This window comes from Streptomyces sp. NPDC002851 (assembly GCF_053591935.1).
Genome location: NZ_JBSFUT010000025.1, coordinates 1 through 57671 on the forward strand (window position 1 = coordinate 1; position 57671 = coordinate 57671).

Sequence of the window (57671 nt, forward strand, 5' to 3'; positions counted from 1 at the left end):
TGCTTGCCGTCGGCCGGGGTGCCGTCTTCTGGGGGCTGCGCCCCCAGACCCCCCTTTCGCCCCTAGGCCAGGGGGTGGCGCGTAGCGCCTCGGTTGAGGGTGGTGGTGGGAGACGGGTGGGCGGGGCTCGTCCTCAAACGCCGGACGGGCTGGAGAGTTGCCGGGCTTTTCCGGGCACCCCTCCGGGCAGGGATACGGGAGGTGGCGGGGGCACCATCGGTTCACGACTTCGTGGAGGTACGGATGCGGCCGACGGCACCGGAGGGACGCGGGCCCGTCCGGTACGCGCCGACCGCCCCGGGGACCGGCCTGCCCGTACTGCCCGACCTGGCCGCCGTGCTCGCCTCCGCGGCGCCCCGTCCGCATACCGAACCGCCCGGCGGCTCCCCCGAGCTCCTCGAAGCGGCGTGCGGCTACTGGCAGCGGCGTGGGCTGCCCACCGAACCGGACGGAGCCGTCGCCACCCCCGGCGCCGCGCCGCTGCTGCTCGCCGTGGCCGCCGCGGTCGGCGGTGACGTGCTCCTTCCGCGGCCCTGCCCCGCCTGGTGGGAGCCCGGTACCCGGCTGCTCGGACGTACCGCGTACCACGTGCCGACCCCCGCCGAGTGCGGCGGCGTCCCCGACCCGTACGCCCTCCTGGAGACCCTGCGCCGGGTACGGGCCGAGGGTGGCGATCCGCGGCTCGTGGTGCTCAGCGTCGCGGACGACCCGACGGCCACCGTGCCGCCGCCCGAGGTCCTGCACGAGACCGTGGAGGCGGCGCTCGGCGAGGGCCTGCACCTCGTGTCCGACGAGACCTGGCGGGACACCCTGCACGACCCGCACGACACGGTTCTGGTCAGTCCGGCCGAGATGGTGCACGAGGACATCACCGTCCTCGCCGACCTCTCCGGCGGGCTGCTGCCCGCCGAATGGCCCGCCGCCGTCGCCCGGTTCCCCGTCACCGACGAGGGCGCCCGGCTGCGCTCCCGCACCCTCGACGTGCTCACCGCGCTCGGCGCCGCCGTCGCCGCACCCGTCGCCGCGGCCGCCGCGTACGCCCTGCTCGAACCGGAGGGGGTCACGGCACGCCGCGCCGCCACCGTCCGGCTCCACGCGCGCATGGCGGCCGCCCTGCACCGGGCCGTGCTCGGCGTCGGCGCGTTCGCCCTGCCCCCGCAGGCCGGGCGGCACCTCTATGCCGACCTCGGTCCGCTGCGTACCGGACTCGCCGCCCGCGGCGTCACCGACGCCATGGAGCTCGAGGACCATCTCAGCGGGCTGCTCGGCGTGCCCACGCCCGGTGGCCACCGCTTCGGCGACGACCTGGCTCTGCTGCGCGTACGGCTGACCACCGGACCGCTGCTCGGTGACGACCCCGAGCAGCGGCTCGCCGCGCTCAACGCTCCCGATCCGCTGGAAGTCCCCCATGTGGCGGGCGCGTTGAGGACGTTCGGATCGGTTCTGCACGATCTCCGTGCCGACGCCCAGTGATTGGAGCCGCCACCATGACCCGGCAGTCGCAGACCCCGCAGTCGCAGATCAAGCAGTCCGAGATCCAGCAGCCGGAGCCCCCGCAGTCGGAGAACTCGCAGTCGGCGAGCCCGTGTGTGCAGCACCCGCAGTCGGAGAACCCGCGGTCGGCGAGCCCGTGTGTGCAGCACTCGCAGTCGGAGAACCCACAGTCGGCGAGCCCGCAGTCGGCGAGCCCGCAGTCGGCGAGCTCGCGCGTGCACCCGCACCTGCACCCCGCCCCACCGGCCGAGACCCCGAGCGCCCTCCAGCCCCTCGGCGCCCCCCGCACCTGGCCGAAGTCCTTCGTCCACCGTCTCTCCGCGCCGCTGCCCGGCGTCCGCGCCTTCGCCCGATTCGCCCGCGAGGGCGCCCTACGACCGGACCGCGAGGGCCTCGAGGACATTCCGCTGCTGCCCTTCGAGCCCGGCCCACTGCCCGAGGTCACCGCCCAGGACGTCGCGGTCACCTGGGTCGGCCACGCCAGCTGGGTGCTGCGGATCGGGGGCCTCACCGTGCTCACCGACCCCGTCTGGTCCCGCAAGATCCTCGGCATCCCGGCCCGGCTCACCCCGGCCGGTGTCGCCTGGGGCGCGCTGCCGCCGGTCGACGCGGTGGTGATCAGTCATAACCACTACGACCACCTCGACGCCCCGACCCTGAAGCGCCTCCCGCGCACCACCCCGCTGTTCGTCCCGGCCGGACTCGGACGGTGGTTCAAGCGCCGCCGCTTCACCTGCGTCACCGAGCTCGATTGGTGGGAGGCGGCCGAACTGGGTGGAGTCCGCTTCGACTTCGTGCCCGCGCACCACTGGTCCAAGCGCACCCTCACCGACACCTGTCGCTCCCTGTGGGGCGGCTGGGTCCTCACGGATACGTACGGGCACACGGTGTACTTCGCGGGGGACACGGGGTACGGCCACTGGTTCCCGGAGATCGCGCGCCGCCACCCCGGGATCGACCTGGCGCTCCTGCCGATCGGCGCGTACGACCCGCGGTGGTGGCTCAGCGATGTGCACTGCGACCCGGAGGAGGCGGTCCAGGCCGTCGTGGACCTGGGCGCCGCACGGCTCGCGCCGATGCACTGGGCGACGTTCCTGCTATCCGCCGAGCCGGTGTTGGAGCCGCTGATCCGGGTGCGGAAGGCGTGGGCACGGACGGGACGGCCGCGCGCGGACCTGTGGGACCTGCCGGTGGGGGCTTCGCGGGTGCTGGAACGCGCGGATGACGATGATGCCCGGATGACGCGTGTGCCCGGATGATGCGCGTGCCCGGATGACGCGTGTGCTCGAATCACCGGTGTGCTCGAATCACCCGCGTCCGTGGTGACTTGAGTACGCGCGTGGTGACCTGAGTACGCGTACGAGTGTCAGGTCGCCGTCCGGTGTGTCACGCGGCGCCACACCGCCGGAGCCCCGCTGATCGCCAGCGTCAGGCCGACGGCCGCGAGCACGCCCTGCCAGGGCTTCGGGAACAGGGAGCCGCCCAGGATCCCGATCAGCTGGTACGTGGCGGCCCAGGCCAGGCACGCCGGGGCGTTCCCGCGCACGAAGCCGCGCAGCGGCATCTCGGAGAGCAGACAGGCCAGCATCACCGGGATCCGCCCCGCCGGGATCAGACGGGAGACGATGAGCACCGGCACCCCGTGCTCGCGCAGCCGGGCCCGCGCCCGCTCCAGGCGCTCCGCGGGCGCGCGGGAACGCAGCGTGGTCAGCCAGCGCGAGCCGTTGCGCGAGTTCATGCCGCGTCGGCCCAGCCAGTACAGGCCCACGTCCCCGAGGAACGCCCCGGCCGAGGCCACCAGGAACACCCAGAGCAGCGCGAACGGCGCCGTCTGGTGGAAGGCCACCACAGTCGCCGAACTGACCAGGGCCCCGGTCGGCACCACCGGCACCAGGGCGCCGATCACCACGAGCAGGAAGAGGGAGGGATAGCCGACGGCCTGCTGGGTGGACTCGGGCGGCGCCGCGGCCGCGATGGCCGCCAGGTGCGGGGCGGGCGGGGTCACGTGGCGACCTCCGGGCGTACCCGTTCGCCGTGGTCGAGGCGGTGCACCGCCACCTTCGGGGCCCGCAGCGCCGCGAGCCGTACGAACTCGTCGCCCGGCGCGTGGAATTCATGCGGCCGGACCGCGTCCAGGCCGATCGGCCAGTACGTGCCGTAGTGCACCGGCACCGCGCTGCGCGGCGCGATCCGGGCGAGCGCCTCGGCGGCACGGGCCGGGTCGAGGTGGCCGTGCCCGAGGAAGGGGCCCCAGCCGCCCACCGGCAGCAGCGCCACATCCACCTCGCCCACCGCGTCGGCGAGACCGTCGAAAAGGCCGGTGTCCCCGGCGAAGTACGTCCGTGCCGCACCGCTCACCACATAGCCGAGCGCCGGGCAGCGATGCGGGCCCACCGGAAGGCGCCGCCCGTCGTGCAGCGCGGGCACCGCGCGCACCGTAACGCCGTCGCCGAGCTCCACGACCCCACCGGGCGCGAGCTCCGTCAGACGAAGCCGCGCCCCCGCGGCGACGCGGCGCAAGGCGGGCAGTGCGTCGGCTGCCCCGCGGGGCACCACCACGCGGGTACCCGGGGCGAGCTGGGCGAGCGAGGGCAAGTGCAGGTGGTCGGCGTGCAGATGGGAGACGAGCACCGCGTCCGCGACCGCCGCGTGCGCCGGGGGCACGTCACCGCGCCGCCGACGCAGGTGTGCGAGCCGGCGGGCGAACAGCGGATCCGTGAGCACCCGGACCCCCGAGTCCTCGACGGTGCACGTCGCGTGCCCCCACCAGGTGACCTCCACCGGCACGTACTGCCTCCTTCCGGTGACTGCTCCGAGCGTACGGCGAGTAGTAGGGTCGGCGGGGGAGCGCGGAGTGGCATGCGGAGTGGCACGCGGCAGCCCCAGGGGAGAGGCGGGTGTGGCATGGGCGAGGTGCGGGTGGCGTCGATCGCCAGCCTGACGCCGCTCGAAGAGCTGGACCGCGACCCGTTCCTGGTGGACACCCGCAGCCAGCACGCCATGTGCGCCCAATGGGCCGCCTCCCGCGGCTACGTCGTCACCCGCGAACTCCTCGTACACCGCCTGCGCGCCGACCACCTGTCGCTGTGGACCGACGTGGACGCGGGCCGCGTCGACCTCTTCGTGGCCCCGAGCCGACGGGTCCTGGAGCGCGCGCTGTGCTCTGTCGAGGACTTCACGGCGGAGTGCGCGCGGCGGGGGGTGCGCCTCGAGACTGCGGGCCTCGACGAGCCGGCGTACGACGCGGAAATGAAGGCCCAGGTGCACCGGCGACTGTCCATGCCTACGGCGGGCTACGACGGCCGCTGACCGCTGCGCGGGGCCGGGGCGGTTGGGGGCACCGTCGCAGGGGGCCGAGTTCTCCCCACCCCGCCCCTTCCCGAAAGCCTGACGGCAGCTTCGGGGGCTCCGCCCCCGGACCCCCGCTCCTCAAGTGCAGGAGGGGTTACTAATAGCCCGTCCGGCGTTTGAGGACGAGCGCGTTCAGCGCGATACGGGGTCCGGGGCGGAGCCCCGAAGCGGCTGCAACCACGCGGCGTTAGCCGCATATTGACACAGTCGGGAAGGGGCGGGGTGGGGAAAGTAAGCGCCGTTCCCGGCCCGCGCTGTGACACTGGGCGCAGGCCGTGACATTCCCGGCACGGTCGCGTGAGCCGAGAGGCGGTGACGCAAGACGTGGGTGAGGGGCGGTGGCGCAGGGCCGGGAGTGCTCTGTGGCGCGTGGTCGCCGTGTGGCTGGTCAGCACCGTCACCATGCTGGTGCTCGCCGGACTCCTGCCCGACTTCCGGCTCCAGTCCGCCGACGGCGACAGCGCCACCCGTATCGGCATCACGGCCGCCGTCGCCGCCGGAGTCTTCGGTCTGCTCGGCGCCCTCGTGTGGCCGCTCGTCGTGCGGGCGTTTCTGCTCGTGCCCGCCCTTGTGCTCGGGCTGCTCGTGTTCTTTCTCAATGGGTCGTTGCTGCTGCTCGCCCTGAGTCTGATTCCGGACTGGCGGGGCGAGGCCGCCCCGGAGACCGCCGTCGTGGTCGCCGCCGTGATGTCCGCCGTTGCCTCGGCCACCGGCACCGCGCTCGCCGTGCGGGACGACACCGCGTACCGCCGCAGGCTCTATCGGCTCGCCGGTCGCCGTCGCCGGGGCACCGCGATCGCCGGGCCGCGTACCCCCGGCACCCTCTTCCTCCAGCTCGACGGGGTCGGGTACGAGGTGCTCCGGAGCGCCGTGGAGCGCGGTCTGATGCCGACCGTCGCCGGGTGGCTGGGCCATACGCACCGGCTGACGCCCTGGCGTACCGACTGGTCGAGCCAGACCGGCGCGAGCCAGCTCGGCATTCTGCACGGCAGCAACTACGACGTGCCCGCCTTCCGCTGGTTCGAGAAGGAAACGGGCGAGGTGATGGTCTGCAACCGGCCCGCGAGCGCCGCCGAGCTACAGCGCCGTGCCATCGAGCACAGCGGCGACGGCGGGCTGCTCACCGTGGACGGCGCCAGCCGCGGCAACCTGTTCAGCGGCGGCGCCGACCAGCTGGCCCTGGTGCTGTCCGTGTCCGCCCGGCGCGGGCGCGCCAACCGCTCCCGGGCCGGGTACTTCGCGTACTTCCGTGATCCGGCCAACGCCGTGCGGACCGCGCTCTCCTTCGTCGCCGAGGTGTGCCGCGAGCTCGCCCAGTCCATCCGGGCGCGGATCCGGAACGCGCGGCCCCGCGTGAAGCGCGGCGGGCTCTATCCGTTCATGCGGGCCTTCGCGACCGTCGTCGAGCGCGATGTCGTCGTGGCCGCCGTCATCGGGGACCTGCTCGCCGGGCGCAGCGCGGTCTACGCGGACCTGGTGGCGTACGACGAAGTGGCGCACCACTCCGGCCCGCACAGCCGCGACGCCGACCTGGTCCTGCGCCGCCTTGACCGGTCCATCGCGCTGCTCGCCAAGGTCGCCGAGCACGCCCCGCGCCACTACCGGATCGTGCTCCTGTCCGACCACGGGCAGAGCCCGGGCGAGACCTTCCGGGCGCGCTACGGGCTCGCCCTCGCGGACCTCGTCAGGGCCGGATGCGGGCTTCCGGTGCCGCGCCGGGCGCGCCGTACCCACAGCGGTGCCGAGGCGCGGGCCGCGGTGCGGGCCGCCCTGCACCGGCCGGTCGAGGAGGGCGCCGAGGAGCGCCGCCCGGCCAAGCGGGCCGAGCCGGTCGTGCTCGCCTCCGGGAACCTGGGCCTGATCTCCTTCCCCGATCTGCCGGGCCGGGCGACCCGGGAGCAGATCGACCGGCGCAACCCGGCGCTGCTCTCCACCCTCGCCAACCACCCGGGCATCGGCTTCCTGCTCGTGCACAGCGAGCGCCACGGTCCCCTGGTGCTCGGTCCTCGCGGCGTGGAGATCCCGCTGGACGCGCCGCCCGCGGAAGCGGAACCACAGCGCGACAGCGGCCCGCTCGCCGACTTCGGGCCCGGCGCGGTCGAGGCCGTACGGCGCACCGCAGGGTTTCCGCACGCCGCCGACATCATGGTCAATTCCTGGTGCGAACAGGCCGCCGGGCCTGGGTGCGGGGGTGTGGCCGAGGTGCTCGCCTTCGAGGAGCAGATCGGTTCGCACGGCGGCCTCGGCGGCGAGCAGAGCCGCCCCTTCCTGCTCTCCCCGTACGCGCTCTCCGCGCCGGTCCCCGACGGGGCCGAACTCGTCGGCGCCGAGCAGCTGCACCGGGTGCTGCGCCGCTGGCTGCGGGAGGCATCCGGGCCGCAGGTGCCCCGGTCCCCGACGGGGCCGGACGGGCCGGACGGGCCGGACGGGCCGGAGGGGCCGGAGGAGCGGACGGGGCCGGAGGAGCCGACGGGGCCGGAGGAGCCGACGGGGCCGACGGGGCGGAAGGGGCCGACGGGGCCGACGGGGCCGACGGCGCGGACCGAGCCTTCAGCCCCCGCCGAGGCCGCGGCGGCCTCGGGCCGCGCGAGCGCCTCGGGCCGCGCGAGCGCCTCGGGCCCCGCCAACACCCCGGACCCCGCCAACACCCCAAACCCCGCGCCCCCCGGCCCCCACAGACGCCTCGGAGAAATCCCGCCCCCGCGGGTAAGCGGAAGAAATTCTTCCGGTCGCTGGCCATGGCGTAACGGACAAAAAACGTTGATTTGGCGGAGCGTTGCGGGTGCCCGACCATAGGGCGGCCCGGCGATCCCGGGTGCACAGCACGACGAGAGGCACCACCCCATGCACCAGCCCGGACCCGGGGCACCGCAGACCCTTGCCGCGGAACCGGCCGCACCCGCGGAGCCGACTGCCACGCCCGCCGAGCCCACCGAGCCGGGCGAGCGGAGCAAGCACGCCCGGCGCTTCGGGCTCCCCATCGCGACCTGTCTGGTCATGGGCAACATCATCGGCGGGGGCATCTTCCTGCTTCCGGCCTCGGTGGCGCCGTTCGGCACCATCAGCCTCGTCGCGTTCGGGGTGCTCACGCTCGGCGCGATCGCCCTCGCCCTCGTCTTCGGCCGACTCGCCCAGCGCGACCCGCGCACCGGTGGCCCCTATGTGTACGCGCGTGAGGCGTTCGGTGACTTCGCGGGCTTCCTGGCCGCCTGGTCGTACTGGATCACCGCTTGGGTGAGCAATGCCGCGCTCGCCGTCGCCGCCGTCGGCTATCTGAACCTGCTCGTGCCGATCTCCGGGCACTGGTGGACCGCCTGCCTCGCCGCGCTCGCCGTGCAGTGGCTGCCCGGCTTCGCGAACCTCGCGGGTACGCGGTACGTGGGCGCGGTGCAACTCGTCGCCACCGTTCTGAAGTTCGTGCCGCTGCTGCTCGTCGCGGTCGGCGGGCTGTTCTTCTTCGACGCGGACAACCTCGGGCCGTTCCAGGCGAGCGGTGACAGCCCGATCGGGGCGGTCTCGGCGGCAGCGGCGATCCTGCTCTTCTCCTACCTCGGGGTGGAGTCCGCCGCGGTCAGCGCGGGCGAGGTGCGCGACCCGCGGCGCAATGTCGGCCGCGCCACCATCTTCGGGGTGCTCGGCGCCGCTCTGGTCTATCTGCTCGGCACGCTGTCGGTGTTCGGCACCGTCGCGCACGACCGGCTCGTGGAGTCCGAGGCGCCGTTCTCGGACGCCGTGAACGCCATGTTCGGCGGCGCGTGGGGCGGCACCCTCGTCGCGGTCGCCGCGGTGATCTCCATCCTGGGCGCTCTCAACGGCTGGACGCTGCTCAGCGCCCAGACCCCGTACGCGGCCGCCAAGGACGGCCTCTTCCCGCAGGTGTTCGCCAAGAAGGAGCGCGGCGTTCCGACCGTCGGCGTCCTGATCACGGTGGTGCTCGCCTCGCTCCTCACGGTCTACAACTACGCGGCCGGTGAGGAGGGCGTCTTCGAACTCCTCGTCACCGTCACGACGTTCATGGCGACGGTGCCGTATCTCCTCGCCACGGCCGCACAGCTCTACTACCTGGTCTCGGGCCGGTCCGACCGTGTCAACCGCGGTCGCCTCGTGCGGGACGCGATCGTCACGGCCGTCGCGGTCGGCTTCTCGCTGTGGCTGGTGGGCGGCGCCGGTTACGAAGCGGTCTATCAGGGCGTGATGTTCCTGTTCGTGGGCGTGATCGTGTACGCGGTGATGGCGGCGAGGTCGGCTCGCAAGAAGGAGCCCGCCGCCACGCGTTAGGACGCGGGTAAAGCCGCCGCGTGCGAGGGCGCCGGGTGTGGTCGGATAGGTGGCGGCGCTCGGCGCCATTCGTCACCGTCCGACAAGAAGGGAACCGTCGTGGCCACCACGCGCTCCGCACACACCGCCTGGGAAGGCAACCTGTTCGAGGGCTCCGGGAAAGTCTCCTTCGACTCGTCCGAGGTCGGGCAGTACCCGGTCTCCTGGCCCGCGCGCGCCGAGGAGGCCAACGGGAAGACCAGCCCCGAGGAGCTGATCGCCGCCGCCCACTCCAGCTGCTACTCGATGCAGTTCTCGAACATCCTCGACCAGGCCGGTACCCCGCCGACCAAGCTCGTGACGCAGGCCGAGGTCACCTTCCAGCCGGGGGAGGGGATCACCGGGGTCCACCTCACCGTGGAGGGGCAGGTGCCCGGCCTGGACGAGGGTGCGTTCCTCAAGGCCGCCGAGGAGGCCAAGGCGACCTGCCCGGTGAGCCAGGCCCTGACCGGCACGACGATCACCCTCACGGCGTCGCTGGCGAAGTAGCCCGCGCCAGGCCCCGCAAGCGGTACCCCTGCCGCCGCCCGGATCCACCGGACGGCGGCAGTGCTCTGTCCAGGCATTGACAACAGCGCACTCAAGTCTTGTGCTGGAGTGTGGGGCAGCGTCGCCTAAGGAGACGGTTATGGTACGTGCGGTCGGCATCGATCTCGGTACGACGAACTCCGTCGTCAGCGTTCTGGAGGGCGGTGAACCCACCGTCGTCGCCAATGCCGAGGGCGCGCGGACCACACCCTCCGTAGTGGCCTTCGCCAAGAACGGCGAGGTACTCGTCGGCGAGGTCGCCAAGCGGCAGGCGGTCACCAACGTGGAGCGCACCGCGCGCTCCGTGAAGCGACACATGGGCGAGGCCGACTGGCGGTTCCCGCAGAAGGGCGACGTCGACGGCTCCCGCTTCACCGCGCAGGAGCTCTCCGCCCGCGTCCTGCAGAAGCTGAAGCGGGACGCGGAGGCCTACCTGGGCGAGAACGTCACGGAGGCCGTGGTCACCGTCCCCGCCTACTTCGACGACAGCCAGCGGCAGGCCACCAAGGAGGCCGGTGAGGTCGCGGGGCTGAAGGTCCTGCGGATCGTCAACGAGCCGACGGCCGCGGCCCTCGCGTACGGCCTGGACCGGGGCGAGGAGCAGACGGTGCTCGTCTTCGACCTCGGCGGCGGCACCTTCGACGTCTCGCTCCTGGAGATCGGCGAGGGCGTCATCGAGGTCAAGGCCACCAACGGCGATACGCATCTGGGCGGCGACGACTGGGACCAGCGGGTCGTCGACCACCTCGTCAAGCAGTTCAAGAACGGGTACGGCGTCGACCTCTCCAAGGACAAGATGGCCGTGCAACGGCTGCGCGAGGCCTCCGAGAAGGCCAAGATCGAGCTGTCCTCCGCGGGCGAGACCAACGTCAACCTGCCCTACATCACGGCCTCCGCCGAGGGCCCGCTGCACCTGGACGAGAAGCTGACCCGGCCGCAGTTCCAGGAGCTCACCCAGGACCTCCTCGAACGCTGCAAGAAGCCGTTCCACCAGGCCGTGAAGGACGCCGGGATCGAGCTGTCGGACGTCGACCACGTGATCCTGGTCGGCGGCTCGACCCGGATGCCCGCCGTCACGCAACTGGTCAAGGAGCTCACCGGCAAGGACCCGCACAAGGGCGTCAATCCGGACGAGGTCGTCGCCGTCGGCGCGGCCCTCCAGGCGGGCGTCATCCGCGGCGATGTGAAGGACGTGCTGCTGCTCGACGTGACGCCGCTGTCGCTCGGCATCGAGACCAAGGGCGGCATCATGACCAAGCTGATCGAGCGCAACACGACGATCCCGACCCGGCGTTCGGAGGTCTTCACGACCGCCACCGACAACCAGCCGTCGGTCGGCATCCAGGTCTTCCAGGGCGAGCGGGAGATCGCCGCGTACAACAAGAAACTCGGCGTCTTCGACCTCACCGGACTGCCGCCCGCGCCGCGCGGCGTGCCGCAGATCGAGGTGACCTTCGACATCGACGCGAACGGGATCATGCACGTCTCGGCCAAGGACCTGGCGACCGGCCGCGAGCAGAAGATGACCGTCACCGGTGGCTCGGCGCTCCCCAAGGACGACATCGACCGCATGATGCGCGAGGCCGAGGAGTACGCGGACGAGGACCGCAAGCGCCGCGAGGCCGCCGAGACCCGGAACGCGGCGGAGCAACTCGCCTACCAGACCGAGCGGTTCCTGCGCGACAACGAGGAGTCGATCCCCGCGGACACCAAGTCGGAGGTGGACACGGCCCTCGCCGACCTGAAGGCGGCGCTCGAGGACGAGGAAGCGGACAGCGAGCGCCTGCGCACCGCCACCGAGAAGCTGGCCACCGTGAGCCAGCGCATGGGCCAGGCCATGTACGCGAAGACCGGCGGGGGAGCGGGCACCACGGGCGCCACCACATCCGAGGAGCAGCCGTCGCAGGAGCAGGCGGAGGACGTGGTGGACGCGGAGATCGTCGACGAGGACAAGGACACCAAGGGCGGCAACGAGCAGAAGGGCGCCTAGCCGTTACCAGAAGCGGGGCGGGCCGCTATGACTCTGGCCGCTACGACCCGATGCGCTCCCAGCCCCGCCGCTCGTCCCGCGTCCCCAACAGCCGCTGGTCCCTGCTCCGGTAGACCACGTACGGCCGGAACAGGTACTGCACCGGCGCGCTGAACATATGGATCAGGCGCGTGAAGGGCAGCAGCGCGAAGAGCAGCAGGCCGATCACCGCGTGGATCTGGTAGGTGAGCGGGACCCCGGACGCCATCAGGTCGACCTTCGGCTCCAGCGTGAACAGGCTGCGGGCCCACGGCGCGATGGTCTGCCGGTAGTCGTAGCCCGCGTGCACCCCGGCGTTGGAGAGCTTGGCCCACATGCCCATCACGATCGCCGCGAGCAGCACCAGGTACATCACCTTGTCGTTGACCGTCGTCGCGCGGAACACCGGGGCCTTCGTGCGCCGCCGGTACAGCAGCATCAGGAGGCCGAGCACCGCGAGGACACCCGCCGCCGTGCCGCCGTACAGCGAGAACAGGTGGTACGTCTGCTCGTTGAAGCCGACCGCGTCCGTCCACGACTCCGGGATGAACAGGCCCATCAGGTGCCCGACCAGCACGAAGAGGATGCCGTAGTGGAACGCGGGCGAGGCGATGTTGAGCAGCTTCGACTCGTAGACCTGTGACGAGCGCGTCGTCCAGCCGAACTTGTCGTAGCGGTAGCGCCACACCGTGCCCGCGATGAGGAGTACGGCGACGATGTACGGAAGGGCCCCCCACAGCAGCGTCTTCATGAATGCTCTCCGATGAACTCCGGGGTACGTGCGAACGGTTCGAGCCCGACCTCTTCCCGCGGCGGACCGCTGCGGGCAAGCGCCTGCGCCTCGGCCCGGTCCTTCGGCGACGGGCCCGGCAGCGTGCCGCAGACGGCGTCAAGGACCGTCGCGTACGGCGTGCCGTGGTCGGTGAGCGCGAGCCGAAGCAGCTCGAGGCCGGGCCGGAACTCCTTCAGGAGCACCGGGCCCGCCCGCGCCGAGAACTCCAGGACCACGGGCAGGAAGTCGGGCAGCTCAGCGGCCGCGAAGTCCAGGCCGTGCGCACGGTAGGTCTCCTTGAACGCGACGAGGGTCCGGCCGCGGCGGCGCGTATCGCCGTCCCGCCACCAGCTCAGATACAGGCTGTGCCGGTTCTTGAAGTCGAAGACCCGGACGTAATGCGCGGCCAGCTCCGGCAGCGGGGTGTTCTCCGCGTACGTCAGGAAGTCCCGCAGGCCCGGCGGCGCCGCGGCGCGCAGCAGCGGCAGCCGGGCGGCGAACTCCTCGTCCGGGTACGTCAGGCAGAGCGACGCCGCCTGGTAGAGGGCTGAGTTCTGCGGGAGGGCGGTCCGCGGTACCGAGGTGCTCACTGCTGCTCCCGTACGTCGGCCGGTTCCCGGTCGGCGGTCTGGCGTTTGCTGGCGGCGTGGAAGGTCTCCAGGGTCACCAGGGGCAGGTTGTTGTGTCCGTTGCCGGAGTCCTGGCCGAACGGGCCGTCGCCGCCCATCCCCGGGCCGTCGACGTGGTCGAGCGAGCACACGACGGGGAGCGCGGTCTCCTCCAGGTCGCGCGCGTAACCGACGGCCGCCGTCGGAATCACGTACCGCTCGTCGTACTTGGCGACCGCCAGGAGGCGGTACATGTCCTCGATCTCCGGGGCCGTCATGCCCACCGACTCGGCGATCCGCGCGTCCGGCAGGTCGCCGAGGTTGCGGGCGCGCATATGGGAGCGCATCGCCGCGAGCTTGTTGAGCGTGGCACGGACCGGCTCCGGGTCGCCCGCCGTGAACAGCTCCGCCAGGTACTCGACCGGGATGCGCAGCGTGTCGATCGCGCCGAACAAATGGTCCGCGTCTTCGCCGTCGAAGCCCGTCTCCGTCAGGGCGTCCACCACGGGGGAGAGCGGCGGGATGTACCAGACCATCGGCATGGTGCGGTACTCCGGGTGCAGCGGAAGCGCCACCTTGTACGTGTTGATCAGGGCGTGTACGGGGGAGCGGCGGGCCGCCTGGACCCAGTCGTGCGGAATGCCCGCCTCCGCGGCGGCGCGCTCCACGCCCGGGTCGTTCGGGTCGAGGAACACGTCCAACTGGGCCTGGTACAGGTCCTTTTCGTCCTGCGTCGACGCGGCCGCGGTCACCTTGTCGGCGTCGTACAGGATCACGCCCAGATAGCGCAGGCGGCCCACGCACGTCTCCGAGCAGACCGTCGGCAGGCCCACCTCGACCCGCGGGTAGCACAGGGTGCACTTCTCGGCCTTGCCGGTGCGGTGGTTGAAGTACACCTTCTTGTACGGGCAGCCGGTCACGCACTTCCGCCAGCCACGGCACGCGTCCTGGTCGACGAGCACGATCCCGTCCTCGCTCCGCTTGTACATCGCGCCGGACGGGCAGGACGCGACGCACGACGGATTGAGGCAGTGCTCGCAGATCCGCGGCAGATAGAACATGAAGGTCTGCTCGAAGGCGAACTTCACCTTCTCCGCGGCCTTCTCACGGGTCTTCGCGACCATCGGGTCCAGGTCGCCGTACTCGGTGGCGCCGCCCAGGTTGTCGTCCCAGTTCGAGGACCACTCGACCTTCATCGGCTTGCCGTCGATCAGCGAGCGCGGCTCGGCCACCGGGTAGTCGTCGCCGAGCGGGGCGTCCGTGAGGTTCTTGTAGTCGTACGTCCAGGGCTCGTAGTAGTCCTTGATCTCCGGGAGCTTCGGGTTGGAGAAGAGGGAGAGCAGGGACTTGATACGGCCGCCGTTCTTCAGCTTCAGAGCACCCCGTTTGTTCAGCTCCCAGCCGCCGCGCCACTTCTCCTGGTCCTCGTAGCGGCGCGGATAGCCCTGGCCTGGGCGGGTCTCGACGTTGTTGAACCAGACGTATTCCATGCCGTTCCGGTTCGTCCACGCCTGCTTGCAGGTGACCGAGCAGGTGTGACACCCGATGCACTTGTCGAGGTTCATCACCATCGCGATCTGTGCCATACAGCGCATCAGTCAGTACTCCACCTTCTGCGAGCGGCGCCGGATCACCGTCACCTCGTCACGCTGATTGCCCGTGGGGCCCAGGTAGTTGAAGGCCCAGGACAGCTGGGCGTAGCCGCCGATGAGATGGCTGGGCTTCATCAGGACGCGGGTCAGCGAGTTGTGGATGCCGCCGCGCCTGCCGGTCGTCTCCGTTTTGGGGACGTTGACCGTGCGCTCCTGCGCGTGGTGCATATAGACCGTCCCCGCGGGCATCCGGTGCGAGACGATCGCGCGGGCCACGACCACGCCGTTGCGGTTGACCGCCTCGATCCAGTCGTTGTCCTTCACGCCGATCGCGTCCGCGTCCTGCGGGGCCATCCAGATGCACTGGCCGCCGCGGGAGAGCGACAGCATGAACAGGTTGTCCTGGTACTCGGAGTGGATCGACCACTTGTTGTGCGGGGTGAGGTACCGGACCGTGACCTGTTTCTCGCCGTCCGGGCCCAACTCCGGCTCCCCGAACAGCCGGTTCATGTCGAGCGGCGGCCGGTACACCGGCAGCGCCTCGCCCAGCTCGTGCATCCAGTCGTGGTCCAGGAAGAAGTGCTGCCGCCCGGTCAGCGTGTGCCAGGGCTTCAGATGCTCCGTGTTGAGCGTGAACGCGGTGTAGCGGCGGCCGCCCGACTCGCTGCCGCTCCACTCCGGCGAGGTGATCACCGGCACGGGCGCGGCCTGCGTATCGGCGTACGTGATGCGCTTGCCCTCGTGCTCGGCGGCCAGGTGCGCCATCTTCTGCCCGGTGCGCGCCTCCAGGGTGCGGAAACCCTGGGTGGCCAGACGGCCGTTGGTGGTGCCGGACAGCGCGAGGATCGTGTTGCACGCCTTGATCGGGGTGTTGAGCAACGGCCTGCCGTCCGCGGGCCCGCCGCGCACCGTGCCATTGCGCTCCTTGAGCTCCTTGACCTCGTGGTCCGGACGGAGCGCGATGCCCTTCGCAGGCAGGCCGAGCTCCTCGACCAGCGGGCCGAGCGCCGCGAACTTCTCGCCGATCGCCGTGTAGTCCCGCTCCACCACGGCCAGGTTGGGCAGGGTGCGGCCCGGCACCGGCTCGCACTCGCCGCGCTTCCAGTCCAGGGCGACACCGCCGGGCTGCGCCGTCTCGCCCGGGGTGTCGTGCTGCAGCGCCGTCGCCACCAGGTCCTTGCGTACGCCGAGATGGTCCCGGGCCAGCTCGCTGAACCGGCGGGCCAGACCGTGGAACGTGTCGAAGTCGGAGCGCGCCTGCCACGGCGGGTCCACGGCCGGGGTGAACGAGTGGACGTACGGGTGCATGTCCGTCGTCGACAGATCGTTCTTCTCGTACCAGGTCGCCGACGGGAGTACGACATCGGAGAGCAGCGTCGACGAGGTCTGCCGGAAGTCCAGCGTGACAAGCAGGTCGAGCTTGCCCTCGGGCGCCTCCTGCCGCCAGGTCACATCGCGCGGCCGCGCCTCCACGGGCGCCTCGTCGGCACGCAGCGAGGAGTGGGTGCCGAGCAGGTGCTTGGTGAAGTACTCGGCACCCTTGGCCGAGGAGCCGAACAGATTGGACCGCCACAGGGTGAGCACGCGCGGCCAGTTCTCGGGTGCGTCCGGGTCCTCGACCGCGAACTTCAGCGTCCCCGCCGTCAGTTCGGATACGGCGTTCGCCACCGGGTCGTCCGCCGCGCCCAGGTCGAGCGGGTTCCGGTCGAAGGTCGGGTACGACGGCATCCAGCCCGAACGCGCCGACAGAGCAAGGCAGTCCACGCCCGTCATGCCCGAGAAGCGGCCCTCGCCCAGCGGTGAGGCGAGCACATCGGCACCGAACTTGTCGTAGCGCCACTGGTCGGTATTGAGGAACCAGTACGCGGCGCCGATCATCTGCCGCGGCGGCCGCGACCAGTCGCCCGCGCCCGCGAGCGTCGCCCAGCCGGTGACCGGACGGCACTTCTCCTGCCCGACGTAGTGCGCCCAGCCCCCGCCGTTGCGCCCCTGGCAGCCGGTGAGTTGAAGCAGCGCCAGAAAGGCCCGGTAAATGGTCTCGGAGTGGAACCAGTGGTTGGTCCCGGCGCCCATGAGGATCATGCAGCGGCCCCGCGACTTCTCCGCGGTCCGCGCGAACTCCCGGGCGATCTTCACGGCCTTCGCGGCCGGCACGGAGGTGTGCTGCTCCTGCCAGCCCGGCGTGCCGGGCGTCGAGGCGTCCTCGTACGAGGCGGGCCACTGCCCCGGAAGCCCCTCGCGCCCCACGCCGTACTGCGCGAGCAGCAGATCGAAGACCGTGGTGACCACCGGCCCCCGCTCGCCGCCGAGCCGCGTCGCGGGCACCCCGCGCGACAGCACCTCGCCGCGCCCCTGCCCGTGCGGCCCGCCCTCGGTGTCGAACCGGGGCAGCAGCACTCTGACCCCGGACGCCACGTCGGTGCCGTACAAGGAGAGTCGGGGGCTGATGCTGCCCAGCTGAAGATTCCACTTCCCCTTGCCGGACTCGGTCCAGCGGAAGCCGAGCGAGCCGTTGGGCACGGCCGTTTCCCCGGTCTCCTCGTCCAGGACGACGGTCTTCCACTCGCCGCCCTCGCCGCCCTGCTCAAGATCGGCGGCGCGCAGGAATTTCGCCGGGACGTACGCCCCGTCGCGCGGCTCCAGCGTGACGAGAAAGGGCAGGTCGGTGAACTTCCGTACGTAGTCCTCGAAGAACCCGGTCCGCCGGTCGACGAAGAACTCCTTGAGAATGACGTGCCCCATCGCGAGCGCGAGCGCACCGTCGGTGCCGGGGTGCGGATGCAGCCACTCGTCGGCGAACTTGGCGTTGTCGGCGTAGTCCGGGGCGACGACGACCACTTTCTGCCCTCGGTAGCGGGCCTCGGCCATCCAGTGCGCGTCGGGAGTACGGGTCACGGGGACGTTGGAGCCCCACATCATCAGGTAGGCGGCGTCCCACCAGTCCCCGGATTCCGGTACGTCGGTCTGATCCCCGAAGACCTGCGGTGAGGCCACGGGAAGATCGGCGTACCAGTCGTAGAAGGAGAGCATCGGCGCACCGATCAGGCTCATGAAGCGGGCGCCCGCCGCGTGCGACACCATCGACATCGCCGGGATCGGTGAGAATCCGGCGACCCGGTCGGGCCCGTGCTCCTTGATGGTGTGCACATGCGCGGCCGCGATCAGCTCGAGCGACTCGTCCCAACTCGCCCGCACAAGCCCGCCCTTGCCGCGCGCCCGCTGGTATGTGCGGCGTTTCTCCGGATCGCGCTGGATCTCGGCCCAGGCGAGCACCGGGTCCTTCAGGCGCTGCTTGGCCTCCCGGTACATCTCCAGGAGCGCGCCGCGAACGTACGGGTAGCGGACCCGGGTCGGCGAGTACGTGTACCAGGAGAACGCCGCGCCGCGCGGGCAGCCCCGCGGCTCGTACTCGGGCCGGTCAGGACCGACCGACGGATAGTCCGTCTGCTGGGTCTCCCACGTGATGATGCCGTCCTTGACGTACACCTTCCAGCGGCAGGAACCGGTGCAGTTGACGCCGTGCGTGGAGTTCACGACCTTGTCGTGGCTCCACCGGTCCCGGTAGAAGGCATCGGCCCCGCGCCCGCCCTTGAGCCGCACACTGTGCAGATCCGGCGCGGTCTCCCCACGCCGGAAGAACCTCCCGGCGCGCAGCAGCGCGGCGGCCGGCTCGGTCGGGTGGTCGGTCACCGTGGCCTCCGTCGGTCGTCCGTGCACACACACCTGAGGCCGAACGTAGGCGCGAACGACGCGGTCCACACTCCTGGGAGGGCCGTACGAGTCCGTACCGGCGCCGGTCCCGCATTACCCCGGACGTAATCGACTGCCGCGCACCACCCCGGCAGAGTGAGGGTCACCGGGCACCGGGCCGGCGCACTCCGTCCCGGCGCCCGGCCCGGCCGCGCCCGTGCCCAGGGCGTGTCCGGCGGATCTTTGCGCTTGCGGCGGGTGCTCTTCCCCTACCCGCCCCTTCCCACAACTGGGGCTCCGCCCCAGACCCCTGGGGGGGTCCAGGGGCGAAGCCCCGGGCGGGGTGAGGGGGCGAAGCCCCGGCGGGGGTGAGGGGGCGAAGCCCCGGCGGGGGTGAGGGGGCGAAGCCCTCAAAGGGGGTCTGGGGGCGAAGCCCCCAGTGGTGGGGGTCTGGGGCCGCAGGCCCGGCGGGGGGGGCTGGGGGCAGCAGGCCCCCAGTTTCGGGAAGGGGCGGGTGAGGGGAAAGATCTGCCGGACAGGCCCTAGGCGGGGGCCAGGCCTCTTCCTGGTCGCGTTCGCGGCCGGGGCGGGCGCGCTCGCCGCGCGCCCTTCGCCGCCCTGCAGTACGCGGCGCTGCGCCTCGTCAGGCGGGGGTGAGCGAGCGCAGGTATGCGGCCGTTGGCCGGTCGGCCGGGAGGAGGGTCTCGATGGCCAGCTCGGCCACGGTCACGTCCATGGGTGTGTTGAACGTCGAGATGGACGACACGAAGGAAAGCAGACGGCCCTCGTGCTCGATGCGGAGCGGCAGTGCGAAGTGGGGGGTGCTCTCGTCGTCGCTCGCGCTGTTCTCGCCGGGGTTCGTCACAGGGTACGCGGCGACCTCCTCGTACAGCGCGCGCAGTGCGTCCGAGCGGCGGAGCGCCAGCTGGCGTTCCATCTGGTGGAGCAGGTGGCCGCGCCACTCGGCGAGGTTGCGGATCCGGGGGGCCAGGCCCTCCGGGTGGAGCGTGAGCCGCATGGCGTTCAGGGGTGGGTCGAGGAGGTGCTCCGGTATGCCGTCGAGGAACCGCGCCATCCCGTCGTTGGCGGCGATGACGTGGTACGTCGCGTCCACGACCAGGGCCGGATACGGCTCGTACCCCTGAAGGAGCTGCTCCAGGCCCTCGCGGAGCACGCCCAGTGACGGGTCGTCGAGCGGGGTCTCCGGGAAGCGTGGGGCGTAACCGGCGGCAAGAAGCAGCGCGTTCCGCTCCCGTACCGGCACATCCAGGTGGTCCGCGAGGCGCAGCAGGAAGTCCTCGCTGGGCCGGGACCGGCCGGTCTCGACGAAGCTGATGTGCCGGGCCGAGGAGTCGGCCCGCAGCGCGAGTTCCAGCTGGCTCAGTCGGCGCCGCTCGCGCCACGCGCGCAGCAGCGGGCCCGCGCCCCTGCCGTCCCCGGCACGCTCCCCGTCTCCGATTCCCTTGCCCCGCACGGCGGTTGTCATACGGATGACCGTAGCCGATGGACGGCGACCGGCCGGATGCGTACGGCTGTGGCAGGCTGAGCCACAGACCCGCCCACGACCTGGCGAAGGAGCGCGGCCATGGCACCCCCCGAACCGCTGTCGCAGAAGGAGATCGAGGAACGGCTCGCCGAGCTCCCCGGCTGGTCGCGCCAAGGCGACCTGCTCGCTCGCCGCTACCGGCTCGGCTCCCACTTCGCGGCCGCGACGCTCGTCATGCACATCGCGCAGGTCCAGGACGAGCTCGACCACCACGCGGACGTCACGCTCGGCTACCACTCGGTCGACCTCACCGTGAACACGCACAGCATCGGCGGCAAGATCACGAAGTTCGACTTCGGGCTCGCGGAGCGGGTGGAGGAGCTGGCGGCCGCGCACGGGGTGCGTTAGGCGTTCGCCGGAACGTTGCCGGAACGGCAACTTCGCTGGCTCGTGCCGGGGACCCGCGCGCACCCTGGGCGCGACGGTGGAAACCCCGGCAGCCAAGGAGCAGAGATGGGTCACGGTCAGCACGCTCATCACGACGACGCGTTCTTCGACTGGAACGCGATGTTCGAGTACATGGAGCGGAACGCCGAGGTGTACACGCCCGTCTACCGGGCGATCGTCGGCGATCTGAGGGCCCTGTGCCCCGCGCCCGGTCGGATCCTGGACGCGGGCAGCGGGCCCGGGGTGATCTCCTGCCTGCTCGGGCGGGAGTTCCCGAGCGCCGAGGTCGTGGCCGTGGACGACGCCGAGAAGCTGCTCGAACGGGCCGCCGCCCGCGCCGAACGCTCGGGTCTCGCCGGTCGGCTGCGCACGCACCACGCCGAGCTCCCGGAGGGGCTGCGGGCCGTGGCTCCCGCGGATGTCATCTGGTCGGGGCAGGCGCTGCACCACATCGGCGACCAGCGCGCCGCCCTGGCCGCGTACGCCGACTGCCTGGCGCCCGGCGGCGTCCTGGTCCTGATCGAGGGCGGCCTGCCCGCGCGCCATCTGCCGCGGGACTTCGGCATCGGGCGGCCCGGCCTGGAGTCGCGGATGGTCGCGGCCCACGAGGACTGGTTCGCCGAGATGCGGGCCGCGCTGCCGGGCGCCAAGGACGAGACCGAGGACTGGCCCGCACTGCTCGCCGCGGCCGGGCTCCGGCACGTGAGCACCCGCAGTCATCTCCTCGACCTGCCCGCGCCGCTTCCGGAGGTGGCCCGCGCCCAGGTCGTCGACCGCTTCGCGCGCGTACGCGAGCACTTGACCGAGCGGCTCGACGCGGAGGACCTGGCCACCCTCGACCGGCTCCTCGACCCGGCGGACGAGGCGAGCCTGCACCGCCGCCGTGACCTGTATCTGCTGACCGCTCAGCCGGTGTATCTCGCCGTCAAGCCGTAGCCGTAGCCCTTGGCGTAGACGCCTTCCCCACAAAGAGGGCCTGAAGAGACCCCGCTGCCAATATGGCTCCCGCTCTCGCCGGAGTGGGAGCCATTTTCGGTATTCCTAAGGGGAGACGGGGAATTGAGACGCAGCAGACTCAGCAGACGCAGATATGCGCGTATCCCGGTCGCCACGGTCACCGCACTCGCGCTGGCCTTGGGCATCGGCACGACGCAGGCCTTCGCAGAAGAGATACCGCCGGGGGCGGCCAACGGATGGTCCTCGAAGAACGACGACGATGACGATGCCGAGCCCGGCCCGCGGCCCGGTGCGGTCCCCGAGGAGAAGCGCGCCGAACTGCTCGGCGAGGGCTACCGGTCGTCCTCCGACCGGGCGTTCACGACGTCGGGCGACGCCACCGGCTTCCACCTGATGGTGGCCGACGAGAAGAACGGCTACGCCTGGAAGACCGCCGCCTCACTGGCCGAACCGGGTTTCGAGACGGACACCTGGATCGGCAATGCCTGCCTGACCGCATCCGGTCGGTACGCGGCGGTGGCGTACGCGCCGCGTACCTTCACCAACAAGCCCCGTCTGATGAGCCGGGGCGCGTTCACCGCCCTCGTCGACCTGACCGACGGGTCCGTGCGCAAGCTGCCGTTCACGGCCACGCTCGGCTACTTCTCGCCGGGCTGCGGCACCGCGGAGGACGTGGTGTTCTCGCAGTTCAGCGACGAGAGGACGGCGAAGAAGAGCGAGACCCGGCTGGTCAAGGTCGCCGCCGCGACGGGCAAGGCCGTGAAGACGACGATCGCCGGACAGGTCACCTCCGCCGTGCCCGTCGACGGCGGCGACATCGTCGCCGCGCGCGGCCGACAGGTCGTCAAGGTCGACGGGGAGACCGTGCGGACGGTGGCCCGCACCCATGCGGTGCCGTTCCAGCTCAAGCCGGACGCCGACGGCGGCGTCACCTTCATCGACCGGCTGCCCCGCCCCACAAAGCGCTCCGCATCCGAGGCCGCCGTCTCCCGCGTGACCGCGGCGGCGCTGCGGTCGCCGAACGACAAGGCCAGGGCGGCCCGGCTCGCCCAAGGCCCGCTCACCGCCTTCGACTTGGCACGGACGCCGGGCGGCACCGTGTACGTCACCGGGAAGGCCCGGAGCACGGGCCCGCTGCCGGGCGCCGTCCGTAACCCCGGCGGTCTCGCCAAGGACGCCCGCATGTCGAGCAGCGGCGCCGCGGCCACCACCGTCACCTGGGCGGACGGCAAGGACTCGCGGATCTCGCCGCGGGACGCCGGTTCGGCGCGGGCCGCCCGGATCACCCTCAAGGCCCTGGACACCGGCAAGTCGGTCGTCCTGGACGCCATGCCGGGGGCCCGGATCGGCAGCGACAGCGCGCAGCGCGCCTCGACCGCGACGAGCCCGGCCCTGACCGGGAACGGGACCGGGACCAAGCCGTCCGTCTCGTCCGGCGGGGTCTCGACGATGGACAACCCGGTCGACACGGACCGTACCTGCTCCGTCCCGCGCAACAACCCCAAGAAGCAGGCCTTCCAGCCGACCCCGCGGCAGATCGAGTGGGCCGTGGACCAGGCCATCGTCGGCCAGCTCAACAAGCATGTGAGCAGGCCCGCGAACTGGAAGAACATGGGCATGCCCGGGTATGCGCCGCAGACCCTGTTCCCGTTGAGCTCCATGTCCGGTGGCAGCGGTGCGGACTGGCACGTACCGGCCCAGGTGATGCTCGGCATCACCGCGCAGGAGTCGAACATGTGGCAGGCGACGCGGTTCGCCGTGCCGGGTGTCTCGGCCAACCCGCTGATCGGCAACTTCTACGGCGTCCAGTACTCCTCCGACGGGGAGCAGACCGACCCGTGGGCCATCGACTGGTCCGAGTCCGACTGCGGTTACGGCGTCACGCAGGTCACCGACGGCATGCGGCTGCCGGGCAAGGGCCAGCCGACGAAGCCGGAGATCCAGCAGGAGGCCATCGCGCTCGACTACGCGGCGAACATCGCGGCGGGCGTGAACATCCTCATCGAGAAGTGGAACCAGACCCGCGCCGACGGCATGCTCATCAACGACGGCCACCCGAAGTACATCGAGAACTGGTTCTACGCCCTGTGGGCCTACAACTCCGGCTACTACCCGAAGGCCAACTCCGGCTCCACCTCCGGCAAGTGGGGTGTGGGCTGGACCAACAACCCGGCGAATCCGCTGTGGAAGGAGAACCGGCTGCCGTTCCTGGAGGGCCCCGGCGGCGGTGACGACTACAGCCACGCCGCGCACCCGCAGGACTGGCCGTACCAGGAGAAGGTGATCGGCTGGGCGGCACGGCCGATCTCGGCGATGTTCAAGCCCGGCGACTTCCAGCCCGGCTACCGCGCCGCGTGGTGGACGAGGGTCGAGTACCGCACCACGGCCAAGCCCCCGATCGACCAGTTCTGCGACAGCAGCAACGACTGCGACGCGTCGAAGATCGACGACGGCGCGACCAACGACACCGGCGGCGGCCCCTGCCTGCTGCCGGGCGACCCGAACGAATCGGATCCGCTGTATCTGAAGTGCTGGTTCCATAACCCCGCGACCTGGAAGAACTGCACGACCCAGGCCCAGTGCGGCAACCCGATCCACCGCTTCGACGACACCTATCCCGAACAGCCCGACGAGAACTCCTACCCGCCGCGCTGCTCGTCCGGACTGCCCACCGGCACGAAGATCGTCGAGGATCTGCCGGGCGGCGTGACCCCGGTCGGGTCTTCGAGCCGATCGTGCGGGGCGGTGTCGTCCTCCGGCACGTTCAATCTCACGTTCGGCACCGCCTCGTCCCGGATCGATCTGCACCAGATCGGCGCGGCGTACGGCAATCACTTCTGGTTCTCGCACACCAACAAGACCGGCACGACCGACGCCAGTCGCCTGAAAACCACCGGCACCTGGTCCCTCGGCACCTCGGACCGCGGCTGGCTGCGGGTCTGGGTGCATCTGCCCGACCACGGGGCGCACACCCGGCAGGCCGCCTACACCGTGGGCGGTACGGACTCCACCAGTACCGTGCGGGTGAAGCCGCAGCGGGTGCTCGCCAACAAGTGGGTGTCCCTGGGCGCGTTCAACTTCACCGGTACGCCGACGGTGTCGCTGTCGAATGTGACGCAGGACGGCCGGGGCACCGAGGACGTCGCGTGGGACGCGGTCGGGTTCGAGCCGCTCGGCGGCAAGCCGACGCACCAGATCGTGGCCATGGGCGACTCGTACTCCTCCGGCGAAGGCGCCTCGGACCCCGGCGGCGAGGACTACTACCGCGAGTCCGACTACTACGACGAGGCGCGGCCGGAGACCGAGAACAAGTGCCACCGCTCGAAGCACGCCTGGTCCCGCCAGGCCGTCCTGCCGGGCTACCCGAAGTCCATCGGGGCGATGGCCGACGACCGCGACAAGAACATGGACTACCAGTTCGTCGCCTGCTCCAGCGCCCGCCACTACAACATCCTCAATACGGGCCAGAGCAGCGAACTGCCGCAGATCAAGCAGGGCTACCTCGACCAGTACACCACCAAGGTCACCCTGTCGATCGGCGGTAACGACGCCCGGTTCGCCGACATCATCCAGGAGTGCATCACGGCGGCCACCGTGTGCAACGACAACTCCATACCGGCCGTCGACCCGGACAACGGGGCCGAGACCGGCGGCGAGACGGGCCCGTTGAACGAATGGGCGCCCAAGTGGCTGGGCGAGCAGATCCGTCCGCGCCTCGCCACGATGCTGGGCGAGCTCCACAGCAAGGCGCCGAACGCGCAGATCGTGCTCATGGGCTACCCGAGGCTCCTGGAGAACAACGGGCAGTGTGTCTTCGGCATCGGCACCGAGGAGGCGCCCTGGCTGAACGAGATGGCGGACGTCCTCGCAGGCGAGATGAAGGGCGCGGTCAGCGACGCCAACACCCGCTACAACGCGAAGGCCGTCTTCTCCGACCCGCGCGACGAGTTCGCCGGGAAGGCGATCTGCGGTGATCCGGAGACGGTCCACGGCATCGTCCTGTCCGGTCACTCGGAGGCGGACAACCGGGACTGGGAGTGGTTGCCGGGCAACGTGGCCCCGTCGATGAAGTCCTTCCACCCGAAGACCGACGGCGCCGGTCATTACGCCCGCGCCCTGGAACACACCCTCGCAGGAAGCTGATCCCCAACTCGCCCTGATGGACGGGGGTTTGAGTGCGGAGCGTACGACGCCGTACGACCGTACCCGGGCCCCCGTCCCGCTTTCCGTGAAACGGTAAGGACATGACGAAGAGCAGGACGATCCCCTGGATCCGCGGCCTGAAGGGCATGCTCGTGTCGGGCCTCGCGGCCGTCCTCTGCTCCTGGGGGTGGAACGCCCTGCGGGACTGGGCCGACGACGTGGCCGCCACCGGTGGGGACACGATCGGCGCCGGGTGGATCGAGAGCGCGCTCGCCGGGCTCGCCGGGATACTCGCGATGCCGCTGCTGCTGTGGGCGGGCATGCGGCTGCTCGGCGAGCGGGGCAACCATCTCCTGGTCCTGCTCGGCCTGGTGGCCTGGTGGCCCATCGGCGGCCATGTGGTCGAGGACGCCGTCGGTCCCGTCGCCACCGGCCTGTTCCTCGCCCTGTTCGCCGTAATCGGGGGCCTGCTGTCCCTCGCCGAGATGCCGGGGAAGAAGGGCACGAGCGGCACGCCATGACCGGCACGCCATGACCGGCACGCCATGACCGGCACGCAATGACCGGCACGCAATGACCGGTCGGGCGGCGCCGGGCCAAGGCCCGGATGCCGCCCGCCCGGTCACAGTGCGATCCCGGGAGATCAGGGCAGGTCGAACTCCGCCGGGTTCGGGCCGAGTCGCTTGCCCTCGTCGAGCGCGGCGATCGCGCTCAGGTCCTCAGCGTCCAGCTCGAAGGCGTCGTCCTCGATGAACTTGATGTTCTCCTCGATCCGCGACGGCGTCACGGACTTCGGGATGACGACATTGCCGAGCTGGAGGTGCCAGCGGAGCACCACCTGCGCGGGCGTCCGGCCGTGCTTCTGGGCGATCGCGACGATCGTCGGGACCTCCAGGAGGCCGCGGCCGCTGCCGAGCGGCGACCACGCCTCGGTGGCGATGCCGTGCGCGGCGTGGAAGTCCCGGGCCGCGGCCTGCGCCAGCTGAGGGTGCAGCTCGATCTGGTTGAGCGCGGGCACGATGGAGGTCTCGTCGATGAGCCGCTGGAGGTGCTCGGGCAGGAAGTTGGAGACGCCGATCGCCTTGGCGCGGCCGTCCGCGTAGATCTTCTCGAACGCCTTGTACGTGTCCACGTACTTGTCCGCCGCGGGGCGCGGCCAGTGGATCAGATACAGGTCGACGTACTCCGTGCCGAGCTTCGCGAGCGACGCGTCGAAGGCGCGCAGGGTCGAGTCGTATCCCTGCTCGGTGTTCCACAGCTTGGTGGTGACGAAGAGCTCCTCGCGGGGGATGCCGGAGCCGGCCACGGCCTTGCCGGTGCCCTCCTCGTTGCCGTAGATGGCGGCGGTGTCGATGCTGCGGTACCCGGCCTCAAGGGCGGTGCCGACGGCGCGTTCCGCCTCGTCGTCCGGGACTTGCCAGACGCCGAAGCCGAGCTGGGGCATGGCGACGCCGTTGTTGAGGGCGATGGTGGGGACCTTGCTCACGAGCTCTCGATCCTTACGTGGGTGGGTGATACTCGCATTCTCAACGAAAACCGAACGGGCGGCATTCCCGTTCACGAGGCGTTCACGCCCGGCTCCGTCCCTGCGTGCCGCCGCTCACGCCCGCTCCGTTCGCTCCGTTCGCACCCGCTCAGGTCCGCACCATTGACCGTGTCCCGTCATAGCGGAACTCTGGAGTCTGTACACCTCGCCGAACGCAGGACCCACTCGTGAACGGCGTGGCCGCTTCCCGTTGCGTGCGTCCGGCGGCCAGCATGCATCTCGACAGGCACCTCGATCACTCCTGAACCCCCCACCTCAGGAAGGCAGGTACGGCCGATGAGCCAGCTCACGGACGAAACCCACGGCGCCACGGCGGAGCCCGGCGGCCTCACCGCGGAGCACGACAGCACACCCGACACGGCGTACGACACCTGGGTGACGCCCGCGTACACCGTCGTCGACACCGCACTCGAAGTCACCGCCTACGCCCGCGCCGACCGGTAACCGCGCCGCCATGCTGCTGCAGGTGCTCGGCACCGCGGCGGGCGGCGGACTGCCCCAGTGGAACTGCGCGTGCCCCGGCTGCACCGGGGCACGCGCCCGACCGCACCGGCGCCGCCGCCACGCCTCGCTCGCGGTACGGGCGGGCGAGCGGCGCTGGTACGTGGTCAACGCCACCCCCGACCTCGGCGAACAGATCGAGGACTGCCCGCCGCTCCACCCCGGCCCCGGACCCCGCGACACCCCGCTCACGGGCGTGCTCCTCACCGACGCCGAACTCGACCACACCCTCGGCCTCGCCCGGCTGCGCGAAGCGGACCACGTCGAGATCCACGCCACCGCCCCGGTGCGCGGCGCGCTCCTCGACCGGCTCCACCTCGCCGACGTACTCACCCCCTACACCACCCTGGAATGGCGGGAGTTGGCCGCCGAACCGCGCCCCCTGTCCCCGCCGAGCGAGCCCGGCGACGCATCCGACGCGCTGCTCGTCAGCGCCATCCCCTGCTCCGCCAAGCGGCCCCGCTACGCCGCGGGCACCGGCCCCGACGAGCCCACCTGGTCGGTGGCGCTGCGCCTGCACGAACCCGACACCGGCCGCACCCTGCTCTACGCCCCCGCCGTCGCCGCCTGGACCGCACCTCTGGAGCGCGCCGTGCGCGAGGCCGACTGCGTGCTCTTCGACGGCACCTTCTGGGACGACGAGGAACCCCGCGGCGCCGGTTTCTCCACCCGTACCGCCACCGAGATGGGCCACCTGCCGATCGACGGACCGCACGGCACCGCGCACCGGCTCGCCGCCACCGGAGCCCGCGTCCTCTACACCCACCTGAACAACACCAACCCCCTCGGGGACCCGGACGCCGAGCAGCACAAGCGGCTCGCCGCACAGGGCCTCGAGGTGGCCACCGAACGAATGGTGATCGAGCTGTGACGACCACAACTCCGCGGGAACAAGAGGCATGTGAGGTGGCGCCGTGGCCGAGCGCCGAATTCGAGGAGCGGCTGCGTGCCGTCGCCGCCGAGCGCTACCACGACCGCCACCCCTTCAACGTACGCATGCACGAAGGCGGACTCAGCCGCACCGAGCTGCGCCGCTGGATCGCCAACCGGTTCCACTACCAGCGCCACATCCCCGTCAAGGACGCCCTGATCCTCGCCAAGTTCGATACGCCCGCGCTGCGCCGCGCCTGGCTGCGCCGCATCCAGGACCACGACGGGCCCGCCGAGGGGCAGGGCGGCATCGAGCGGTGGCTGCGGCTCGGCGAGGCGGCGGGGATCGACCGCAGCGAACTCCTCGCCGGGCGCGGGGTGTTGCCCGGAGTGCGGCTCGCCGTCGACGGCTATGTCAACTTCTGCCGACTGCGGCCCGCACTCGACGCGGTCGCGGCCTCGCTCACCGAACTGTCGGCGCCGGGCATCATGCGCACCCGGATCGCCGCCTTCGAGCGCCATTACCCGTGGATCGACGCCGACGGCCTCGCCTACTTCCGCACCCGGATCGGCCAGGGTCGCCGGGACAGCGAGGAGGCCCTGGCTCTCGTACACGCCTGGGCGCGCACCCGCGAACAGCAGGAACGGGCCGTGGCCGCCCTGGAGTTCAAGTGCGGAGTTCTGTGGTCGCTGCTCGACGCGGTGGCGGCGGGGGAGCCCTTCGCGGAACCGGACCTGGAACCGGACCCTGACCCGGAACCGGACCCCGACCCGGAGCCGGTGCTGCCGTCATGACGGCAGCCTGGCGTCCCGCCCTCGCCCGCGCCGTCCTGCTCCGCCCCGACCGGGTGCGCGGCGACGACCTGCTCGTGCTGCCCGAGCGCGTGGTGGTCCTGCACGGCTCGGCCGGGGCGGTCCTGCGCCTCTGCGACGGGCGCCGGGACGTCGCCGGGATCGTCGCGGAGCTGGCCCGGCGGCACCCGGGCGCGCCGGTCGGCGCGGAGGTGCCCCAGTTCCTGGAACAGCTCCGGGAGCAGGGGTGGTTGCGGTGACGGCGGTCGGTACGGACTCGGACTCGGGCGTACGTCCATCGGGTGGCGGCCCCGCGCCGCCCTGGGCGCTGCTCGCGGAACTCACCCACCGCTGCCCGCTGCGCTGCCTGTACTGCTCGAATCCCGTAGAGCTCACCGCGCGACGCGAGGAGTTGACGACGGACGAGTGGGCGGATGTGTTCCGGCAGGCCGCCGGGCTCGGTGTCGTCCAGACGCATCTCTCCGGCGGTGAGCCGCTGCTCCGCCGCGACCTGGCCGCCCTGGTCGGCGCCGCCGACGCGGCGGGCATCCACACGCAGCTGGTCACCAGCGGGGTCGGCCTGCACACCGCGCGGCTGCGGGAGCTCGTCGACGCCGGGCTGCGCAGCGTCCAGCTGTCCGTGCAGCACACCGACGCCGAGGCCGCGCGCCGGATCGCCGGTGCTCGCGCCACCGTCGCGAAGGAACGTGCCGCCCGGCTCGTACGCGAGGCCGACCTGTCGCTCGGCGTCAACGCCGTGCTGCACCGGCAAAACCTCGACGAGCCGACCGCCCTCGACGACCTGGTGCGGCTCGCCCTCGACTGGGGCGCCGACCGGATCGAACTGGCTCACACCCAGTACTACGGCTGGGCGCTGCGCAACCGGCACGTTCTGCTGCCGGACCGGGACGCGGTCGCCCGCGCGCGCGAGGCCGTCGAGCGGTGGCGGGAGCGGCTCGGCGGGCGGATGGAGCTGGTGTGGGTGGCGCCGGACTACGTCGACGGCGTGGCCAAGCCCTGTATGGGCGGCTGGGGCGCGGTCTCCCTGACGGTCGCGCCGGACGGCACCGCGCTGCCCTGCCCCGCCGCCGGGAACCTGCCCGGCCTCGACCCGCCGAACGTCACCGAGCACCAACTGGACTGGATCTGGCGGGAGTCGGCCGCCTTCAACCGCTACCGGGGCCAGTCCTGGATGCCCGAGCCGTGCCGAAGCTGCGAAGGGCGCACCGAGGACTTCGGCGGCTGCCGCTGCCAGGCGTACGCACTCACGGGCGACCCCGGCCGCACCGATCCGGCCTGCCGACTCTCCCCCGACCACGGCCTGGTACGGGCACTCGTCGAAGACACTGCGGAAGCAGCGGACACCGCGGACGCAGTGGACACCGCCGCGGACGCAGCGGACGCAGCCGTACCGCCGTCAGCACAGCAAGCCTCCCGACCCCCCACTTATCGCGAGGAGCCCCGATGACCCCGCTCACGAGACGACTCTCCCTGCTGCTCGGCACCGGCGCCCTGGTGTGCTCGGCGGTGATCGCATTACCCGCCGCCCAAGCCGCGCCCCACGCCCCCCACGCCCCCCACGCCGTCCCCCTCGGGGAACCGACCGACGTCACGCCCATATCCACCGACTGGACGATCCCTTGGGCCGTCGCCTGGACCCCCGACGCCTCCGCCGCCTTCGTCACCGAGCGCGACAGCTTCGGCGTATGGCGGGTCGGGCCCGACGGCGGTGAGAAGACCCGGGTCGGCACCGTGCCCGAGTCCGAGACGACCGGCGGCGAGGGCGGCCTGATGGGCGTCGCCGTCGACCCCGACTGGGCGAACAGCCCGTACGTCTACGTCATGCACACCTCTTCGGAGGGCAACAGGATCGCCCGCATGACGTACGAGAACGGCCAACTCACCGACTACACCCCCCTGTTGAAGGGGATCAAGAAGAACAAGTACCACAACGGCGGCCGCCTCGCCTTCGGCCCGGACGGGTTCCTCTACGCCACCGCGGGCGACGCCCAGGACCCGGACCTCGCCCAGGACAAGGATTCCCTCAACGGCAAGATCCTGCGCCTCACCAAGGAAGGCGACCCGGCGCCCGGCAACCCCTTCGGCAGCCACGTCTACAGCATGGGGCACCGCAATCCGCAGGGCCTCGCCTGGGACGCCCAAGGGCGCCTCTGGTCCGCCGAGTTGGGCCAGAACACCTACGACGAGCTGAACCTGATCAAGCCGGGCGAGAACTACGGCTGGCCCACCTGCGAGGGCATGTGCGACGAGCCCGGCATGACCGACCCGAAGAAGACCTGGTCCACCGCCGAGGCCTCACCGAGCGGCCTTGCGGTCGTCGACGACGCCCTGTACATGGCCGCCATGCGCGGCCAGCGCCTCTGGCGCATCCCCATCAGCGCGGACAGCGAGGAGGTCGGCGTGGCGAAGGCGTACTACCAGGGCGAGTACGGGCGGCTGCGCGCGGCGACGGCCGTGCCGGGGGAGAGCGCGCTGTGGCTCACGACCACGAACGCCGATGCGGGCGGTGGGCAGCCGGACGGCTCGGACCGGCTGTTGCGGGTGACCATCGGTCAGGGCAACAACAGCCCGTCCGGCGTTTGAGGACGAGGCCCTTGAGGCCGAAGCGAGGGTCTGGGGGCGGCAGCCCCCAGACCGGGCGACGCGGCGCGGACCGGCGCGTTCAGGCGCGGTACAGGGCCTCCACCTCGACCGCGTACGCCTGCTCGATCGCCTTCCGCTTGAGCTTCAGGGACGGCGTGAGCAGGCCCTCTTCCTCGGAGAACGGATGCGCCAGGATCCGGAAGGTGCGGATCGACTCGGCCTGTGAGACGAGGGTGTTGGCGGCCACGACGGCGCGCCGGATCTCGGTCTCCAGATCGGGGTCGCGGACCAGTTGCGCGGGTGGGAGCAGCGGTTTGTTGCGCATGTTCAGCCAGTGCTCGACCGCCTCGGCGTCGAGTGTGACGAGCGCCGCGATGTACGGGCGGTCGTTGCCGACCACGATGCACTGGGCCACCAGCGGGTGATCGCGGACCCGTTCCTCCAGCTGCGCGGGCGAGACGCTCTTGCCGCCGGAGGTCACGAGGATCTCCTTCTTGCGGCCGGTGATGGTGAGGTAGCCGTCCGAGTCGAGCTGGCCCAGGTCGCCGGTGGCGAGCCAGCCGTCGTGCAGGACCGCGTCGGTGGCCTTCGGGTCGCCGAGATAGCCCTGGAAGACATGCTCGCCGTGCAGCCAGACCTCGCCGTCGTCCGCGATGTGCACCGTGGTGCCGGGGATCGGGCGGCCGACCGTGCCGTAGCGGGTCTGCTCCGGTGGGTTGGCGGTCGCGGCGGCTGTCGACTCGGTCAGCCCGTAGCCCTCGTAGATGATGACGCCGGCGCCCGCGAAGAACAGTCCGAGCCGCCGGTCCATCCCGGAGCCGCCGGACATCGCGTGCCGCACCCGTCCGCCCATCGCGGCCCGCACCTTGGAGTACACCAGCTTGTCGAAGAGCTGGTGCTGCATCCGCAGCGCGGGGGACGGCCCGGGGCCGGTGCCGAACGCGCGGTTCTCCTGGGCGTCGGCGTACTTCACGGCCACCTCGACGGCCTTGTCGAACGGGCCGAGCTTGCCGTCGAGTTCGGCCTTGCGGCGGGCCGCGTTGAAGACCTTCTCGAAGATGTACGGCACGGCCAGGATGAACGTCGGCTGGAACGAGGCCAGATCCGGAAGCAGTGCCGCCGCGTTGAGGTTGGGCTGATGGCCCAGCTTCACCCGGCCGCGTACCGCCGCGACCTGCACCATCCGCCCGAAGACATGGGCCAGCGGCAGAAAGAGCAGGGTCGCCGCCTCGTCGCCGCGCTTGGAGTGGAACACCGGCTCCCAGCGCTGGATGACGGTGTCCGCCTCGTACATGAAGTTGGCATGGGTGATCACGCAGCCCTTGGGGCGACCCGTGGTGCCGGAGGTGTAGATCACCGTGGCGACCGAGTCCGGGGTGACCGCGCGGCGGTGCCGGTGCACCACCTCGTCGTCGATGTGCTCGCCGGCCCGGCGCAGTTCGGCCACCGCGTCCGCGTCCAGCTGCCACAGGCGGCGCAGCGACGGCAGCCGGTCGACGACCGACCCGACCGTCATGGCGTGGTCCTCGTGCTCGACGATGCAGGCCGATACGTCGGCGTCGTGCAGCATCCAGAAGACCTGATCGGCCGACGAGGTCGGGTAGATGGGTATGACCTGGGCGCCGATGGTCCACAGCGCGAAGTCGAAGAGCGTCCACTCGTAGCGGGTACGGGACATGATGGCGACCCGGTCGCCGAACCGTATGCCCCCGCTGAGCAGCCCCTTGGCGAGCGCGAGGATCTCGTCGCGGAACTCCGCGGACGTCACGTCCCGCCAGCGGCCGTCCACCTTGCGCCCGAGCACGACCCGGAGCGGATCCTCCTGCGCATGGTCGAAGACCGCATCGGCCAGGCCGCCCACCGGCGGCGCCGACGCCAGGGGAGGTGAGGTGAACTCACGCAATGGCTCTCCTTGTGGCGCTCCGCACAGCGCCGTGACCGTACCCCAACGCGCGCCCCGGCGGGAGGGGGGTTCCCTCCGCCTGGGCGCGTCGTATTGGTACTGGTCAGCCGCCGAAATGCGGCCACAAGGGGGGAGGCCGGACAGAACCTTGAACGGTTCCTGACCTCTGGGTAAGTTTCGGTGGCGTAATCTCCACGGAATTCGTACGCAACGGTTACGCGCTGCTGCGCTGTGCTACCGGACTCCTCCCATCCATATGTGCCGTTCCGGTGGCGGGCACCTTCGCCTGCCGCTGGTCTGGCCGTACGAGCAGGAGCACGAGCACTCCCGCGGCGAGACCCACCGCACCCGCCACGGCCGCGGCCGCGTCGAGCCCGGAGGCGAACGCCCCGCGCAGCACCTCCTCCGGCACCGAGCCGCGCAGCCCTGCCGCGCCGCCGCCCGCCAGTGCGTGCGCCTCCTCCTTGGACAGCGCCCCGGCCATCCGATCTGTCACCACCGCCCCGAACACCGCGACGCCGAACGCGTATCCGAGCTGCCGGAAGGTGTTCACGGCACCCCCGGCCATGCCCGCGCGCTCCGGCGGTACGGCGGCCAGCGCGGCACCCGCGAGCGACGGCGCCACCAGGCCCGCACCGATACCGGCCACTGTGAGACCGGGCAGCAGCGCCGTCCAGGACGACCCGGCACCGAGCACCGCCTGACCCAGCGTGCCGCAGCCGACCAGGATCAGACCGGCCCCGATCACATACCGGGCCGCGACGCCGTGCAGGAGCCGCCCGCTCACCGCGGCCACCACGAACGCCGCCGCGGACAGCGGAAGCAGCACCAGACCGCCGTCCACCGGGCTGAGCCCGAGCACCGTCTGCAGCCAGATCGAGGTGTACGGAAGCACCGCGAACGCCGCCGCGTTGTAGGCGAGCGCCGCCGCCATCACGCCCACGAACGCGGGCGTACGGAACAGCCGCAGGTCGATCAGCGGATGCGCGACCCGGCGCTCGGCGACCACGAAGCAGCCGAGCCCGGCCGCGGCCACCCCGAACATCCCCAGCGTGCGCACCGAGCCCCAGCCCACGGCCCCCGCCCGTACGACCGCGTACGTCGCCGCACCCGCGAACACCGCGAACGCCACCGTCCCCGCCCAGTCGATCCGCCGCCCGACCAGGGCCTGTCGTCGAACTCCCGTCTGCCCGGCGACGACAGGCCCTACCCGCGACTCCGGCACCACGCGCAGCGTCAGCCACACCGCCGCCACGCTCACCGGCAGATTGACCCAGAAGATCCAGCGCCAGCCAGGACCCTCGGCGAGCAGCCCGCCGAGCACCGGACCGACCGCCGCCGCGCCCCCGCTGACCGCGCCCCACACGCCGAGCGCCGACGACCGCCGCTTCCCCTCGTACACCGAGCCGAGCAACGGCAACGTCGTCGCGAACATCGCGGCCGCGCCCACCCCTTGGACCCCGCGCGCCGCCACGAGCACCTCCGCCGACCCGGCCAGACCACAGGCCAGCGAGGCACCCGCGAACACCACCACACCCGCGACATGCACCCGCCGCCGACCCAGCCGGTCCGCCGCCGCGCCGATGCCGAGCAGCAGCGCGGCGAGCGCGAGCGCATACCCGTCGATCACCCACTGAAGCGCGCCGAGCGACGCCCCCAGGGCCCGCGCCATGTCCGGCAGCGCCACGATCGCGATCGTCACGTCCAGTAGCAGCATGAACGTCCCGAGACAGACCGCGGTCAACGGTCCCCACTTGCGCATGACGTCTCCCGTCTCCCCGCTCCCGGCCGACCCGGTGCGGTGTGCGTTCGTTTTCGCTCGTACGATGAGCCGACGGCGGCCGGAAACACCGGCCACTGCCGCGTCAGCGCCGGAATCCGACACAAGGGGACGCCATGAGCGGGAATTCCGTCACGCTCGACGAGCTCGACCGCAAACTCCTCCACGCCCTGGAACTAGACGGCCGCGCCCCCTTCAGCCGCATCGCCGCCGTCCTCGGCGTCTCCGACCAGACCGTGGCCCGTCGCTACCGCGCGCTGCGCGAGAACGTCGGACTGCGCATCGTCGGGGTCCGCTGCGCCGCCTGGTCCGACCACCCCTCCTGGATGCTGCGGGTGCGCTGTGCCCCCGACGGCGCCGAGGCCATCGCCGCCGCGCTCGCCCGCCGCCCGGACACCGCCTGGGTGGGCCTGGCCTCCGGCGGCACCGAGGTCGTCTGCATGACCTGGCCGCGCACCTCCGGCGACCACGACGACCTGGTGCTCGGCAAGCTGCCGCGCACCCCGCACGTCGTGGAGATCCGCGCCCACCAGCTCCTGCACCGGTTCTTCGGCGGCCCGGACGGCTGGCTGCTCAAGCACGGTCCCCTCGACGCGGAGCAGATCGCCGCCCTGCGCCCGCCGCCGAGCGACCCCGGCCCCGGCGCGCTTCAGCCGGAGGACGACCCGCTGTTCGCCGCGCTCAAGAAGGACGGCCGCGCCACCTACCCGGAGCTGCAGCGCGCCACCGGCCGCTCGGAATCGGCGGTCAAGCGGCGCCTCGCCCAACTCCTCGCTTCCGGCGCGCTGTTCCTCGACACCGAGTACGACACGGAACGCCTCGGCTACCGGACCGCGGCCCTCCTGTGGATCACCGCCGCGCCCCGGTCCCTCGACACCATCGGCCGTGCCCTCGCCACCCACCCCGAGGTCGCCTCCGCCTACGCGACCGCGGGCCCCACCGGGCTCGTCGCCTCCGTCGTCGTACGCGACACCGCCGAGCTGTACGCCTACCTGAGCGGCACCCTCGGCCAGCTCGACGGGGTGCAGCATGTGGAGACGGCACCGTTCCTGCGCAGGGTCAAGCAGCTGACGTACCGGCCCCGCACCCGCTGACTACTGGCCACCCCGGTGCAGTCGGTCGCCGCCCGCCAGGATGGCCGCCGCCAGGGCCTCCGCCGGGCCGCGGGCGGCCGCCGTGCGGGCGCGCTCGGCGTGCTGAAGGACGAAGTCGACGCCGCCCAGGTCCGGCAGGCCCGCCCGGATCCGGGTCAGGCCCGGTGGGATCAGGCCGCGGGTGTGGGCCATCACGCCGAGCCCGGCGCGGGCCGCCGCCACAAGGCCGTTCAGGCTTCCGCTCGTACACGCGATGCGCCACGCTCGCCCGTGCCGCTCCAGGACCTCGAGCGCCCGGGCCCGGGTGATGCCCGGCGGCGGATAGACGATCAGCGGTACCGGCTGATCCGGGTCGAGCCGGAAGCGGTCCGAGCCGATCCACACCAGCTCGTCGTGCCAGACCACCGTGCCACCGGACCGCCGCGACCGTTTGGCGAGGATCAGGTCGAGCCGCCCGTCGGCCAGCTGCTCGTGCAGCGTCCCGGACAGCTCGACCGTCAGCTCCAGATCGACCTCGGGGTGCTCGCGCCGGAACGACTCCAGGATCTCCGGCAGCCGGGTCAGGACGAAGTCCTCCGAGGCCCCGAACCGCAGCCGCCCCCGCAGCCGCGTCCCCGCGAAGAACGCCGCCGCCCGCTCATGCGCCTCCAGGATGGTTCGGGCGAACCCCAGCATCGCCTCGCCGTCCTCGGTGAGCAGCACGCTGTGTGTGTCCCGTACGAACAGCTGCCGCCCGGTCGCGGCCTCCAGGCGCCGCACATGCTGGCTGACCGTGGACTGGCGCAGGCCGAGGCGGTGCGCGGCCTGCGTGAAGCTCAGCGTCTGCGCCACGGCGAGAAACGTACGCAGCTGTGCCGGGTCGTACATGCCGCAAGGGTAGCTCGGCTATCACGATTCACGATGACAGTAAGTCCCGCATACCGGATTCCCGATTTCCGGGTGGGGGAGGACGATGGAGAGGGCACGTCCCGACCCCTGCGAGTGGAGCACATGAGACCCGCGAACCGGCCCCGTTGGCGGCCCACCTGGCCGTCCTGGCTGCCGATCGACCCGTACATCCTGCTGCTGCTCGGCACCGTGGGCCTCGCGGCCCTCGTCCCGGCCAGGGGCACCGGCGCGGAGGTCGCCTCGGGCGCCTCGACGGTGGCGGTAGCGCTGCTGTTCTTTCTCTACGGAGCCCGGCTCTCCACCCGCGAGGTGCTCGACGGCCTGCGGAACTGGCGGCTCCACGTGACCGTCCTGGCCGCCACGTTCGTGCTCTTCCCGCTGCTCGGCCTGGCGGCGAAGGGCCTGGTGCCGTACATCCTGACGCCCGCGCTCTACAGCGGCTTCCTGTTCCTGACCCTGGTGCCGTCGACGGTCCAGTCCTCGATCGCCTTCACATCCATCGCGCGCGGCAATGTGCCCGCGGCGATCTGCGCCGGGTCCTTCTCGTCCCTCGCCGGGATCGTCCTCACGCCGCTGCTCGCGGCCGCGCTCATCAGCGGAAACGACGGCAGCGCAGACTTCTCCGCGGACTCGCTGGTGAAGATCGTGCTCCAGCTGCTCGTGCCGTTCCTGGCGGGCCAGGCCCTGCGCCGCTGGATCGGCGGTTTTCTCGTACGCCGCAAGAAGGTCCTGGGATACGTCGACCGCGGCTCCATCCTCCTGGTCGTCTACGCGGCGTTCAGCCAGGGCATGGTCGCCGGGATCTGGAGCCAGGTGACCCCGCTGCGGCTCGGCGCGTTGCTCGGGGTCGAGGCGGTGCTGCTCGCGGTGATGCTGGCGGTCACCTGGTTCGGCGCGAAGCGGCTCGGGTTCGGGCGGGCGGACCGGATCGCGATCCAGTTCGCCGGGTCGAAGAAGTCGCTGGCGGCGGGCTTGCCGATGGCGAGCGTGCTGTTCGGGGCGCATGCGTCGCTGGCGGTGCTGCCGTTGATGCTGTTCCACCAGATGCAGTTGATGGTGTGTGCGGTGATCGCGAAGCGGCGTGCGAAGGACGTTGAGGCGAAGGAGCCGTCCGACACGGACCCTTCGGACCCGCCGGGGGCGGCCGAGGCGAGCCCGGGGCGGGCCCCGGTCCCGGCCTCGGCGTCTGGTAGCGGCTGAGCGGACAGAAGCGAACCGGGGTCAGCCGAGGCGTAGCTCCAGGAACCGTGGGCGGTACAGCGCCACGTTGCGGTTCACGTGGGACTGGGCCGTACCCGGGTCCGCGTCGAGCCAGTTGACGTCGTAGCTCAGCCGCACTCGCCCTGCGCCGCGGCCAAGCGCCAAGTGGGCCTGGGGGTTGTAGACCGCCGCCGCCCCCGAACCGGACGGGCCCGGCCCCGAGCCCGCCCCGTCCTCCGGCAGCGGCGGCGCGAAGCGCTTCGTGGGGCCGTGCCACGGGCCCGTCGGGGCGCAGGACCAGTACGACGTGATCGTGGACAGGCCCTGCGCGCCCGCCGCCATCGTGAAGAGGACCCACGTGTCGCCGGCGCGCACCACCGTGTACGAGCTGCCCACGCCCCTCTTCGCTCCGTCGTTGCCGAGGACCGGAGCCGCCCGGTCGTGACTACGCCGCCACCCGGAGCCGTCCCAGTACCGCCACGCCCCGGGCTCGCCGAGCCGCCCCTCCGGGACGCGGGCGAGGTACGCGTCGGAGGCCGAGCCGACCGCCGTCTTCCCGTCGTTGCCGCCGAATACGTACGTATGGCCGTCGTCCCCGTCGACCGCCGCCGTGCCGTACAGCACACGCTGCGCCGGGTCGGGCACCCCGCCCTGGTCCGTCACCTTCCGCACGCCCTCAAGTCGCAGGTCGGGCAGGGACAGCGTCGCCACCTCCGTCGCCTGCGGCACCCCGTACAGCCAAGGCCCGGTACCCGTGGCGCGGGTCCACAGCAGGACCCGTACGACCTGCTCCGCCGCGCCGGGGGACCGGGGCTCGACCTTCGCGGCGACCGGCCAGCGCCACTGGCCCGGCGCCGGGTCCGGGAACAGAGGGGTCGGGAGCGTACGCTCCAGGCTGCCTGAACCGCTCATCACCACGGCCGAGTTGCGGACGAACGGTGCCGTGTTGTCGCGCCAGGCGTACGGCTGACCGGCCAGGTTCGGCGGCGGGTGCACCTGGCCAAGGAACGTGTCCGAGAACAGCCAGAGCACCCGCCCGTCCGGCAGCCGCAGCGAGTGCGTGCCGTCGCCGCCGGTCCAGTCGTCGGTCCGGGACGCGTCGCTGCCGTAGCGCGCGAACTCCGTCGTCGTCCGCTCGTCGGCGTGCCACGACGCCACCGTGCGCGCCGCGCAGGCCGCAGTGCCGCGCGCGCCTGGCCGGTCGCTGTCCGTCAGGGCGATGAGCAGCAGCGCCCCGCAGGTCAGGGTCAGGAGCAGGGCCAGGGCCCGTCTCTCCGATCTGCCGCGGCGGCGCCGCCCGCCCGTGTGGGGACGGGCGGACGGCGATGCGGTGGGCGAGGGCGGTGGGTCCGGTGGGGGTAAGGACACGGACGGGACGTTAACGCTTGTTGTCCACCCGGTCCAAGGGCAGCCACGTCACCGTGGACCCCGTCGCGGCGGCCGAGGCGCCCGCGTCCGAGCGCGGTCCCTTGCCCTTCAACACGCCCTTCTCGACCCGGACTTCGTCTATCGAGCCGGTCATGTGCTGGAGGCTGTCCGGGCGCTGGCCGATGTGCACTCCGAAGCCGGAGATCGTCGACACCGAGCCGGGCACGTCCGGCGCCGAGGTCGACGTGCCGTCCACCGTCAGGGTGAGTCGTCCGGCGGCGCGGCGCAGCGTGAGGTGGTGCCACTTCCCGTCGTTGTACGCCGACTTGGTCCGCACCCACGCCGAGCGCGGCTCCGCGGCGCCGTCCCGCGCGGTCATCAGGCCGGTGATCCGCCCCGAATCGGGCTCGCCGCGCAGCCAGACCTGAGGCTGCCTGGTGCCGACACCACCCATCCAGAGGAACGGGTGCGGGCCGCTCGTCGCCGAGTAGCGGAACCACAGGGAGGCCGTGAAATCGCCGTCGTGCAGCGGGAGTCGGTCGCGGTACGGGAGGCGTACGGCGTCGTTCCGGCCGTCGAACGACACCGCGCCGCCGAACCGGCCCGAGGTGGGCCGGGCGCCGCCGAGCACCGCAGCGCCGGGTGCGCCCGGAGCGAGGTCGGGGGTCGTCGGGTCCGGGCCGCGGCGCGGGGCCAGCCAGTCCTCGGTGAACCGGGCGAAGCGGATCTCGTCGCGGGCGTCCACGGCCCCGCCCTCGTACATCAGGCCGATGGTCCGGTCGTCGACGCTCACCAGGTCCGAGTAGCCGGACCAGTCGCGCGTCACGACCGTGCCGCGGTCCACGCTCTCCCAGGTGCGGCCCTCGTCGTACGAGGACCGGACCATCATGGTGCGGCGCCGGTCCGGGTCGGCCGGGCAGGCAAGCAGCATCCGGGCCCCGCGGCGCAGCGTCGAGCACTGCACCTGCGGCGCGTACAGGTCGGGCAGGGCCCGGAACTTGCCGCTGAACGTCTCTCCGCCGTCCGGGCTGACGACCTGGGTGCGGTGCCCGAGGTCGGTGCCGTCCTGCTCGCGGCCGCTGACGTGAACGGCGCCGTCGGAGCGTTCGGTGATGGCCATTTCGGACGGCTTCTGCCGGAAGGTGCCGTCGTCCGCGATCGGCCAGCTGTCGGTGGCGCCGATGTTCCACCGGTCGCCGCCGTCGTCGCTGTAGATGAGGGCGGCGTGGTTGGCGCTGACCCGACTGCCGTTCCACGTCTCGGTGTTGACGCCGAAGACGAGCCGCCCCTGGTGCGGCCCGTTCTCCAACTGGAGGCCGTGCAGGGGCCCGGTGGCGTACCAGGAGTTCCAGTTGTCGGGCATGATCTCGTCGCTCAGGTCGCGCGGCGCGGACCAGGTGCGGCCGTCGTCGTCGCTGTACTGAAGGTGCGGGGTGCGCTCACAGGGCACGTCACAGTTGCCGCCGCCGGGCCTGCCCGGGTTCCAGGTCTCGGCGAGCAGGATCCGGCCGGTGTTCCGGTCCACCATGGGCGCGGGGTTGCCGTGGGTGTCGCCCGCGCCCTCGCTGATGACCCGTAACGGTCCCCAGGTGCGGCCGCCGTCGGTGGAGCGCTTCACGACCAGATCTATATCCCCGGCGTCGCTGCAGTCGTTGGTCCGGCCCTCGGCGAAGGCGAGCAGGGTGCCCTCGGTCGTCCTGACGACGGCCGGTATGCGGTAGCACGCGTAACCGGGATCCTGCGACGCCTTGAAGAGGACCTGCTGCTCGAACCCGGTCGGCGCGACGGCCTGCTGCTGCGTGGCATGACCGGGGGTGGGGAAGACGGCGACGGCCGCGGTGGCGGCGGCGGTGACACCGGCGGCGACACCGGCGGCGAGGGCTGCTCTCAACCTGGCCCTCATCCGCCCATTCTGACGCGTACTCAAGTCCTTGCGGTGCGGCTGCGCTCCTGGGGGTCGGGCACGGAGTCTGGACGGCATGGTGCGACCTGCCTTTCACGGCTTGTCCGGACCGGCATGGCGTGGGGGGTCCTGAGGCCTGGGGGTCGCGGGACGTCCGTACGAGGCATGTGCACGGGGACATCCGTACAACGGGACATCCGGACATCCCACGTCCAACGTGCGTGCCATTGAAGCTACTTGGGGTGAAGGGCCCCGACAAGGACCCGCGCACGGGCCGGATCGCGGCATACGGGGGATTCTTTCGGGCCGTACTACGGGTCGCAGTAACTCCCGCCCGCCCACAATCAGCCTGTCCGGCGTTTGAGGACGAGCGCGTTCAGCGCGACATGGCGGGGTCTGGGGGCGCAGCCCCCAGGTGCGGCACCCGAGCCGACGGTACGGATACGGCCGACGGTACGGATACGTGAACACGCCCCTGCGGGGCGCCGCGCGTGGGGACCCGGCCCGACGCAGGGGGCGCTCCCCGTCGGGCCGGGTCCCGGCGCCGTGACGCGGGCGCCGGGCCGGTCAGCCCCGGGCGGCCGTGGCCGGCAGGGTGACGCGCTGCTCGCCCGCGTACACGTTCATGGAGGAGCCCCGCAGGAAGCCCACCAGGGTGAGGCCGGTCTCGGCGGCCAGGTCGACGGCGAGCGAGGAGGGTGCCGAGACCGCCGCGAGGACCGGAATGCCCGCCATCACCGCCTTCTGCGCCAGCTCGAAGGAGGCACGCCCGGAGACGAGCAGCACGGTCCGGGCCAGCGGCAGGTCGCCGCGCTGGAGCGCGCGGCCGACCAGTTTGTCCACGGCGTTGTGGCGGCCCACATCCTCGCGTATGTCCAGGAGTTCACCGTCCTCCGTGAACAGGGCCGCCGCGTGCAGTCCCCCGGTCCGGTCGAAGACCCGCTGCGAGGCCCGCAGCCGGTCGGGGAGGCTCGCGAGCAGCTCGGGCTGAAGCCGGACCGGGGAGGATGCGGTGGATTCCGGGGACCCCGCGGTGTCGTCGATGGGCCAGCGGGCCGTGGTGCGTACCGCGTCCAGGCTGGCCTTGCCGCACAGGCCGCAGGACGAGGTGGTGTAGACGTTCCGCTCCAGGGTGATGTCCGGGATCCGCACACCCGGTGCCGTCTGGACGTCCACGACGTTGTACGTGTTCGAGCCGTCGGCCGTCGCGCCCGCGCAGTACACGATGTTCCGCAGCTCCTCCGCCGCACCGAGGACGCCCTCGCTGACCAGGAAGCCCGCGGCCAGCGCGAAGTCGTCGCCGGGCGTGCGCATGGTGATGGCGAGCGGCTTGCCGTTCAGGCGGATCTCGAGGGGCTCCTCCGCGACGAGCGTGTCCGGGCGGGCGGACGCGGCCCCGTCCCGGATACGGATGACGCGGCGTCGCTCGGTGACGCGTCCCATGTGGTGATCAGTCCCGGTTCTGTACGTGTTGGTAGCCGAAGCGGCCCTTGATGCAGAGGTTGCCGTGGGTCACCGGGTTGTCGTGCGGCGAGGTGACCTTGACGATTTCATTGTCCTGCACGTGCAGAGTGAGGTTGCAGCCGACGCCGCAGTACGCGCACACCGTGGTCGTCTCCGTCTGCCGGGCCTCGTCCCAGGTCCCGGCGGCCCGCATGTCGTACTCGCTCTTGAAGCTGAGCGCGCCGGTCGGGCACACCTCGATGCAGTTGCCGCAGTACACGCAGGCGGAGTCGGTGAGCGGCGCGTCGTGCTCGACGGCGATCCGGGCGTCGAAGCCGCGCCCCGCGACGGAGATCGCGAAGGTGTTCTGCCACTGCTCGCCACAGGCGTCCACGCACTTGTAGCAGAGGATGCACTTGTCGTAGTCGCGGACGTACAGATCGTTGTCGATCTTCGGGGACTCGTTGAGCCGGGCCGCGTCCGGGCCGAAGCGCTCAGGCTTGGCCTCGTACTCCTTGAGCCACTCCTGGACCTGCGGCGTGGTCGACAAGTCGACCGAGGAGGCGAGGAGTTCGAGCACGATCTTGCGGCTGTGCCGGGCCCGCTCGCTGTCCGTGCGCACCTCCATGCCGGGCTCGGCCTTGCGGGAACAGGCCGGGGCGAGGGTGCGGGCGCCCTCGACCTCGACCACACACACCCGGCAGGCGTTCTTCGGCGTGAGCGTGTCGCCCTGGCAGAGCGTCGGCACGTCCTTGCCCGCGGCCCGGCACGCGTCCAGGAGCGTCGATCCTTCCGGTACGCGGACGGGCTCGCCGTCGAGCGTGAACTCGACGAGACGACGCGGTGGGGCCAGGGGGACCGGGCCCCGTGGTGCGGCTGCTGCGGTCATTCGTACGCCCCCAAACGGTCGATGGCGGACTCCACGGCGTTCCACGCGGTCTGCCCGAGACCGCAGATCGAGGCGTCCTTCATGGCCCGCCCCACCTCCCTCAGGAGGGCAATTTCGTCGGCGGCACTGGCGGCATCGGCGGCCGCGGCTCCGGTGCGGTCGGCGATCCGGTGCAGCGCCTCCTCCTGGCGTACGGTGCCGACCCGGCAGGGCACGCACTGCCCGCACGACTCGTCCCGGAAGAACTCCGCGATGCGCAGCAGCATCCGGGGCAGCGGGACGGAGTCGTCGAGGGCGAGCACGACACCGGAGCCGAGGGTGGTGCCCGCCTCCCGGGTCCCCTCGAACGTGAGGGGGATGTCCAGCTCGTCCCCGCGCACGAACCCACCCGCGGCACCGCCGAGCAGCACGGCGCGCAGCCGGTCCGGCTTCCCGGCGAGGGTGAGCAGCTCGCCGAGGGTGGCGCCGAACGGCAGCTCGTAGATGCCGGGCCGGGCCACGTTCCCGGACACGCAGAAGAGCTTGGGCCCGGTGGACTGCCCGGTCCCGATGGCCGCGTACGCCTGAGCCCCCATGGTCAGGATCGGCAGCACATTGACGAGCGTCTCGACGTTGTTGGCGGCGGTCGGCTTGCCGAAGAGGCCCTTCTCGACCGGGAACGGCGGCTTGGAGCGGGGCTCGCCCCGGTACCCCTCGATCGAGTTGAACAGCGCGGTCTCCTCACCGCAGATGTACGCGCCCGCGCCGCGCCGGATCTCGATGTCGAAGGCGTACCCCTGGCCGAGGATGTCGTCCCCGAGCAGCCCGCGGGCGCGGGCCCGGCTGATGGCGTGGGAGAGCCGCTCCAGGGCGCGCGGGTATTCGCCGCGGAGGTAGAGGTAGCCGTGGTGCGCCCCGGTCGCATACCCCGCGATGGTCATCGCCTCGATGAGGGCATACGGATCGCCCTCCATCAGGACGCGGTCCTTGAACGTGCCGGGCTCCGATTCGTCCGCGTTGCACACGACGTAGTGCGGTTGATCGGGCTGCGCGGCGGTGGCCTGCCACTTGCGTCCCGTGGGGAAGGCGGCACCGCCTCGGCCGAGGAGTCCGGCGTCGGTGACCTCCCGGATGACTCCGGCGGGGCCGAGCGCGAAGGCCCTGCGGAGGGCCGTGCAGCCGCCGTGGGCCCGGTAGTCGTCGAGGTCGTACGGGTCGACGAGGCCCACTCGCCTCAGGAGTATCAGGCCCTCCTGGCCTGCCTGGGGGACGGCGAGGGCGGCCGGAGGTTCGGGGGTGGCGTCCTCGGGGGAGTGGGCGGCGGCGGTGACGGTGTCGGGGGTGGCGGGGGCGACGACTGCGGTGGTACGGGGGTTTCCATTCCCCAGCCCCGCCCCTTCCCGAAAGCCTGCGGCGGCTTCGGGGGCTGCGCCCCCGGACCCCCGATCGCCCTGAACACGCTCGTCCTCAAACGCCGGACGGGCTATTAGTAGCCCCTCCGGCGTTTGAGGAGCGGGGTCTGGGGCGGAGCCCCAGTTTCGGGAAGGGGCGGGGTTGGGGAAGGAGCCCGCCGCAGGCGCCGCCCCCGCCCGTGTCACCAGCGCCGCCGGGGCACGTTCGCACAGGCCCAGGCAGGGGCTCTGTTCCCAGATGGCGCCGCCCACGGGCGAACCGGCCGGGCCCAGGCGCGACTTGAGCCCCGAGCACAGCTCCCCCGACCCCCGTACCGCGCACGCCAGATCCGTACAGACCTGCACCACCGTCCCCGGCCGAGGCCGCACCGCGAACATCGAGTAGAACGTCGCCACCCCGTACCCCTCCGCGGGCGGCACCGTAAGGCGGCGGCACAGGTAGTCGAAGCCGCCCTCGCTGATCCAGCCGACGCGGTCGTTGAGGGCGTGCAGTCCGGGGAGAAGGAGGTCGCGGCGGTCGCGGGACGGTCGGCCCCCGCGCGCCCAGCGCAGTTCCCCGGGGGCCCGGTCCTGCGCGCCCTCCCACGCCGACCCGGGCGGCCCGAGGAGCGTGTCGATCGCCTCGCGCTCCTCGTCCGTGGGCTTGCTGTCGCCGAAGTGCAGGTCCATGTCCCTGGTCAGCTCCTCACGGCCGTAGCGGGCGGCGTCGTAGCGGGCAGCTTCTCGATGCGGATCGCGGACGCCTTGAACTCCGCCGTGCCCGCGATCGGGCAGTTCGCCTCGATGGTCAGCAGGTTGGTGTCCACCTCGTCCGGAAAGTGCATCGTCATGAAGGCCAGGCCGGGGCGCAGCCCCGGGTCGACCCACACCGGCGCGACCACCTCGCCGCGCCGCGAGGCCACCCGTACCTCCTCGCCCACCACCACGCCGTACCGCTCCGCGTCCTCCGGGCACAGCTCGACGTACTCGCCGCGCCGCAGCGGGGAGGCGAAACTCCCGCTCTGCACCCCGGTGTTGTACGAGTCGAGGCGTCGGCCGGTCGTCAGGCGGATCGGGTACGCCTCGTCCGTGAGGTCCACCGGCGGGTCGTGTTCGACCAGGCCGAAGGGGGCCGGGCGGCCGCGGCGGGCCGGATCGGACTCCCACAGGCGCGCGTGCAGGAAGCTCGACGGCAGCTCGTCCAGGTCGGGGCAGGGCCACTGGAGTCCCTGGTGCTGCTCCAGACGGCCGTACGTCATGCCGAAGTGGTCGGGGGACAGCGAGCGCAGCTCGTTCCAGACCGACTCCGCGTTCTTGAAGTTCGCGAACTTCCGGGCGTGGCCGAGGCGTTCGGCGAGGTCGCAGAGGATGTCGATGTCCTCGCGCGCCTCGCCGGGCGGGGTGAGCGCGGCCCGCACCCGCTGCACCCGGCGTTCGCTGTTGGTCGTGGTGCCCTCGGTCTCCGCCCACGCGGCGGTCGCGGGCAGCACGACGTCGGCCAGCTGCGCGGTCTTCGTCAGGAAGATGTCCTGCACCACCAGGTGGTCGAGGGCGGCGAGGCGGCGCACCGCCTGCTCGCTGTCGGCCTCCGACTGCGCCGGGTTCTCGCCGATGCAGTAGACCGCGCGCAGCTCCCCGTGCTCCATCGCCTCGAACATGTCCGTCAGGGTCATGCCGTAGCGCGGCTGTATCGCCGTGTCCCAGGCCGCCTCGAACTTGGCCCGGTCCGTGTCGTTGAGGATGTCCTGGAAGCCGGGCAGGCGGTTGGGGATGGCGCCCATGTCGCCGCCGCCCTGCACGTTGTTCTGGCCGCGCAAGGGCTGCACCCCGGAGCCGTACCGGCCGACGTGCCCGGTGAGCAGGGCGAGGTTGATCAGGGCGCGCACGTTGTCGGTGCCGTTGTGGTGCTCGGTGATGCCCAAGGTCCAGCAGATCTGGGCCCGTTCGGCGGTGGCATAGGCGTGCGCGAGCTCGCGGATCGCGGCCGCGGGCACGCCCGTGACCTTCTCGGCGAGCGAGAGCGTCCAGGGCTCGACCAGGGCCGCGTACTCGTCGAACCCGGTGGTCGCCCGCTCGATGAACGCCCGATTGCACAGCCCCGCGTGGATGATCTCGCGGCCGATGGCGTGCGCGAGCGGAATGTCGGTGCCGACGTTGAGGCCGAGCCAGCCCTCGGCCCACTCGGCCGTCGAGGTGCGGCGCGGATCGACGGCGTACATCCGCGCCCCGTTCCGTATCCCCTTGAGCACGTGCTGGAAGAAGATCGGGTGCGCGAAGCGGGCGTTGGAGCCCCACATCACGATCAGATCGGTGTGCTCCACTTCCTCGTACGACGAGGTGCCGCCGCCCGAGCCGAACACCGCCGACAGGCCCGCGACGCTGGGCGCGTGGCAGGTGCGGTTGCAGGAGTCGACGTTGTTGGTGCCCATCACCACGCGCGTGAACTTCTGCGCCACATAGTTCATTTCGTTGGTCGCGCGGGCGCAGGACAGCATCGCGAAGGCGTCCGGGCCGTACTCGATGCGGGTGCGCTGGAACCCGTCCGCCGCGAGGTCGAGCGCCTCGTCCCAGGTGGCGCGCCTCAGCGGGGAGTTACGGTCGCCGGGGGTCTCGCGGACGAGGGGGTGGGTGAGGCGGGTGTACGGGGTGGTGGGTTTGCGGTCGCGCTGTTTTGTGCGGCTGGTCCTTCGGCTCGTCATGCGGCGCTCCTTGCTTGCGTACGGGCGGCGAGCAGGTCCGACAGGGCGTGCACGGTGCGCAGCGTCGGTACCGGGACACCGGTGATCGCGGCCAGTTCCACCACCGCCGCGAGCAGCACGTCGAGTTCGAGCGGCTTGCCGCGCTCCAGGTCCTGGAGGGTCGACGTACGGTGGTCGCCGACCCGCTCCGCCCCGGCCAGGCGCCGCTCGATGGAGACGCCCGGCTTGCAGCCGAGGGCCTCGGCCACGGCCAGGGTCTCGGTCATCATGATCTCCACGACCTCGCGGGTGGAGCCGTGCACGCACATCTGCCGCATGGTCGCCCGGGTCAGCGCACTGATCGGGTTGAACGAGATATTGCCGAGCAGCTTGATCCAGATGTCGTTGCGCAGCTCCGGCTCCACCGGGCACTTCAGGCCGCCGGACCGCATCGCCTCGCTGAACTCCAGACAGCGCGGCGAGACGGAACGGTCCGGCTCGCCGATGGAGAACCGGGTGCCCTCCAAGTGCCGTACGACGCCCGGCCCTTCGAGCTCGGTCGCGGCGTACACGACACACCCGACGGCCCGCTCGGGGGCGAGGACCGCGCTGACCGCGCCGCCCGGATCGACGCTCTCGACGCGGTGCCCGTCGTGCGGGCCGCCGTGCCGGTGGAAGTACCACCAGGGGATGCCGTTCTGCGCTGCGATCACGGTGGTGTGCGCCTGGAGCAGCGGCCGGACGAGCGGCCCGCACGCCGCGTACGAGGTGGCCTTGAGCCCCAGGAAGACATGGTCCACCGGCCCGACCTCGGCCGGGTCATCGGTGGCGTGCGGCCGCGCGGTGAAGTCGCCACGAGGGCTGAGCACGCGCACGCCGTGCTGCCTCATGGCCGCCAAGTGCGGTCCACGGGCAATGAGATGAACGTCGGCGCCGGCGCGGTGCAGCGCGGCCCCGACGTAGGCGCCGATCGCTCCGGCGCCGAGGACTGCGACTTTCACGGTGGGGCTCCTGTCGGTTGAGGGAACCGATGCCGGGCGGGGGTTGGGGCGCCGCCCGGGCGTGGGGGAGTCGCACTCTGTCGACGAAATATTGTCTACAGTATGGAAGTTGGGCCAGCAAGGGGTTGCGCGGGGTGGGCTTGCGTCTCGCCGGTCTGGGCCGTAGATCGGGGGCAGGAGCTGGGGCCATGACCTGGCAGCCCGATCGGTGTTGTGCTGGATGTGCGATCATCTTGGCTAAAGCTCGTACATGCCCCAACTTGCCATGTGAATATGGGTGCATGCTGACCGGCCGCCGTTACCGACTCGACCTCACAGAGTCGCAGACGGCGATGGCGGAAGAGTTCGGGGACATCTGCCGGGCGGTGTGGAACACCGGTCTTGAGCAGCGCAGGGAGTATCGGCGGCGCGGCGCGTGGATGAACTACGTTCCGCAGGCCGCCGAACTCGCCGAGGCCAAGCGCGAGCACGAATGGCTTCGGGCTGCGCCCTCTCACGTACTCCAGCAGACCCTCCGGGATCTCGACCGAGCATGCCGCGAGCACGGCACGTTCCGTGTGCGGTGGCGTTCCAAGCATCGGTGGGCCCCGTCGTTCCGGTTCCCGGCGGGCGACCGCATCGCCGTGGAACGGATCGGCCGCAAGTGGGGCCGGGTCAAGCTCCCCAAGTTGGGTTGGGTCCGCTTCCGCTGGTCCCGCCCCCTCGGTGGGGAGGTCCGCTCCGCCACCGTGTCCCGCAAGGGCGGACAGTGGCATATCTCGTTCCTGGTGGACGACCAGGTGCAGACACCAAAGCGGCATGCGATGCCCGGCGCGGCTGTAGGGGTCGACAGGGGTGTGAAGGTCGCGGCCGTCACTTCCGACGGAGAGTTCTTCGATCGCACATTCATCACGGACGGCGAGAGCGTTCGGTACCGGAAGCTGCAGCAAAAGCTCGCCCGGTCCAAGCGCGGCAGTAAGAACTGGCGGAAGGCTGTCACCGCTATGCGCCGGATCATGGGCCGCGTATCGGACCGGCGTGCAGATTTCTGCTCTTTCACGGCGAACCGCATCACCGCCCGAAACGCCGTCGTCGTCCTTGAGGATCTCAAGACCCGCAACATGACCGCCTCCGCTTCGGGCACGGTGACCGAGCCCGGGGTGAACGTCGCCCAGAAGCGGGGCCTGAACCGGGCAATCCTGAACAAGGGCTGGCACCGCCTGGAACTCGCCCTCAACAGCGCGGCCCGATATACGGGCAGCCGCATCATCAAGGTCAACCCCGCGTATACGTCTCAGACGTGCAATCGGTGCGGGCATGTGGCTCCGGAGAACCGCAAGAGCCAAGCGGTCTTCGAGTGCACGGCCTGCGGCCACCGGGACAATGCCGACGTGAACGGGGCGAAGAACACCCTCGGGGCCGGGCAGGCCCTGTCAGCCTGTGGAGACCTCGGCGGTGGCCGGTCTGAGAAGCAGGAACCTGATCGCCGGGCGACCGGCGTGACCCCGACTGCAGCGCGGAGCGCTGCCTGAAGGGAATCCCCTCCTCAGGGAGGCGGAGGACGCCAAACGAGATCCAGTCCAGGGCGGGGGGCGGGTGGGTCCGGCCCCGGGGCTCATCGAAAGCTCCAAGAGGCGTGGCGGAATCCTGTCGCTTTACTTGCCTTCGTACTGGTGAGTCGCTGACCAGACTGGTGGGCCCTGATCGATCCCGGCTCACGAGAGCCACGTGAGCCACGAGAGGCGGCGCTGCCCCCATGACCGGATCCCGTATCACCGCGGTCGGCCACTACCAGCCGGCGAAGGTACTCACCAACGCCGACTTGGAGCGCCTGGTCGACACCAGTGACGCCTGGATCCGCAGCCGGGTCGGCATCCGTACCCGCCGGATCGCGGGCCCGGACGAGCCTGTCGACGCGCTCGCCGCGCAGGCCGCGGAAAAGGCGCTCGCCGCGGCCGGACTCGCGCCAGGGGACATCGACCTGATCCTGGTCGCCACCTCCACCGCCATCGACCGTTCCCCGAACACGGCCGCCCGCGTCGCCGCCCGGCTCGGCGCCGCCTCGCCCGCCACGCTCGACCTGAACGTGGTCTGCGCCGGGTTCCCGCACGCCCTCGCCACCGCCGACCACGCCATCCGCGCCGGGTCCGCGACCCGTGCCCTGGTGATCGGCGCCGACAAGATGTCCGAGGTGACGGACTGGACCGACCGTACGACCTGCGTCCTGGTCGGGGACGGTGCCGGTGCCGTGGTCGTCGAGGCCGCGCCCGAAGACGAAGAGCCCGGTATCGGGCCGGTCCTGTGGGGCTCGGTGCCCGAGATGGGGCACGCGGTACGGATCGAGGGCACCCCGCCGGTCTTCGCGCAGGAGGGCCAGTCCGTCTACCGCTGGGCCACCACCCAGCTCCCCGCCATCGCCCGCGCCGCCTGCGAGCGCGCCGGGCTCACCCCCGACGACCTCGCCGGGGTCGTGCTGCACCAGGCCAACCTGCGGATCATCGAGCCCGTCGCCGAGCGGATCGGGGCGGCCGGTGCGGTGGTCGCCCGCGATGTCGTCGAGTCCGGGAACACGTCCGCCGCCAGCATCCCGCTCGCCCTGTCCAAGCTGGTCGAGCGGCGGGAGGTCGCGCCCGGTGCGCCGGTACTGCTCTTCGGCTTCGGCGGCAATCTGTCGTACGCGGGTCAGGTCATTCGCTGTCCGTGACGTGCGCGTGGGCCGCCGTACCCGAAGCGGGTGCGCCGTACCCGAAGCGGGTGTGACCGGTCCAACTCCCCCCGGTTCTGGCCATGGTGCTCGGTAGACTGTAGACAATAGCCAATCCGATCAGGAGACTTGACCGTCCGTCGCCGACGATCGAGGAGGGGGAACGCCATGCTGTCCGCGGGACTTCCGCAAGGCGCCGTGCCCAAGCTGGAGCGGCCGGGGCCGCTGCGCGAGCGCGTGTACGAGGCGCTCCTCGAACTGATCACGACCCGCGCCCTTCGCCCGGGCCAGCACCTGGTGGAGAGCGAACTGGCCGGGCACCTGGGGGTCTCCCGGCAGCCCGTGCGCGAGGCGCTGCAACGGCTCAACACCGAGGGCTGGGTGGACCTGCGGCCCGCACAGGGCGCCTTCGTGCACGAGCCGACCGAGGAAGAGGCGGACCAACTCCTCACCGTCCGCACCCTGTTGGAGGCCGAGGCGGCCCGCCTCGCCGCGGCGAACGCGGGGTCGGCGGGGATCGCCGCCCTGGAGGAGCTGTGCGCGCAGGGCGAGCGCGCGGTGGCCGACGGCGAGGTCGACACGGTCGTGGCCACCAACGCCGCCTTCCACGCCAAGGTCATGGAGCTCGCGGGGAATCTGGTCCTCGCCGAGCTGGCCGCCCAGGTGGACCGCCGGGTCCGCTGGTACTACACGCCGGTCGCCCGGCAGCGCGGCAAGCAGTCCTGGATCGAGCACCGCGAGCTGATCGCGGCGATCGAGGACCGCGACGAGCAACGCGCGACGGAGGTCATGCGCGCGCACACCGAGCACACGCGCAGGACGTACCACCAGCGGGCCGCGGAGTCCTGAGGCGTCCGGCCGCAGGCTCCCGGCCGGAGCGGGCCCGCGGCCTCAGAAGTCCTCCGCGTGCTCCTTCGCCCATTCCCGGAACGTGCGCGGCTCCCGCCCCGTGACCTCGCGCACGGTCGGCAGGACCTGGGACTCGTCCAGGGTCCCGTCGACGTAGAAGCGGAAGAAGGCATCGACGTACTCGGCGGGCATCTGCGCGCTCATCTCCGCGCGCGCCTCGTCGTCCGGCTGCGCCTCGAAGCGCAGGTCGCGGCCGAGTACCTCGCCCAGGATCCGCAGCCGGTCCGCGGGGAGCAGGGACTCCGGGCCGGTCAGCGCGTAGGCGCGGCCCTCGTGGTCGGGGGTGCGCAGGGCGAGCGCGGCGACGGCGCCGATGTCGTACGGATCGATCTGCGCGATGCGTACGCCCGCGAACGGTGCGCGCACCACGTCGCCCGCCGCCAACTGGTCCCTCCACTGGAGGGTGTTGGAGGCGAAGCCGACCGGACGCAGGACCGTCCAGGGCAGCCCGGACGCACGGACCGCCTCCTCCGCCTCCAGCATGTACCGGGTGACCGCGTTGCTCCGGTCGCCGCCCGTGACCGAGCTGCCGGAGAGCAGCACGACGCGCTCGGCGCCCGCCCGGCGGACCGCGGCAAGCGTCTCGTCCGCCCGCTGGTAGCCGGGAAGCAGGAACACGGCGCGTACGCCGTCGAGCGCGGCCTCGACCGACGCGGGGCTGTTGAGATCACCGGCCACCGCCTCGACGCCCTTCGGCAGCCCGTCCGAACGGTCCGAACGGTCCGAACGGCCCGGACTGCCCGAGCGGCTGAACGCCCGTACCCGCTCGCCCTGTTCGGCGAGGTGCCGGACGACTTCGGAGCCGACGTTCCCGGTAGCACCGGTGACGAGGAACATGGGTCTGCCTTTCGGTTGCCCGCTGTGGCTGCGCGCCGTGGCTGCCCGCCTCACCCCAGCAGGCGGGGGTGACACTGTCCACCCGCGTATCGCCATACGGGATCCGCCTCTCAGCCGCCCCTGGCCGCCGCCCCGGACCGCCCCGCCCCGCCACGGCCACCGTGCTCACCTGCCTTTGTCCTGTCGAAGGAGAAAGTCTGCACGGATTACTGCGCAACTTCTTCCCACCCCCGGCACCCACTGCTACGTTCCCCTCGAAAGCCAGGGATGCCGGAGCCGAACGGCGGGAGGGGTGGCGTGAGACGGATGACGGCTCGACCCGCGAACGCGCACCAGGCGCGACTGCTCCGTCTGCTGCGTGACGGCGGGCCGAACTCCCGTGCCCAGCTGGGCGATCAGGTCGACCTCTCGCGGTCGAAGCTGGCCGTCGAGGTCGACCGGCTCCTGGAGACCGGCCTGGTCGTCGCCGACGGCCTCGCCGCCTCGCGGGGCGGGCGCCGCTCGCACAATATCCGGCTCGCGCCCGCCCTGCGCTTCCTCGGCGTCGACATCGGCGCCACCTCGATCGACGTGGCCGTCACCAACGCCGAGCTCGAAGTGCTCGGGCACATCAACCAGCCGATGGACGTCCGCGAGGGCCCCGTCGCCGTCTTCGAGCAAGTCCTCGCCATGGCCGCCAAGTTGAAGGACTCCGGGCTCGCGGAGGGCTTCGACGGGTGCGGCATCGGGGTGCCGGGGCCGGTCCGCTTCCCGGAGGGCGTGCCCGTCGCGCCGCCGATCATGCCGGGCTGGGACGGCTTCCCCGTGCGCGAGGCGCTCAGCCAGGACCTGGGCTGCCCCGTCATGGTCGACAACGACGTGAACCTCATGGCCATGGGGGAGCAACACGCGGGCGTCGCCCGCTCCGTGGGCGACTTCCTCTGCGTCAAGATCGGCACCGGCATCGGCTGCGGCATCGTCGCCGGTGGCGAGGTCCACCGCGGTACGACGGGCAGCGCCGGGGACATCGGGCACATCCAGGTCGAGCCGGACGGACGGCCCTGCGCCTGCGGCAACCGGGGCTGCCTGGAGGCCCACTTCAGCGGTGCCGCCCTGGCCAGGGACGCCACCGAGGCCGCCGAACAGGGACGTTCGCCCGAGCTCGCCGCGCGCCTCGAGGAGGCCGGGGTGCTCACCGCGTCCGACGTCGCCGCCGCGGCCGCCGCGGGCGACGCCGCCGCGCTCGACCTGATCCGGGCGGGCGGCAACCGCACCGGGCAGGTGATCGCCGGGCTCGTCAGCTTCTTCAACCCCGGGCTCGTGGTGATCGGCGGCGGGGTGACCGGCCTCGGGCACACCCTGCTCGCCGCGATCCGCACCCAGGTCTACCGCCAGTCGCTGCCGCTCGCGACCGGCAATCTGCCCATCGTCCTGGGCGAGTTGGGGCCCACCGCCGGGGTGATCGGCGCGGCCCGGCTCATCAGCGACCACCTGTTCTCACCGGCCTGACCCGGCCGGTGCGCACGACCCGCACGGCACCACCGCGTATCACCCGCACGGCACCACCGCGTATCACCCGCACGGCACCACCGCGTATCACCCGCACGGCACCACCGCGTATCACCCGCACGGCACCACCGCGTACGACCCGCACCTGAAGCACGTACGACCTGAACGGCACGCCGTACGACCACCACGGCACGACGTGCGACCTGAACAGCTCGACGTACGACCGCAAAAGCCGCACCACCCCGGAGCACAGCGCCCTACCCCGCCCTGCCCGAAAACGCCCCGCCCTGCGACAGCCCTGCCCTGAACCCGGCCGAAACCAGCCGAGGAGAGCACCATGGCACCCGAACCACCGCTGCTCACCATGTCCGGCATCACCAAGTCCTTCCCGGGCGTACGCGCCCTCGACGGCGTGACCCTGGACGTCGAGGCGGGTGAAGTGCACTGCCTGCTCGGCCAGAACGGCGCCGGGAAGTCCACCCTGATCAAGGTGCTCGCGGGCGCGCACCGGCCGGACGGCGGCACCATCACCTGGCGCGGCCGGGACGTGCACCTCAAGTCCCCGATCGCCGCGATGCGGCTCGGCATCGCCACCATCTACCAGGAGTTGGACCTGGTCGCCGGGCTCTCGGTCGCCGAGAACGTCTTCCTCGGGCACGAGCCCACCTCGGCAGGGTTCGTGGTCCGCGGCCGCGAAGCCCGGGAGGCAACCTCCGCTCTTCTCACGCGACTTGGACATGACGAGATCGACCCCGCCCGGCCTGTCGGTGAACTCTCCGCCGCGCAGCAGCAGATCGTCTCCATGGCGCGGGCCCTCTCGCACGACGTCCGCCTCATCGTCATGGACGAGCCGTCCGCGGCCCTCGACCCGGACGAGGTCGACAATCTCTTCCGGATCGTCGCCGGGCTCACCGCGGACGGGGTCGCCGTCGTCTACATCTCGCACCGCCTGGAGGAGATCCGCCGCATCGGCGACCGCGTGACCGTACTCAAGGACGGCCGGGCCGTGGCCGCGGGACTGCCCGCCGAGTCCACGCCGACCAGCGAGATCGTCTCTCTCATGACCGGGCGCACGGCCGAGTACGCCTTCCCTGAGAGGCCCGCCGACCAGCCCGCAGCGGCGAGGCCGCTCCTCGAGGTCCAAGGGCTCGCCAGGGACGGCGAGTTCGCGCCGCTCGACCTGACGGTGCGGCCCGGTGAGATCGTCGGGCTTGCCGGGCTCGTCGGCTCCGGGCGCTCCGAGATCCTGGAGACGATCTACGGGGCGCGCAGGCCCACCGCCGGACGCGTCCTGGTCGACGGGCGCACCGTCCGGCCCGGCAGCGTCCGCGCCGCGGTGCGCGCCGGGCTCGGGCTCGCCCCGGAGGAGCGCAAGGCGCAGGCCCTGCTGATGCTGGAGTCCGTCACGCGCAATGTGTCGGTCACCTCGCTCTCGCGGTTCGCGCGCGCCGGATGGCTCGACCGGGGCCGCGAGTACGCGGCCGCGCGCCGGGCCACCCGGGAGCTCTCCCTCAAGCCCGACCGGCCACAGGCGCCGGTGCGCACCCTCTCCGGCGGCAATCAGCAGAAGGCCGTACTCGCCCGGTGGCTGCTCCGCGGCTGCCGCGTGCTGCTGCTCGACGAGCCGACCCGCGGTGTCGATGTCGGTGCCCGCGCCGAGCTGTACGCCGTGGTGCGGCGGCTCGCCGACGAGGGGCTCGCCGTGCTGCTCGTCTCCAGCGAGGTCCCCGAAGTCCTGGGCCTCGCCGACCGGGTGCTTGTCCTCAGGGAGGGCCGCGTCGTGCACCGGGCCCCCGCACGTGACCTCGACGAATCCCGCGTACTCGACCTCGTCCTTGAAGGGAGCCCGGCCGCATGACGCAGGCAGCGCAGCCATCGAACCCTGCGCGGGAGGAGGAACCCGTGCACAAAACCGACAACAGTGGTGGTGAGGGGGTCGGCAAGGAGCCGGTGGGACGTCCGCCCGCCCCGTGGCGCGCCGTCCTCGTCCGCGCCGACGTCCGCACCCTGTCCCTGGTCGGCGTGCTCGCCGTGCTCGCCGTCATCGGCGGCGCCACCAAGCCCGACGCGTTCCTCTCCGCCAGCAACCTCCAGCTGATCCTCACTCAGGCGTCGGTCATCGGCGTCGTGACGGTCGGCATGACCTTCGTCATCACCTCCGGAGGCATCGACCTGTCCGTGGGCGCCATCGTGGCGCTCGCCTCCGTGTGGGCCACGACGGTCGCCACGCAGGAGTACGGCTTCGGGGGCGTCCTGTTCGCGTCCGTGGTCGTCGGCCTCGGCTGCGGTCTCGTGAACGGGGTGCTCATCGCGTACGGCGGGATGGTGCCGTTCATCGCGACGCTCGCCATGCTCGCCGCGGGCCGCGGGCTCGCGCTGCAGATCACCGACGGCAAGACCCAAGTGGTCACCGTGGACGAGGTGTTGAGTCTCGGCGAGCGGGACGCGTATCTGCTCGGCATCCCGCCGCTCGTGCTCGTCTTCGCCGCCGTCACCGTCGTCGGCTGGCTGCTGCTCAACCGCACCACCTT

At 71.7% G+C, this 57671-nt stretch carries 44 protein-coding genes (1 of these 44 running past the window's edge); 25 read left to right on the plus strand and 19 right to left on the minus strand.

What is annotated here, in order from left to right:
* The first annotated feature begins 243 nt into the window (after positions 1–243).
* Both ACWD10_RS24550 and ACWD10_RS24555 read left to right on the plus strand, forming a co-directional pair.
* Entirely contained in the window at positions 244–1473 is a 1230-nt protein-coding gene (locus ACWD10_RS24550) for an aminotransferase class I/II-fold pyridoxal phosphate-dependent enzyme (RefSeq protein WP_451094447.1), read from the plus strand.
* A gap of 14 nt (positions 1474–1487) precedes the next feature.
* Complete coding sequence (locus ACWD10_RS24555; protein ID WP_451094449.1) at positions 1488–2753, plus strand: MBL fold metallo-hydrolase; 1266 nt, start codon at positions 1488–1490, stop codon at positions 2751–2753.
* 107 nt (positions 2754–2860) lie between these two features.
* Here ACWD10_RS24555 and ACWD10_RS24560 read toward each other — a convergent pair whose 3' ends face one another.
* Together ACWD10_RS24560 and ACWD10_RS24565 are read right to left on the minus strand one after the other, a co-directional pair.
* A complete protein-coding gene (locus ACWD10_RS24560; protein ID WP_451094451.1) occupies positions 2861–3499 on the minus strand; it encodes a DedA family protein in 639 nt (212 codons plus the stop codon).
* Positions 3496–4281 carry an MBL fold metallo-hydrolase gene (locus ACWD10_RS24565; protein ID WP_451094453.1) on the minus strand — a complete coding sequence of 262 codons (786 nt, stop codon included), beginning with the start codon at positions 4279–4281 and terminating at the stop codon, positions 3496–3498. Before ACWD10_RS24565 ends, ACWD10_RS24560 begins: the two co-directional genes overlap by 4 nt.
* Before the next feature lie 117 nt (positions 4282–4398).
* Here ACWD10_RS24565 and ACWD10_RS24570 point away from each other — a divergent pair, with 117 nt between their 5' ends.
* The 5 genes from ACWD10_RS24570 (at position 4399) to dnaK (ending at position 11680) form a co-directional block, all read left to right on the plus strand.
* A complete protein-coding gene (locus ACWD10_RS24570; protein ID WP_451094455.1) occupies positions 4399–4803 on the plus strand; it encodes a hypothetical protein in 405 nt (134 codons plus the stop codon).
* A gap of 366 nt (positions 4804–5169) precedes the next feature.
* Positions 5170–7641, plus strand: coding sequence for a phage holin family protein (locus ACWD10_RS24575; protein WP_451094616.1), 2472 nt, complete (start codon positions 5170–5172; stop codon positions 7639–7641).
* A 48-nt stretch (positions 7642–7689) separates the two neighbouring features.
* Positions 7690–9123, plus strand: a complete 1434-nt coding sequence (locus ACWD10_RS24580) for an amino acid permease (RefSeq protein ID WP_451094457.1) — start codon at positions 7690–7692, stop codon at positions 9121–9123.
* Between the two features lie 99 nt (positions 9124–9222).
* Positions 9223–9651 carry an OsmC family protein gene (locus ACWD10_RS24585; protein WP_451094459.1) on the plus strand — a complete coding sequence of 143 codons (429 nt, stop codon included), beginning with the start codon at positions 9223–9225 and terminating at the stop codon, positions 9649–9651.
* Positions 9652–9790: 139 nt separating this feature from the next.
* Positions 9791–11680, plus strand: a complete 1890-nt coding sequence (gene dnaK / locus ACWD10_RS24590; RefSeq protein ID WP_451094461.1) for a molecular chaperone DnaK — start codon at positions 9791–9793, stop codon at positions 11678–11680.
* Between the two features lie 40 nt (positions 11681–11720).
* Here the strand turns inward: dnaK and narI are convergent, their stop codons facing one another.
* The 5 genes from narI to ACWD10_RS24615 all read right to left on the minus strand — a co-directional run bounded on the left by narI (position 11721) and on the right by ACWD10_RS24615 (position 19846).
* Positions 11721–12449 (minus strand): respiratory nitrate reductase subunit gamma, encoded by a 729-nt coding sequence (narI, locus tag ACWD10_RS24595; protein ID WP_451094463.1) that lies wholly within the window; start codon positions 12447–12449, stop codon positions 11721–11723.
* A complete protein-coding gene (gene narJ, locus ACWD10_RS24600) occupies positions 12446–13060 on the minus strand; it encodes a nitrate reductase molybdenum cofactor assembly chaperone (protein ID WP_451094465.1) in 615 nt (204 codons plus the stop codon). Before narJ ends, narI begins: the two co-directional genes overlap by 4 nt.
* Positions 13057–14673, minus strand: coding sequence for a nitrate reductase subunit beta (narH, locus tag ACWD10_RS24605; RefSeq protein WP_451094467.1), 1617 nt, complete (start codon positions 14671–14673; stop codon positions 13057–13059). Before narH ends, narJ begins: the two co-directional genes overlap by 4 nt.
* A 3-nt stretch (positions 14674–14676) precedes the next feature.
* Positions 14677–18360: a nitrate reductase subunit alpha gene (locus ACWD10_RS24610; protein WP_451094469.1), complete on the minus strand. Its 3684-nt coding sequence runs from the start codon at positions 18358–18360 to the stop codon at positions 14677–14679.
* A gap of 643 nt (positions 18361–19003) precedes the next feature.
* Positions 19004–19846, minus strand: a complete 843-nt coding sequence (locus ACWD10_RS24615) for a helix-turn-helix domain-containing protein (RefSeq protein WP_451094471.1) — start codon at positions 19844–19846, stop codon at positions 19004–19006.
* A 99-nt stretch (positions 19847–19945) separates the two neighbouring features.
* Between ACWD10_RS24615 and ACWD10_RS24620 the strand changes: the two genes are divergently transcribed.
* The 4 genes from ACWD10_RS24620 (at position 19946) to ACWD10_RS24635 (ending at position 25914) form a co-directional block, all read left to right on the plus strand.
* On the plus strand, positions 19946–20254 hold the full coding sequence (locus tag ACWD10_RS24620) for a 4a-hydroxytetrahydrobiopterin dehydratase (protein ID WP_451094473.1): 309 nt from the start codon (positions 19946–19948) through the stop codon (positions 20252–20254).
* Positions 20255–20359: 105 nt separating this feature from the next.
* Positions 20360–21229: a class I SAM-dependent methyltransferase gene (locus tag ACWD10_RS24625; protein ID WP_451094475.1), complete on the plus strand. Its 870-nt coding sequence runs from the start codon at positions 20360–20362 to the stop codon at positions 21227–21229.
* A gap of 123 nt (positions 21230–21352) precedes the next feature.
* Entirely contained in the window at positions 21353–25393 is a 4041-nt protein-coding gene (locus ACWD10_RS24630; RefSeq protein ID WP_451094477.1) for a golvesin C-terminal-like domain-containing protein, read from the plus strand.
* A 101-nt stretch (positions 25394–25494) separates the two neighbouring features.
* Positions 25495–25914, plus strand: coding sequence for a hypothetical protein (locus ACWD10_RS24635; RefSeq protein ID WP_451094479.1), 420 nt, complete (start codon positions 25495–25497; stop codon positions 25912–25914).
* A 122-nt stretch (positions 25915–26036) separates the two neighbouring features.
* On the opposite strand, the gene ACWD10_RS24640 is transcribed toward ACWD10_RS24635, so the two are convergent.
* Positions 26037–26879 carry an aldo/keto reductase gene (locus ACWD10_RS24640; protein WP_451094481.1) on the minus strand — a complete coding sequence of 281 codons (843 nt, stop codon included), beginning with the start codon at positions 26877–26879 and terminating at the stop codon, positions 26037–26039.
* A 336-nt stretch (positions 26880–27215) separates the two neighbouring features.
* On the opposite strand from ACWD10_RS24640, the gene pqqA reads away from it, so the two are divergent.
* Genes pqqA through ACWD10_RS24670 form a run of 6 tightly spaced genes read left to right on the plus strand, consistent with a single transcriptional unit; the run spans position 27216 to position 31706 of the window.
* Positions 27216–27383, plus strand: a complete 168-nt coding sequence (gene pqqA, locus ACWD10_RS24645) for a pyrroloquinoline quinone precursor peptide PqqA (RefSeq protein WP_451094483.1) — start codon at positions 27216–27218, stop codon at positions 27381–27383.
* Between the two features lie 10 nt (positions 27384–27393).
* Complete coding sequence (gene pqqB / locus ACWD10_RS24650; RefSeq protein ID WP_451094485.1) at positions 27394–28311, plus strand: pyrroloquinoline quinone biosynthesis protein PqqB; 918 nt, start codon at positions 27394–27396, stop codon at positions 28309–28311.
* The gene (gene pqqC, locus ACWD10_RS24655; protein WP_451094487.1) at positions 28308–29105 is read left to right on the plus strand and encodes a pyrroloquinoline-quinone synthase PqqC; all 798 of its coding nucleotides are present in this window, start codon (positions 28308–28310) and stop codon (positions 29103–29105) included. The genes pqqB and pqqC overlap by 4 nt, the downstream gene beginning before the upstream one ends.
* Complete coding sequence (gene pqqD / locus ACWD10_RS24660) at positions 29102–29362, plus strand: pyrroloquinoline quinone biosynthesis peptide chaperone PqqD (RefSeq protein WP_451094489.1); 261 nt, start codon at positions 29102–29104, stop codon at positions 29360–29362. Before pqqC ends, pqqD begins: the two co-directional genes overlap by 4 nt.
* A complete protein-coding gene (gene pqqE, locus ACWD10_RS24665) occupies positions 29359–30570 on the plus strand; it encodes a pyrroloquinoline quinone biosynthesis protein PqqE (RefSeq protein ID WP_451094618.1) in 1212 nt (403 codons plus the stop codon). The genes pqqD and pqqE overlap by 4 nt, the downstream gene beginning before the upstream one ends.
* Positions 30567–31706: a PQQ-dependent sugar dehydrogenase gene (locus tag ACWD10_RS24670; protein ID WP_451094491.1), complete on the plus strand. Its 1140-nt coding sequence runs from the start codon at positions 30567–30569 to the stop codon at positions 31704–31706. Before pqqE ends, ACWD10_RS24670 begins: the two co-directional genes overlap by 4 nt.
* A 79-nt stretch (positions 31707–31785) precedes the next feature.
* Here the strand turns inward: ACWD10_RS24670 and ACWD10_RS24675 are convergent, their stop codons facing one another.
* Together ACWD10_RS24675 and ACWD10_RS24680 are read right to left on the minus strand one after the other, a co-directional pair.
* On the minus strand, positions 31786–33609 hold the full coding sequence (locus ACWD10_RS24675) for an AMP-dependent synthetase/ligase (RefSeq protein WP_451094493.1): 1824 nt from the start codon (positions 33607–33609) through the stop codon (positions 31786–31788).
* A 214-nt stretch (positions 33610–33823) separates the two neighbouring features.
* A complete protein-coding gene (locus ACWD10_RS24680; protein WP_451094495.1) occupies positions 33824–35371 on the minus strand; it encodes an MFS transporter in 1548 nt (515 codons plus the stop codon).
* Positions 35372–35505: 134 nt separating this feature from the next.
* On the opposite strand from ACWD10_RS24680, the gene ACWD10_RS24685 reads away from it, so the two are divergent.
* A complete protein-coding gene (locus ACWD10_RS24685; protein ID WP_451094497.1) occupies positions 35506–36483 on the plus strand; it encodes an Lrp/AsnC family transcriptional regulator in 978 nt (325 codons plus the stop codon).
* Here the strand turns inward: ACWD10_RS24685 and ACWD10_RS24690 are convergent, their stop codons facing one another.
* A complete protein-coding gene (locus tag ACWD10_RS24690; RefSeq protein WP_451094499.1) occupies positions 36484–37350 on the minus strand; it encodes a LysR substrate-binding domain-containing protein in 867 nt (288 codons plus the stop codon). It abuts the gene before it with no gap.
* A 123-nt stretch (positions 37351–37473) separates the two neighbouring features.
* On the opposite strand from ACWD10_RS24690, the gene ACWD10_RS24695 reads away from it, so the two are divergent.
* On the plus strand, positions 37474–38571 hold the full coding sequence (locus tag ACWD10_RS24695) for a bile acid:sodium symporter family protein (RefSeq protein WP_451094501.1): 1098 nt from the start codon (positions 37474–37476) through the stop codon (positions 38569–38571).
* Between the two features lie 21 nt (positions 38572–38592).
* Here the strand turns inward: ACWD10_RS24695 and ACWD10_RS24700 are convergent, their stop codons facing one another.
* From ACWD10_RS24700 to ACWD10_RS24730, 7 genes are all read right to left on the minus strand, one after another.
* The gene (locus ACWD10_RS24700) at positions 38593–39834 is read right to left on the minus strand and encodes a DUF4185 domain-containing protein (protein ID WP_451094620.1); all 1242 of its coding nucleotides are present in this window, start codon (positions 39832–39834) and stop codon (positions 38593–38595) included.
* Between the two features lie 115 nt (positions 39835–39949).
* Complete coding sequence (locus ACWD10_RS24705) at positions 39950–41842, minus strand: exo-alpha-sialidase (protein ID WP_451094503.1); 1893 nt, start codon at positions 41840–41842, stop codon at positions 39950–39952.
* Between the two features lie 567 nt (positions 41843–42409).
* Positions 42410–43285 (minus strand): formate dehydrogenase accessory sulfurtransferase FdhD, encoded by an 876-nt coding sequence (gene fdhD, locus ACWD10_RS24710; protein WP_451094505.1) that lies wholly within the window; start codon positions 43283–43285, stop codon positions 42410–42412.
* 7 nt (positions 43286–43292) lie between these two features.
* On the minus strand, positions 43293–44174 hold the full coding sequence (locus ACWD10_RS24715) for a 2Fe-2S iron-sulfur cluster-binding protein (protein ID WP_451094507.1): 882 nt from the start codon (positions 44172–44174) through the stop codon (positions 43293–43295).
* Positions 44171–46234: an NAD(P)H-dependent oxidoreductase subunit E gene (locus tag ACWD10_RS24720; RefSeq protein WP_451094509.1), complete on the minus strand. Its 2064-nt coding sequence runs from the start codon at positions 46232–46234 to the stop codon at positions 44171–44173. The genes ACWD10_RS24715 and ACWD10_RS24720 overlap by 4 nt, the downstream gene beginning before the upstream one ends.
* Positions 46235–46242: 8 nt before the next feature.
* Positions 46243–48243 (minus strand): molybdopterin oxidoreductase family protein, encoded by a 2001-nt coding sequence (locus tag ACWD10_RS24725; protein WP_451094511.1) that lies wholly within the window; start codon positions 48241–48243, stop codon positions 46243–46245.
* A complete protein-coding gene (locus tag ACWD10_RS24730) occupies positions 48240–49223 on the minus strand; it encodes a 2-dehydropantoate 2-reductase (protein WP_451094513.1) in 984 nt (327 codons plus the stop codon). Before ACWD10_RS24730 ends, ACWD10_RS24725 begins: the two co-directional genes overlap by 4 nt.
* Positions 49224–49411: 188 nt before the next feature.
* On the opposite strand from ACWD10_RS24730, the gene ACWD10_RS24735 reads away from it, so the two are divergent.
* The 3 genes from ACWD10_RS24735 to ACWD10_RS24745 all read left to right on the plus strand — a co-directional run bounded on the left by ACWD10_RS24735 (position 49412) and on the right by ACWD10_RS24745 (position 52755).
* Entirely contained in the window at positions 49412–50734 is a 1323-nt protein-coding gene (locus ACWD10_RS24735; protein ID WP_451094515.1) for an RNA-guided endonuclease InsQ/TnpB family protein, read from the plus strand.
* 224 nt (positions 50735–50958) lie between these two features.
* On the plus strand, positions 50959–51906 hold the full coding sequence (locus tag ACWD10_RS24740) for a beta-ketoacyl-ACP synthase III (RefSeq protein ID WP_451094517.1): 948 nt from the start codon (positions 50959–50961) through the stop codon (positions 51904–51906).
* A 168-nt stretch (positions 51907–52074) separates the two neighbouring features.
* Positions 52075–52755 (plus strand): GntR family transcriptional regulator, encoded by a 681-nt coding sequence (locus ACWD10_RS24745; protein WP_451094519.1) that lies wholly within the window; start codon positions 52075–52077, stop codon positions 52753–52755.
* A gap of 42 nt (positions 52756–52797) precedes the next feature.
* Here the strand turns inward: ACWD10_RS24745 and ACWD10_RS24750 are convergent, their stop codons facing one another.
* On the minus strand, positions 52798–53652 hold the full coding sequence (locus ACWD10_RS24750) for an NAD(P)H-binding protein (protein WP_451094521.1): 855 nt from the start codon (positions 53650–53652) through the stop codon (positions 52798–52800).
* 306 nt (positions 53653–53958) lie between these two features.
* Between ACWD10_RS24750 and ACWD10_RS24755 the strand changes: the two genes are divergently transcribed.
* The 3 genes from ACWD10_RS24755 to ACWD10_RS24765 all read left to right on the plus strand — a co-directional run.
* A complete protein-coding gene (locus ACWD10_RS24755) occupies positions 53959–55140 on the plus strand; it encodes an ROK family protein (protein WP_451094523.1) in 1182 nt (393 codons plus the stop codon).
* A gap of 337 nt (positions 55141–55477) precedes the next feature.
* Positions 55478–56998 carry a sugar ABC transporter ATP-binding protein gene (locus ACWD10_RS24760; RefSeq protein ID WP_451094525.1) on the plus strand — a complete coding sequence of 507 codons (1521 nt, stop codon included), beginning with the start codon at positions 55478–55480 and terminating at the stop codon, positions 56996–56998.
* Positions 56995–57671, plus strand: the 5' portion of a protein-coding gene (locus ACWD10_RS24765) for an ABC transporter permease (protein ID WP_451094527.1). It continues 388 nt past the right edge of the window; only the first 677 of its 1065 coding nucleotides appear in the window; the start codon lies at positions 56995–56997; its stop codon lies beyond the right edge, outside the window. Before ACWD10_RS24760 ends, ACWD10_RS24765 begins: the two co-directional genes overlap by 4 nt.

What these genes read in the sequence shown, in the direction of transcription:
- ACWD10_RS24550 (WP_451094447.1), top strand. Translation starts at nt 244, where the DNA reads ATGCGGCCGACGGCACCGGAGGGACGCGGGCCCGTCCGGTACGCGCCG.
- ACWD10_RS24555 (WP_451094449.1), top strand. Translation starts at nt 1,488, where the DNA reads ATGACCCGGCAGTCGCAGACCCCGCAGTCGCAGATCAAGCAGTCCGAG.
- ACWD10_RS24570 (WP_451094455.1), top strand. Translation starts at nt 4,399, where the DNA reads ATGGGCGAGGTGCGGGTGGCGTCGATCGCCAGCCTGACGCCGCTCGAA.
- ACWD10_RS24580 (WP_451094457.1), top strand. Translation starts at nt 7,690, where the DNA reads ATGCACCAGCCCGGACCCGGGGCACCGCAGACCCTTGCCGCGGAACCG.
- dnaK (WP_451094461.1), top strand. Translation starts at nt 9,791, where the DNA reads ATGGTACGTGCGGTCGGCATCGATCTCGGTACGACGAACTCCGTCGTC.
- narI (WP_451094463.1), bottom strand. Translation starts at nt 12,449, where the DNA reads ATGAAGACGCTGCTGTGGGGGGCCCTTCCGTACATCGTCGCCGTACTC.
- narH (WP_451094467.1), bottom strand. Translation starts at nt 14,673, where the DNA reads ATGCGCTGTATGGCACAGATCGCGATGGTGATGAACCTCGACAAGTGC.
- ACWD10_RS24615 (WP_451094471.1), bottom strand. Translation starts at nt 19,846, where the DNA reads ATGACAACCGCCGTGCGGGGCAAGGGAATCGGAGACGGGGAGCGTGCC.
- ACWD10_RS24620 (WP_451094473.1), top strand. Translation starts at nt 19,946, where the DNA reads ATGGCACCCCCCGAACCGCTGTCGCAGAAGGAGATCGAGGAACGGCTC.
- ACWD10_RS24625 (WP_451094475.1), top strand. Translation starts at nt 20,360, where the DNA reads ATGGGTCACGGTCAGCACGCTCATCACGACGACGCGTTCTTCGACTGG.
- ACWD10_RS24635 (WP_451094479.1), top strand. Translation starts at nt 25,495, where the DNA reads ATGACGAAGAGCAGGACGATCCCCTGGATCCGCGGCCTGAAGGGCATG.
- pqqA (WP_451094483.1), top strand. Translation starts at nt 27,216, where the DNA reads ATGAGCCAGCTCACGGACGAAACCCACGGCGCCACGGCGGAGCCCGGC.
- pqqB (WP_451094485.1), top strand. Translation starts at nt 27,394, where the DNA reads ATGCTGCTGCAGGTGCTCGGCACCGCGGCGGGCGGCGGACTGCCCCAG.
- pqqD (WP_451094489.1), top strand. Translation starts at nt 29,102, where the DNA reads ATGACGGCAGCCTGGCGTCCCGCCCTCGCCCGCGCCGTCCTGCTCCGC.
- ACWD10_RS24670 (WP_451094491.1), top strand. Translation starts at nt 30,567, where the DNA reads ATGACCCCGCTCACGAGACGACTCTCCCTGCTGCTCGGCACCGGCGCC.
- ACWD10_RS24680 (WP_451094495.1), bottom strand. Translation starts at nt 35,371, where the DNA reads ATGCGCAAGTGGGGACCGTTGACCGCGGTCTGTCTCGGGACGTTCATG.
- ACWD10_RS24685 (WP_451094497.1), top strand. Translation starts at nt 35,506, where the DNA reads ATGAGCGGGAATTCCGTCACGCTCGACGAGCTCGACCGCAAACTCCTC.
- ACWD10_RS24690 (WP_451094499.1), bottom strand. Translation starts at nt 37,350, where the DNA reads ATGTACGACCCGGCACAGCTGCGTACGTTTCTCGCCGTGGCGCAGACG.
- ACWD10_RS24695 (WP_451094501.1), top strand. Translation starts at nt 37,474, where the DNA reads ATGAGACCCGCGAACCGGCCCCGTTGGCGGCCCACCTGGCCGTCCTGG.
- ACWD10_RS24705 (WP_451094503.1), bottom strand. Translation starts at nt 41,842, where the DNA reads ATGAGGGCCAGGTTGAGAGCAGCCCTCGCCGCCGGTGTCGCCGCCGGT.
- fdhD (WP_451094505.1), bottom strand. Translation starts at nt 43,285, where the DNA reads ATGGGACGCGTCACCGAGCGACGCCGCGTCATCCGTATCCGGGACGGG.
- ACWD10_RS24715 (WP_451094507.1), bottom strand. Translation starts at nt 44,174, where the DNA reads ATGACCGCAGCAGCCGCACCACGGGGCCCGGTCCCCCTGGCCCCACCG.
- ACWD10_RS24720 (WP_451094509.1), bottom strand. Translation starts at nt 46,234, where the DNA reads ATGGACCTGCACTTCGGCGACAGCAAGCCCACGGACGAGGAGCGCGAG.
- ACWD10_RS24725 (WP_451094511.1), bottom strand. Translation starts at nt 48,243, where the DNA reads ATGACGAGCCGAAGGACCAGCCGCACAAAACAGCGCGACCGCAAACCC.
- ACWD10_RS24735 (WP_451094515.1), top strand. Translation starts at nt 49,412, where the DNA reads ATGACCTGGCAGCCCGATCGGTGTTGTGCTGGATGTGCGATCATCTTG.
- ACWD10_RS24740 (WP_451094517.1), top strand. Translation starts at nt 50,959, where the DNA reads ATGACCGGATCCCGTATCACCGCGGTCGGCCACTACCAGCCGGCGAAG.
- ACWD10_RS24745 (WP_451094519.1), top strand. Translation starts at nt 52,075, where the DNA reads ATGCTGTCCGCGGGACTTCCGCAAGGCGCCGTGCCCAAGCTGGAGCGG.
- ACWD10_RS24750 (WP_451094521.1), bottom strand. Translation starts at nt 53,652, where the DNA reads ATGTTCCTCGTCACCGGTGCTACCGGGAACGTCGGCTCCGAAGTCGTC.
- ACWD10_RS24755 (WP_451094523.1), top strand. Translation starts at nt 53,959, where the DNA reads ATGACGGCTCGACCCGCGAACGCGCACCAGGCGCGACTGCTCCGTCTG.
- ACWD10_RS24760 (WP_451094525.1), top strand. Translation starts at nt 55,478, where the DNA reads ATGGCACCCGAACCACCGCTGCTCACCATGTCCGGCATCACCAAGTCC.